Source organism: Pseudomonas gingeri, from assembly GCF_013386165.1.
Lineage (GTDB): Bacteria > Pseudomonadota > Gammaproteobacteria > Pseudomonadales > Pseudomonadaceae > Aquipseudomonas > Aquipseudomonas gingeri_C.
Genome location: NZ_JACAOS010000016.1, coordinates 1 through 55,478 on the forward strand (window position 1 = coordinate 1; position 55,478 = coordinate 55,478).

60 protein-coding genes and 4 tRNA genes (1 of these 64 running past the window's edge) are annotated in these 55,478 nt (G+C 57.8%); 56 read left to right on the plus strand and 8 right to left on the minus strand.

Annotated features, from left to right (window positions below):
• Positions 1-176: 176 nt before the first annotated feature.
• From birA to bfr, 49 genes are all read left to right on the plus strand, one after another.
• Positions 177-1,136: a bifunctional biotin--[acetyl-CoA-carboxylase] ligase/biotin operon repressor BirA gene (gene birA, locus HX866_RS16270; RefSeq protein ID WP_177140111.1), complete on the plus strand. Its 960-nt coding sequence runs from the start codon at positions 177-179 to the stop codon at positions 1,134-1,136.
• Between the two features lie 90 nt (positions 1,137-1,226).
• Positions 1,227-1,673, plus strand: a complete 447-nt coding sequence (locus HX866_RS16275; protein ID WP_177095574.1) for an SPOR domain-containing protein — start codon at positions 1,227-1,229, stop codon at positions 1,671-1,673.
• 142 nt (positions 1,674-1,815) lie between these two features.
• A tRNA-Tyr gene (locus HX866_RS16280) sits at positions 1,816-1,900 on the plus strand.
• A 25-nt stretch (positions 1,901-1,925) separates the two neighbouring features.
• Positions 1,926-1,999 (plus strand) — tRNA-Gly (locus HX866_RS16285).
• Between the two features lie 26 nt (positions 2,000-2,025).
• A tRNA-Thr gene (locus HX866_RS16290) sits at positions 2,026-2,101 on the plus strand.
• Positions 2,102-2,186: 85 nt separating this feature from the next.
• Positions 2,187-3,380, plus strand: a complete 1,194-nt coding sequence (gene tuf / locus HX866_RS16295; protein WP_177095576.1) for an elongation factor Tu — start codon at positions 2,187-2,189, stop codon at positions 3,378-3,380.
• A gap of 54 nt (positions 3,381-3,434) precedes the next feature.
• Positions 3,435-3,510: transfer RNA gene (locus tag HX866_RS16300), tRNA-Trp, on the plus strand.
• A gap of 45 nt (positions 3,511-3,555) precedes the next feature.
• Positions 3,556-3,924, plus strand: a complete 369-nt coding sequence (secE, locus tag HX866_RS16305) for a preprotein translocase subunit SecE (protein ID WP_177095578.1) — start codon at positions 3,556-3,558, stop codon at positions 3,922-3,924.
• 9 nt (positions 3,925-3,933) lie between these two features.
• Positions 3,934-4,467 carry a transcription termination/antitermination protein NusG gene (gene nusG, locus HX866_RS16310; protein ID WP_003186097.1) on the plus strand — a complete coding sequence of 178 codons (534 nt, stop codon included), beginning with the start codon at positions 3,934-3,936 and terminating at the stop codon, positions 4,465-4,467.
• Between the two features lie 117 nt (positions 4,468-4,584).
• Positions 4,585-5,016: a 50S ribosomal protein L11 gene (gene rplK / locus HX866_RS16315; protein WP_003176435.1), complete on the plus strand. Its 432-nt coding sequence runs from the start codon at positions 4,585-4,587 to the stop codon at positions 5,014-5,016.
• Entirely contained in the window at positions 5,016-5,711 is a 696-nt protein-coding gene (gene rplA, locus HX866_RS16320) for a 50S ribosomal protein L1 (RefSeq protein WP_177095580.1), read from the plus strand. The genes rplK and rplA overlap by 1 nt, the downstream gene beginning before the upstream one ends.
• 200 nt (positions 5,712-5,911) lie before the next feature.
• On the plus strand, positions 5,912-6,412 hold the full coding sequence (gene rplJ / locus HX866_RS16325) for a 50S ribosomal protein L10 (RefSeq protein WP_177095582.1): 501 nt from the start codon (positions 5,912-5,914) through the stop codon (positions 6,410-6,412).
• A gap of 78 nt (positions 6,413-6,490) precedes the next feature.
• Positions 6,491-6,856: a 50S ribosomal protein L7/L12 gene (rplL, locus tag HX866_RS16330; RefSeq protein WP_177095584.1), complete on the plus strand. Its 366-nt coding sequence runs from the start codon at positions 6,491-6,493 to the stop codon at positions 6,854-6,856.
• 220 nt (positions 6,857-7,076) lie between these two features.
• Positions 7,077-11,150 carry a DNA-directed RNA polymerase subunit beta gene (gene rpoB / locus HX866_RS16335; RefSeq protein WP_177095587.1) on the plus strand — a complete coding sequence of 1,358 codons (4,074 nt, stop codon included), beginning with the start codon at positions 7,077-7,079 and terminating at the stop codon, positions 11,148-11,150.
• Between the two features lie 64 nt (positions 11,151-11,214).
• On the plus strand, positions 11,215-15,414 hold the full coding sequence (gene rpoC, locus HX866_RS16340) for a DNA-directed RNA polymerase subunit beta' (protein WP_177095588.1): 4,200 nt from the start codon (positions 11,215-11,217) through the stop codon (positions 15,412-15,414).
• Between the two features lie 218 nt (positions 15,415-15,632).
• A complete protein-coding gene (rpsL, locus tag HX866_RS16345; RefSeq protein WP_003186084.1) occupies positions 15,633-16,004 on the plus strand; it encodes a 30S ribosomal protein S12 in 372 nt (123 codons plus the stop codon).
• A 120-nt stretch (positions 16,005-16,124) separates the two neighbouring features.
• Positions 16,125-16,595, plus strand: a complete 471-nt coding sequence (gene rpsG / locus HX866_RS16350; protein WP_103495381.1) for a 30S ribosomal protein S7 — start codon at positions 16,125-16,127, stop codon at positions 16,593-16,595.
• Between the two features lie 30 nt (positions 16,596-16,625).
• On the plus strand, positions 16,626-18,728 hold the full coding sequence (fusA, locus tag HX866_RS16355; RefSeq protein WP_177095590.1) for an elongation factor G: 2,103 nt from the start codon (positions 16,626-16,628) through the stop codon (positions 18,726-18,728).
• A gap of 30 nt (positions 18,729-18,758) precedes the next feature.
• Positions 18,759-19,952 (plus strand): elongation factor Tu, encoded by a 1,194-nt coding sequence (gene tuf / locus HX866_RS16360; protein ID WP_177095592.1) that lies wholly within the window; start codon positions 18,759-18,761, stop codon positions 19,950-19,952.
• Positions 19,953-20,110: 158 nt separating this feature from the next.
• A complete protein-coding gene (gene rpsJ / locus HX866_RS16365; protein WP_003186070.1) occupies positions 20,111-20,422 on the plus strand; it encodes a 30S ribosomal protein S10 in 312 nt (103 codons plus the stop codon).
• 80 nt (positions 20,423-20,502) lie between these two features.
• Positions 20,503-21,138, plus strand: coding sequence for a 50S ribosomal protein L3 (gene rplC / locus HX866_RS16370; RefSeq protein ID WP_177095594.1), 636 nt, complete (start codon positions 20,503-20,505; stop codon positions 21,136-21,138).
• Positions 21,139-21,150: 12 nt separating this feature from the next.
• A complete protein-coding gene (gene rplD / locus HX866_RS16375; RefSeq protein ID WP_177095595.1) occupies positions 21,151-21,753 on the plus strand; it encodes a 50S ribosomal protein L4 in 603 nt (200 codons plus the stop codon).
• Entirely contained in the window at positions 21,750-22,049 is a 300-nt protein-coding gene (gene rplW / locus HX866_RS16380) for a 50S ribosomal protein L23 (RefSeq protein ID WP_002555488.1), read from the plus strand. The genes rplD and rplW overlap by 4 nt, the downstream gene beginning before the upstream one ends.
• A gap of 14 nt (positions 22,050-22,063) precedes the next feature.
• A complete protein-coding gene (gene rplB, locus HX866_RS16385; RefSeq protein WP_103495383.1) occupies positions 22,064-22,888 on the plus strand; it encodes a 50S ribosomal protein L2 in 825 nt (274 codons plus the stop codon).
• 16 nt (positions 22,889-22,904) lie between these two features.
• Entirely contained in the window at positions 22,905-23,180 is a 276-nt protein-coding gene (gene rpsS, locus HX866_RS16390; protein ID WP_002555486.1) for a 30S ribosomal protein S19, read from the plus strand.
• An 11-nt stretch (positions 23,181-23,191) separates the two neighbouring features.
• Positions 23,192-23,524: a 50S ribosomal protein L22 gene (rplV, locus tag HX866_RS16395; RefSeq protein WP_003103908.1), complete on the plus strand. Its 333-nt coding sequence runs from the start codon at positions 23,192-23,194 to the stop codon at positions 23,522-23,524.
• Positions 23,525-23,537: 13 nt separating this feature from the next.
• Positions 23,538-24,224: a 30S ribosomal protein S3 gene (gene rpsC, locus HX866_RS16400; RefSeq protein ID WP_007970424.1), complete on the plus strand. Its 687-nt coding sequence runs from the start codon at positions 23,538-23,540 to the stop codon at positions 24,222-24,224.
• A gap of 12 nt (positions 24,225-24,236) precedes the next feature.
• Positions 24,237-24,650 (plus strand): 50S ribosomal protein L16, encoded by a 414-nt coding sequence (gene rplP / locus HX866_RS16405; RefSeq protein WP_003232424.1) that lies wholly within the window; start codon positions 24,237-24,239, stop codon positions 24,648-24,650.
• Positions 24,650-24,841, plus strand: coding sequence for a 50S ribosomal protein L29 (rpmC, locus tag HX866_RS16410; RefSeq protein ID WP_002555481.1), 192 nt, complete (start codon positions 24,650-24,652; stop codon positions 24,839-24,841). The genes rplP and rpmC overlap by 1 nt, the downstream gene beginning before the upstream one ends.
• Before the next feature lie 2 nt (positions 24,842-24,843).
• Entirely contained in the window at positions 24,844-25,110 is a 267-nt protein-coding gene (gene rpsQ, locus HX866_RS16415; protein WP_003194644.1) for a 30S ribosomal protein S17, read from the plus strand.
• Positions 25,111-25,133: 23 nt separating this feature from the next.
• Positions 25,134-25,502, plus strand: a complete 369-nt coding sequence (rplN, locus tag HX866_RS16420; RefSeq protein ID WP_011063774.1) for a 50S ribosomal protein L14 — start codon at positions 25,134-25,136, stop codon at positions 25,500-25,502.
• An 11-nt stretch (positions 25,503-25,513) separates the two neighbouring features.
• Positions 25,514-25,828 carry a 50S ribosomal protein L24 gene (gene rplX / locus HX866_RS16425; RefSeq protein WP_071553151.1) on the plus strand — a complete coding sequence of 105 codons (315 nt, stop codon included), beginning with the start codon at positions 25,514-25,516 and terminating at the stop codon, positions 25,826-25,828.
• 20 nt (positions 25,829-25,848) lie between these two features.
• Entirely contained in the window at positions 25,849-26,388 is a 540-nt protein-coding gene (gene rplE / locus HX866_RS16430) for a 50S ribosomal protein L5 (protein WP_040071276.1), read from the plus strand.
• A 13-nt stretch (positions 26,389-26,401) separates the two neighbouring features.
• Entirely contained in the window at positions 26,402-26,707 is a 306-nt protein-coding gene (rpsN, locus tag HX866_RS16435) for a 30S ribosomal protein S14 (protein WP_100944356.1), read from the plus strand.
• A 210-nt stretch (positions 26,708-26,917) separates the two neighbouring features.
• Entirely contained in the window at positions 26,918-27,310 is a 393-nt protein-coding gene (gene rpsH, locus HX866_RS16440; RefSeq protein ID WP_177095597.1) for a 30S ribosomal protein S8, read from the plus strand.
• 12 nt (positions 27,311-27,322) lie between these two features.
• Positions 27,323-27,856, plus strand: coding sequence for a 50S ribosomal protein L6 (gene rplF / locus HX866_RS16445; protein WP_003176412.1), 534 nt, complete (start codon positions 27,323-27,325; stop codon positions 27,854-27,856).
• Between the two features lie 10 nt (positions 27,857-27,866).
• Positions 27,867-28,217 (plus strand): 50S ribosomal protein L18, encoded by a 351-nt coding sequence (rplR, locus tag HX866_RS16450; RefSeq protein ID WP_003186037.1) that lies wholly within the window; start codon positions 27,867-27,869, stop codon positions 28,215-28,217.
• 3 nt (positions 28,218-28,220) lie between these two features.
• Positions 28,221-28,721 carry a 30S ribosomal protein S5 gene (rpsE, locus tag HX866_RS16455; protein ID WP_003186035.1) on the plus strand — a complete coding sequence of 167 codons (501 nt, stop codon included), beginning with the start codon at positions 28,221-28,223 and terminating at the stop codon, positions 28,719-28,721.
• Between the two features lie 2 nt (positions 28,722-28,723).
• Positions 28,724-28,900 carry a 50S ribosomal protein L30 gene (gene rpmD / locus HX866_RS16460; RefSeq protein ID WP_010438202.1) on the plus strand — a complete coding sequence of 59 codons (177 nt, stop codon included), beginning with the start codon at positions 28,724-28,726 and terminating at the stop codon, positions 28,898-28,900.
• A gap of 3 nt (positions 28,901-28,903) precedes the next feature.
• Positions 28,904-29,338, plus strand: a complete 435-nt coding sequence (rplO, locus tag HX866_RS16465) for a 50S ribosomal protein L15 (RefSeq protein WP_007924183.1) — start codon at positions 28,904-28,906, stop codon at positions 29,336-29,338.
• Positions 29,339-30,667 carry a preprotein translocase subunit SecY gene (gene secY, locus HX866_RS16470; RefSeq protein ID WP_177095600.1) on the plus strand — a complete coding sequence of 443 codons (1,329 nt, stop codon included), beginning with the start codon at positions 29,339-29,341 and terminating at the stop codon, positions 30,665-30,667.
• Positions 30,668-30,691: 24 nt separating this feature from the next.
• Positions 30,692-30,808, plus strand: coding sequence for a 50S ribosomal protein L36 (gene rpmJ / locus HX866_RS16475; protein ID WP_002555468.1), 117 nt, complete (start codon positions 30,692-30,694; stop codon positions 30,806-30,808).
• Positions 30,809-30,937: 129 nt separating this feature from the next.
• Entirely contained in the window at positions 30,938-31,294 is a 357-nt protein-coding gene (gene rpsM / locus HX866_RS16480; protein ID WP_003186020.1) for a 30S ribosomal protein S13, read from the plus strand.
• Positions 31,295-31,324: 30 nt separating this feature from the next.
• A complete protein-coding gene (gene rpsK / locus HX866_RS16485) occupies positions 31,325-31,714 on the plus strand; it encodes a 30S ribosomal protein S11 (protein ID WP_007924177.1) in 390 nt (129 codons plus the stop codon).
• An 18-nt stretch (positions 31,715-31,732) separates the two neighbouring features.
• Entirely contained in the window at positions 31,733-32,353 is a 621-nt protein-coding gene (gene rpsD / locus HX866_RS16490) for a 30S ribosomal protein S4 (RefSeq protein ID WP_017123253.1), read from the plus strand.
• Between the two features lie 22 nt (positions 32,354-32,375).
• Positions 32,376-33,377: a DNA-directed RNA polymerase subunit alpha gene (locus tag HX866_RS16495; RefSeq protein ID WP_003176403.1), complete on the plus strand. Its 1,002-nt coding sequence runs from the start codon at positions 32,376-32,378 to the stop codon at positions 33,375-33,377.
• Between the two features lie 42 nt (positions 33,378-33,419).
• On the plus strand, positions 33,420-33,806 hold the full coding sequence (gene rplQ, locus HX866_RS16500; protein ID WP_100944360.1) for a 50S ribosomal protein L17: 387 nt from the start codon (positions 33,420-33,422) through the stop codon (positions 33,804-33,806).
• A gap of 191 nt (positions 33,807-33,997) precedes the next feature.
• Positions 33,998-35,446 (plus strand): catalase, encoded by a 1,449-nt coding sequence (locus HX866_RS16505; protein WP_177095603.1) that lies wholly within the window; start codon positions 33,998-34,000, stop codon positions 35,444-35,446.
• 156 nt (positions 35,447-35,602) lie between these two features.
• Positions 35,603-36,067, plus strand: coding sequence for a bacterioferritin (gene bfr, locus HX866_RS16510; protein WP_177140112.1), 465 nt, complete (start codon positions 35,603-35,605; stop codon positions 36,065-36,067).
• A 185-nt stretch (positions 36,068-36,252) separates the two neighbouring features.
• Here the strand turns inward: bfr and uvrA are convergent, their stop codons facing one another.
• Positions 36,253-39,087 (minus strand): excinuclease ABC subunit UvrA, encoded by a 2,835-nt coding sequence (uvrA, locus tag HX866_RS16515; RefSeq protein ID WP_177095606.1) that lies wholly within the window; start codon positions 39,085-39,087, stop codon positions 36,253-36,255.
• A gap of 189 nt (positions 39,088-39,276) precedes the next feature.
• Between uvrA and HX866_RS16520 the strand changes: the two genes are divergently transcribed.
• The 3 genes from HX866_RS16520 (at position 39,277) to HX866_RS16530 (ending at position 41,922) form a co-directional block, all read left to right on the plus strand.
• A complete protein-coding gene (locus HX866_RS16520; RefSeq protein ID WP_177095608.1) occupies positions 39,277-40,674 on the plus strand; it encodes an MFS transporter in 1,398 nt (465 codons plus the stop codon).
• Between the two features lie 9 nt (positions 40,675-40,683).
• The gene (locus HX866_RS16525) at positions 40,684-41,208 is read left to right on the plus strand and encodes a single-stranded DNA-binding protein (protein WP_177095610.1); all 525 of its coding nucleotides are present in this window, start codon (positions 40,684-40,686) and stop codon (positions 41,206-41,208) included.
• A gap of 441 nt (positions 41,209-41,649) precedes the next feature.
• A complete protein-coding gene (locus tag HX866_RS16530) occupies positions 41,650-41,922 on the plus strand; it encodes a type II toxin-antitoxin system RelE/ParE family toxin (RefSeq protein ID WP_177095612.1) in 273 nt (90 codons plus the stop codon).
• Between the two features lie 43 nt (positions 41,923-41,965).
• Here HX866_RS16530 and HX866_RS16535 read toward each other — a convergent pair whose 3' ends face one another.
• The 3 genes from HX866_RS16535 to HX866_RS16545 form a co-directional block, all read right to left on the minus strand.
• Positions 41,966-42,226, minus strand: coding sequence for a type II toxin-antitoxin system RelB/DinJ family antitoxin (locus HX866_RS16535; RefSeq protein WP_177095613.1), 261 nt, complete (start codon positions 42,224-42,226; stop codon positions 41,966-41,968).
• A 106-nt stretch (positions 42,227-42,332) separates the two neighbouring features.
• Entirely contained in the window at positions 42,333-42,611 is a 279-nt protein-coding gene (locus HX866_RS16540; protein ID WP_177095615.1) for a DUF3077 domain-containing protein, read from the minus strand.
• A 657-nt stretch (positions 42,612-43,268) separates the two neighbouring features.
• Positions 43,269-43,559: a hypothetical protein gene (locus tag HX866_RS16545; protein WP_177095617.1), complete on the minus strand. Its 291-nt coding sequence runs from the start codon at positions 43,557-43,559 to the stop codon at positions 43,269-43,271.
• A 103-nt stretch (positions 43,560-43,662) separates the two neighbouring features.
• Between HX866_RS16545 and HX866_RS16550 the strand changes: the two genes are divergently transcribed.
• Positions 43,663-44,625, plus strand: a complete 963-nt coding sequence (locus HX866_RS16550; RefSeq protein ID WP_177095619.1) for a GlxA family transcriptional regulator — start codon at positions 43,663-43,665, stop codon at positions 44,623-44,625.
• A 97-nt stretch (positions 44,626-44,722) separates the two neighbouring features.
• On the opposite strand, the gene HX866_RS16555 is transcribed toward HX866_RS16550, so the two are convergent.
• Positions 44,723-45,640, minus strand: a complete 918-nt coding sequence (locus tag HX866_RS16555; protein ID WP_177095621.1) for a LysR substrate-binding domain-containing protein — start codon at positions 45,638-45,640, stop codon at positions 44,723-44,725.
• A gap of 369 nt (positions 45,641-46,009) precedes the next feature.
• Here HX866_RS16555 and HX866_RS16560 point away from each other — a divergent pair, with 369 nt between their 5' ends.
• Together HX866_RS16560 and HX866_RS16565 are read left to right on the plus strand one after the other, a co-directional pair.
• Positions 46,010-47,314: a dicarboxylate/amino acid:cation symporter gene (locus HX866_RS16560; protein ID WP_177124430.1), complete on the plus strand. Its 1,305-nt coding sequence runs from the start codon at positions 46,010-46,012 to the stop codon at positions 47,312-47,314.
• A gap of 11 nt (positions 47,315-47,325) precedes the next feature.
• The gene (locus HX866_RS16565) at positions 47,326-48,807 is read left to right on the plus strand and encodes an amino acid racemase (RefSeq protein WP_177140113.1); all 1,482 of its coding nucleotides are present in this window, start codon (positions 47,326-47,328) and stop codon (positions 48,805-48,807) included.
• A 35-nt stretch (positions 48,808-48,842) separates the two neighbouring features.
• Here the strand turns inward: HX866_RS16565 and HX866_RS16570 are convergent, their stop codons facing one another.
• Complete coding sequence (locus tag HX866_RS16570; RefSeq protein WP_177124428.1) at positions 48,843-49,694, minus strand: hypothetical protein; 852 nt, start codon at positions 49,692-49,694, stop codon at positions 48,843-48,845.
• A gap of 327 nt (positions 49,695-50,021) precedes the next feature.
• On the opposite strand from HX866_RS16570, the gene HX866_RS16575 reads away from it, so the two are divergent.
• Positions 50,022-53,378, plus strand: coding sequence for an ATP-binding protein (locus tag HX866_RS16575; protein ID WP_177140114.1), 3,357 nt, complete (start codon positions 50,022-50,024; stop codon positions 53,376-53,378).
• 35 nt (positions 53,379-53,413) lie between these two features.
• On the opposite strand, the gene HX866_RS16580 is transcribed toward HX866_RS16575, so the two are convergent.
• Positions 53,414-54,337: a LysR family transcriptional regulator gene (locus HX866_RS16580; RefSeq protein WP_177124426.1), complete on the minus strand. Its 924-nt coding sequence runs from the start codon at positions 54,335-54,337 to the stop codon at positions 53,414-53,416.
• Positions 54,338-54,585: 248 nt separating this feature from the next.
• Positions 54,586-55,478: the 3' portion of an MFS transporter gene (locus tag HX866_RS16585; protein ID WP_177140115.1), read on the minus strand. Its footprint extends 319 nt past the window's final position; the window shows 893 of its 1,212 coding nt (coding positions 320-1,212); its start codon lies beyond the right edge, outside the window; it ends in the stop codon at positions 54,586-54,588.

Genomic DNA, 55,478 nt, shown 5'->3' on the forward strand with positions numbered 1-55,478 from the left:
GATAGCGGCAGGGAGAGCACCGCAAGGTTCAAGGGCTCCATCGCGAGCAAGCTCGCTCCTACAAATCGGTGTGTACACCGCAAGGCTATCGTCGTGCCTGGCTTGCCGCTTGTAGCTTGTAGCTTGTAGCTGCCCTCATGGCTATCATGCCAACCTCATTGTGAGTCGAGACCTGCATGCTGACGTTGTTGAAACTCCTCAAAGATGGTCGATTCCACTCCGGACAAGCGCTGGGGGCGGCGTTGGGTGTCAGTCGCAGCGCTGTCTGGAAGCAGCTCCAACAGTTGGAGGCTGAGTTCGGGCTGGTTATCCATAAAGTCCGTGGTCGGGGTTACCAGCTGGCCAATCCGCTGGTGCTGCTGAGCGAGCAGGAGATAGCGGCTGCAGCGCCTTCGACCCCATGGCCTGTTCACGTCTACCACAGCATCGACTCAACCAATGCCGAGGCACTGCGCCTGGTAGAGAGGGGCGCGGTTGCCCCCTTTATCGTCACTTCGGAGCGACAGACCGCGGGGCGAGGGCGTAGGGGGCGGCAGTGGGTCAGTCCGTTCGCGGAAAACATCTATTACAGTCTGTTGCTCAGGATCGAAGGCGGCATGCGCCAGTTGGAAGGCCTGAGTCTGGTGGTTGGCCTGGCCGTTTTGAGCGCATTGCGTGAGCTGGGCATCGCCCGGGCGGGGTTGAAGTGGCCAAACGACGTTCTGGTCGACAACAAGAAGATCGCCGGCATCCTGCTCGAGCTGGTTGGTGATCCGGCGGATGTCTGTCATGTCGTGCTGGGGGTGGGGATCAACGTCAATATGCAGGTGGCCGAGCAGGTGGACCAGCTATGGACATCGGCCCGCCTGGAAACCGGTCGCTCGATCGATCGCAACCAACTGATCGCTAGCCTGGGGGAAAAGCTGCGCTTTTACCTGGAGTGGCATCAGTCCTCCGGTTTCGCCGCGATCCAGGCCGAGTGGGAGCAGAACCATCTCTGGCAGGGGCGCAAGGTTGCCCTGGTCGCCGGGGTGAGTCAGGTCGAAGGGATTGTGCTGGGGATCGATCAGCAGGGAGCCTTGCGCTTGCAGGTGGATGGCGTTGAAAAGGTCTTCAGTGGTGGCGAACTCAGCCTGCGCTTGCGCGACGATGCATGAGTTCGAGGTTTAGCAAGGGCTGGGCGCATCGAGTGCCCGACCTGGTATTGATTGGCTTGTTGATGGCGTGTCTGTTCGATTGAGGTTCCTATGCGTTGGTTGTTTCTGTTGTTGCTGGTGCTCAATGGTGTCTATTACGTCTGGCACCAGCAGGAAGCGCCCCTGAGGGCCAAGGAAGTCGCTCCTCTCTCGCTGTACCGCAGCGCTCACCAGGATATCCAGCTGCTGAGCGAATCGGATGGCGCCGGCGGGCGTCGCGCAGTCTCGGCGGCGCCGGAGCGCGAGGGTGATTGTGTCTATCTGGGCGCCGTGGCTCGCCAGGATCTGGCGCAGTCCATCGTGCAGCGCCTCCAGGGCAGCAATATCAAGGCGCGGGCCGGCCAGGTGAATGTGCCGGATTCGGCGGGGTATTGGGTTCGGATCGCTCCCGAAAGCCAGCATTTGCTGGACGATGCCCTGCTGCAGAACCTTGCTAAAGAATTCAATGAGTTAAAACATAAAATAATGCCGTGCGAAGGCATTGCAACTGTCGAATAGTTTGAATAGAATGGCGCCCGCTTCGCAGTGAACACCTCTTGAGGGACTGGCTACGAAGCGGGTCAACGCAGCTAACCTCATAATTTAAATGAGAAAAATGCTTGACAGAAGGTCGACATGGTGTAAAATGTCGGCTCGCTTAGGAGGGGTTCCCGAGCGGCCAAAGGGATCAGACTGTAAATCTGACGTCTACGACTTCGAAGGTTCGAATCCTTCCCCCTCCACCATATTTAAGCGTGAGCTGCAAGCTCCGCGGGTATAGTTTAGTGGTAGAACCTCAGCCTTCCAAGCTGATGATGCGGGTTCGATTCCCGCTACCCGCTCCAAGTTTGCTGTTTGTGCACCGTGTTTCGCTCTTGTAGCTCAGTTGGTAGAGCACACCCTTGGTAAGGGTGAGGTCAGCGGTTCAAATCCGCTCAAGAGCTCCATAACAACAAGGCAGATATGCAAATATCTGCCTTTGTTTTAATGGCTGATGTAGCTTGCTTAATTCTTCTCCTAAGGGTGATTTCGATGGCTAAGGAAAAGTTCGAACGTAACAAGCCGCACGTCAATGTGGGTACTATTGGTCACGTCGACCACGGTAAAACCACCCTGACTGCCGCTCTGACCCGCGTTTGTTCCGAAGTGTTCGGTTCGGCCAAGGTTGACTTCGACAAAATCGATAGCGCCCCGGAAGAGAAAGCTCGCGGTATCACCATCAACACCGCTCACGTTGAATACGATTCGGCCGTGCGTCACTACGCACACGTTGACTGCCCAGGTCACGCCGACTACGTAAAAAACATGATCACCGGTGCTGCGCAGATGGATGGCGCAATTCTGGTTTGCTCGGCCGCTGATGGTCCGATGCCGCAAACCCGTGAGCACATCCTGTTGTCCCGCCAGGTAGGCGTTCCGTACATCGTGGTTTTCCTGAACAAGGCTGACCTGGTAGACGACGCTGAGCTGCTGGAACTGGTTGAGATGGAAGTGCGCGATTTGCTGAGCACTTACGATTTCCCGGGTGACGACACTCCAATCATTATCGGTTCCGCCCGTATGGCGCTGGAAGGTAATGACGAGAACGGCATGGGTACTTCGGCTGTCAAGAAGCTCGTAGAGACTCTGGATAGCTACATTCCCCAGCCTGAGCGCGCAATCGACAAGCCGTTCCTGATGCCGATCGAAGACGTATTCTCGATCTCGGGTCGAGGCACTGTTGTGACTGGTCGTATCGAGCGCGGTATTGTTCGAGTTCAAGATCCGCTGGAAATCGTAGGTCTGCGTGACACTGCTGTCACCACCTGCACTGGCGTTGAAATGTTTCGTAAACTGCTCGACGAAGGTCGTGCAGGTGAAAACTGCGGCGTTCTGCTGCGCGGCACCAAGCGTGATGACGTTGAGCGGGGCCAGGTTCTGGTCAAGCCGGGGTCGGTCAAGCCGCACACCAAGTTCACTGCAGAAGTTTACGTTCTGAGCAAGGAAGAGGGCGGTCGTCATACGCCGTTCTTCAAGGGTTATCGTCCACAGTTCTACTTCCGTACGACTGACGTGACCGGTAACTGCGAGCTGCCGGAAGGCGTTGAGATGGTCATGCCAGGCGACAACATTCAGATGGTTGTCACCCTGATCAAGACCATTGCAATGGAAGATGGCTTGCGTTTCGCGATTCGTGAGGGCGGTCGCACCGTCGGCGCGGGTGTTGTTGCGAAAGTAATCGAATAAGTAGTTGAAATGCCTCTCTCAGGTCGACATAATGGTCGGCCTGATTCAAGTTTTAGGTCAGTAGCTCAATTGGCAGAGCGACGGTCTCCAAAACCGTAGGTTGGGGGTTCGATTCCCTCCTGACCTGCCAGATTCACTCGGTGTGTCTGGCTTTCTTTTCACAGGATCCTCTTAGATGACCTCCAACGTTGAAGCCCAAGGCTCTCGCTTCGATCTTCTCAAGTGGCTCGTCGTAGTCGCTTTGGTGGTGATTGGTGTTGTTGGCAACCAGTACTATCATGGTTCGCCGATCCTGTACCGCGTACTGGCTCTGCTTGTCATCGCTGCTGTAGCTGCCTTTGTAGGCCTGCAGACCGCGAAAGGCAAGTCGTTCTTCGTACTGGCAAAGGAAGCTCGTACCGAGATTCGTAAAGTCGTATGGCCGACTCGCCAAGAAACCACGCAGACCACGCTGATCGTGGTGGCTGTTGTTCTGGTAATGGCGTTGCTGTTGTGGGGGCTCGATTCCCTGCTCGGCTGGCTTGTTTCCTCGATTGTAGGCTAAGGGTGTCCCGTGGCTAAGCGTTGGTACGTTGTGCATGCTTACTCGGGTTACGAGAAGCATGTTATGCGCTCGTTGGTCGAGCGTGTGAAGCTGGCAGGCATGGAAGATGGCTTCGGCGAAATTCTGGTCCCTACTGAAGAAGTAGTGGAAATGCGTAACGGCCAGAAGCGCAAGAGTGAGCGTAAATTCTTCCCTGGCTACGTGCTGGTGCAGATGGATATGAACGAGGGTACTTGGCACTTGGTCAAGGACACACCTCGGGTGATGGGTTTCATCGGCGGTACCGCCGACAAGCCTGCACCGATCACCGACAAAGAAGCAGAAGCGATTCTGCGTCGTGTCGCTGATGGCAGCGACAAGCCGAAGCCGAAGACGCTCTTCGAGCCAGGTGAAGTCGTGCGTGTTACCGATGGTCCGTTCGCTGATTTCAACGGCACCGTCGAAGAGGTCAACTACGAAAAGAGCCGCATCCAGGTGGCCGTGCTCATTTTCGGACGCTCTACTCCGGTAGAGTTGGAGTTTAGCCAGGTCGAAAAGGTCTAGCTGAACAAGCATCCCAACCCCACAGTCCAAGGCTGTGGGGTTTTGTCGTCACTGGGATAAACGCGCAAGTAACCGGGGAGCCTTTCGAGGCGTTCGAACCCGTAATTGGAGTGCCTCATGGCCAAGAAGATTACCGCTTACATCAAGCTGCAAGTGAAGGCCGCTCAGGCCAACCCTAGCCCACCCGTCGGTCCAGCTCTGGGTCAGCACGGCGTGAACATCATGGAATTCTGCAAGGCCTTCAACGCCCGTACTCAGGGTCTTGAGCCAGGTCTGCCGACTCCAGTGATCATCACTGTATACAGCGACCGTAGCTTCACTTTCGAAACCAAGTCGACCCCGGCTTCGGTTCTGTTGAAGAAAGCTGCTGGTCTGACTAGCGGTTCCGCTCGTCCTAACACCGTTAAGGTTGGCACCGTGACCCGTGCTCAGCTGGAAGAAATCGCGAAAACCAAAAACGCGGATCTGACTGCAGCTGATATGGATGCAGCCGTGCGTACCATCGCCGGCTCTGCTCGTAGCATGGGCCTTAACGTGGAGGGTGTGTAATGGCTAAGCTGACCAAGCGCCAAAAGGCTATCGCCGGCAAAATCGAAGCAGGCAAGGCCTACAACTTTGTAGAAGCCGCCGCTCTGCTGGCTGAGCTGTCGACTGTCAAGTTCAGCGAGTCGTTTGACGTTGCTGTAAACCTGGGCGTTGACCCACGTAAATCCGACCAGGTCGTACGTAGCGCTACCGTGCTGCCACACGGCACTGGCAAGACCGTTCGCGTTGCCGTGTTCACCCAGGGTCCAGCTGCTGAAGCTGCTCTGGCTGCCGGCGCCGATCGCGTTGGTATGGACGACCTGGCTGCCGAAATGAAAGGCGGCGACCTGAACTATGACGTCGTTATTGCTTCCCCGGACGCAATGCGTGTTGTAGGTCAACTGGGTCAGATCCTCGGTCCACGTGGTCTGATGCCTAACCCGAAAGTCGGCACCGTAACGCCAGACGTCGCCACCGCGGTGAAAAACGCCAAGGCTGGTCAGGTCCGTTATCGCACCGACAAGAACGGTATCATCCACACCTCCGTTGGCAAGATCGGCTTCGATGCCGTCAAGCTGAAGGAAAACGTTGAAGCCCTGATCGCTGACCTGAAGCGTATCAAGCCAGCTTCCTCGAAAGGTATCTACGTCAAGCGCGTTACCCTGAGCACCACCATGGGTCCAGGCCTGGTCATCGACCAGAGCTCCCTGGAAGCGTAAGACGCGTATTGGCGCAAGCGATTGCGCCAATCGAAAAAAATTGGGGTCCCTGCCTGGCGGGGGCTATCCAAGACCGTAGGCGGCGCAAGTCTTAAACCTCAAGCCTACGCAGATGGTGCTCCCGGTTCCTTACCGAATCAGACACCAAAACGACATCCGGCTTCGGCCAGATGAAACGGTAACAAGCAGGAGTTAAACCCGTGGCAATTAAACTCGAAGACAAGAAGGCCATCGTCGCTGAAGTCAACGAGGCTGCCAAAGTCGCTCTGTCCGCTGTCGTGGCTGATGCCCGTGGCGTAACAGTAGGCGCGATGACCGGACTCCGTAAAGAGGCCCGCGAAGCTGGCGTATACGTACGTGTCGTACGTAACACCCTGCTCAAGCGCGCTGTTGAAGGCACCGAGTACTCGGTCCTCAACGACGTGTTCAAAGGCCCGACCCTGATTGCTTTCTCCAAGGAACACCCGGGCGCTGCTGCTCGTCTGTTCAAAGAGTTCGCAAAGGGTCAGGACAAGTTCGAGATCAAGGCAGCTGCGTTCGAGGGCAAGTTCCTCGCAGCAAATCAGATCGACGTACTGGCAACCTTGCCGACCCGTGACGAAGCAATCTCCCAGCTGATGAGCGTGATTCAAGGCGCTACCAGCAAGTTGGCTCGTACTCTGGCGGCTATTCGCGACCAGAAAGAAGCCGTTGCAGCCTAAGGCTGAGCACTTCTTTTCGCGTATTTTTGTTTATTTCGATGGTCGCGTAGGCCGTCCCCCAATTCAGGAAATACAGTAATGTCTATCTCCCAAGAAGATATCCTCAACGCCGTAGCTGAAATGTCGGTTCTGCAGGTTGTTGAGCTGATCAAAGCTTTCGAAGAAAAATTCGGCGTGACCGCTGCTGCTGCTTCGGCAGGTCCTGCTGCTGCTGCCGCTGTTGTTGAAGAGCAAACTGAATTCAACGTCATGCTGCTGGAAGCTGGCGAGAAGAAAGTTAACGTGATCAAGGCAGTACGTGAACTGACCGGTCTGGGCCTGAAAGAAGCCAAGGCTGTAGTTGACGGCGCTCCTGCGCTGGTTCTGGAAGCTGTTGCCAAAGACGCAGCTGACAAAGCCAAAGCAACACTGGAAGAAGCTGGCGCTAAAGTCGAGCTGAAGTAAGCTTTGACTTTGCGTCTCCAGCCCGAGCGTTAAGCGACAGGCTGATGGCTGGTGGCTCTTGCCACCGGCCTTTTTCCGTTATTGGCAGCCGGCTCGGCCGGCGCCTCTAACGTGCTTCAACCACCCGATGCGGTGGCGCAGACCATGGGGTCTGCACGATTTTCTGGCTGCTCCCGTCGGGAGAGGCCAAACAAGCAGGTGACCAAGCTGGGGAACGCTGATGGCTTACTCATATACTGAGAAAAAACGTATCCGCAAGGACTTTAGCAAGTTGCCGGACGTCATGGACGTACCGTACCTCTTGGCTATCCAGCTGGATTCGTATCGCGAATTCTTGCAGGCGGGCGCGACCAAGGACCAGTTCCGTGACGTCGGTCTGCATGCGGCCTTCAAATCCGTTTTCCCGATCATCAGCTACTCCGGCAACGCTGCTCTGGAGTACGTTGGCTATCGTTTGGGCGAACCGGCCTTCGATGTCAAGGAATGCGTATTGCGCGGCGTGACCTATGCGGTTCCGCTGCGGGTGAAAGTGCGCCTGATCATTTTCGACAAAGAATCGTCGAACAAAGCGATCAAGGACATCAAAGAGCAAGAAGTCTACATGGGTGAAATCCCCCTGATGACTGAAAACGGTACCTTCGTTATCAACGGTACCGAGCGTGTGATCGTTTCCCAGCTGCACCGTTCGCCGGGCGTGTTCTTCGACCACGACCGCGGCAAGACGCACAGCTCCGGCAAACTGCTGTACTCCGCGCGGATCATTCCTTACCGCGGTTCGTGGTTGGACTTCGAGTTCGACCCGAAAGACTGCGTCTTCGTGCGTATCGACCGTCGTCGCAAGCTGCCGGCTTCCGTGCTGCTGCGCGCACTGGGTTACGCCACCGAAGAAGTGCTGGACGCGTTCTACACCACCAACGTTTTCCACGTGAAGGGCGAAACCCTGAGCCTGGAACTGGTGCCTCAGCGTCTGCGCGGTGAAATCGCCGTCCTCGATATCCTCGATGACAAAGGCAAAGTGATTGTCGAGCAGGGTCGTCGTATTACCGCTCGCCACATCAACCAGCTGGAAAAGGCCGCGATCAAAGAGCTGGACGTGCCTCTGGACTACGTCCTGGGCCGCACGACCGCCAAGGTCATCGTGCACCCGGCTACCGGCGAAATCCTGGCTGAATGCAACACCGAGCTGAACACCGAGATCCTGGCGAAAATCGCCAAGGCCCAGGTTGTTCGCATCGAAACGCTGTACACCAACGACATCGACTGCGGTCCGTTCATCTCCGACACGCTGAAGATCGACTCCACCAGCAACCAACTGGAAGCGCTGGTCGAGATCTATCGCATGATGCGTCCTGGTGAGCCGCCGACCAAGGATGCCGCCGAAACCCTGTTCAACAACCTGTTCTTCAGCCCTGAGCGCTATGACCTGTCTGCGGTCGGCCGGATGAAGTTCAACCGTCGTATCGGTCGTACCGAGATCGAAGGTTCGGGCGTACTGAACAAGGACGATATCGTCGCGGTCCTCAAGACCCTGGTCGACATCCGTAACGGCAAAGGCATCGTCGATGACATCGACCACCTGGGTAACCGTCGTGTTCGCTGCGTAGGCGAAATGGCCGAGAACCAGTTCCGTGTTGGCCTGGTACGCGTTGAGCGTGCGGTCAAGGAACGTCTGTCGATGGCTGAAAGCGAAGGCCTGATGCCGCAAGACCTGATCAACGCCAAGCCAGTGGCTGCGGCGGTGAAAGAGTTCTTCGGTTCCAGCCAGCTGTCGCAGTTCATGGACCAGAACAACCCGCTGTCCGAGATCACCCACAAGCGTCGTGTCTCCGCACTCGGCCCTGGTGGTCTGACCCGTGAACGCGCAGGCTTTGAAGTCCGTGACGTACACCCGACGCACTACGGTCGTGTTTGCCCGATCGAAACGCCGGAAGGTCCGAACATCGGTCTGATCAACTCCCTGGCCGCCTATGCGCGCACCAACCAGTACGGCTTCCTCGAGAGCCCGTACCGTGTGGTGAAAGACGCCCTGGTCACCGACGAGATCGTGTTCCTGTCCGCCATTGAAGAGGCCGATCACGTGATCGCCCAGGCTTCGGCGACCATGAACGAGCAGAAAGTGCTGATCGACGAGCTGGTGGCCGTACGTCACCTGAACGAGTTCACCGTCAAGGCGCCGGAAGACGTCACCCTGATGGACGTTTCGCCGAAGCAGGTTGTTTCGGTTGCAGCGTCGCTGATCCCGTTCCTCGAGCACGACGACGCCAACCGTGCGTTGATGGGTTCCAACATGCAGCGTCAGGCTGTACCGACCCTGCGTGCCGACAAGCCGCTGGTAGGTACCGGCATGGAGCGCAACGTTGCCCGTGACTCCGGCGTTTGCGTCGTGGCTCGTCGTGGCGGCGTGATCGACTCCGTCGATGCCAGCCGTATCGTGGTTCGTGTTGCCGATGACGAAGTTGAAACTGGCGAAGCCGGTGTCGACATCTACAACCTGACCAAATACACCCGCTCGAACCAGAACACCTGCATCAACCAGCGTCCGCTGGTGCGCAAGGGTGATCGCGTTCAGCGTAGCGACATCATGGCCGACGGCCCGTCCACCGACATGGGTGAGCTGGCGCTGGGTCAGAACATGCGCATCGCCTTCATGGCATGGAACGGCTTCAACTTCGAAGACTCCATCTGCCTGTCGGAACGCGTTGTTCAGGAAGACCGTTTCACCACGATCCACATCCAGGAACTGACCTGTGTGGCGCGTGACACCAAGCTTGGGCCAGAGGAAATCACTGCAGACATCCCGAACGTGGGTGAAGCTGCACTGAACAAACTGGACGAAGCCGGTATCGTCTACGTCGGTGCCGAAGTCGGCCCGGGCGACATCCTGGTCGGCAAGGTCACTCCGAAAGGCGAGACCCAACTGACTCCGGAAGAAAAACTGCTGCGTGCGATCTTCGGTGAGAAGGCCAGCGACGTCAAAGACACCTCCCTGCGTGTACCGACCGGTACCAAGGGCACCGTCATCGACGTACAGGTCTTCACCCGTGATGGCGTCGAGCGCGACACCCGCGCGCTGTCCATCGAGAAGAGCCAGCTCGACGAGATCCGCAAGGACCTCAACGAAGAGTTCCGCATCGTTGAAGGCGCGACCTTCGAACGTCTGCGCTCCGCGCTGGTTGGCCACAAGGCCGAAGGTGGTGCTGGCCTGAAGAAAGGTCAGGAAATCACCGACGAAGTGCTCGATGGTCTTGAGCACGGCCAGTGGTTCAAACTGCGCATGGCTGAAGACGCGCTGAACGAGCAACTCGAGAAGGCCCAGGCCTACATCGTTGATCGTCGCCGTCTGCTGGACGACAAGTTCGAAGACAAGAAGCGCAAGCTGCAGCAAGGCGATGACCTGGCTCCGGGCGTACTGAAGATCGTCAAGGTCTACCTGGCAATCCGTCGTCGCATCCAGCCAGGCGACAAGATGGCCGGTCGTCACGGTAACAAGGGTGTGGTCTCCGTGATCATGCCGGTTGAAGACATGCCGCACGATGCCTATGGCACCCCGGTCGACGTCGTCCTCAACCCGCTGGGCGTACCTTCGCGTATGAACGTTGGTCAGATCCTCGAAACCCACCTGGGCCTCGCGGCCAAAGGTCTGGGCGAGAAGATCAACCGTATGATCGAGGAGCAACGCAAGGTCGCTGACCTGCGTAAGTTCCTGCACGAGATCTACAACGAGATCGGCGGTCGTAACGAGGACCTGGACAGCTTCTCCGACCAGGAAATCCTCGACTTGGCGCACAACCTCAAAGCTGGTGTGCCAATGGCCACCCCAGTGTTCGACGGTGCCAAGGAAGTTGAAATCAAGGCCATGCTGAAACTGGCAGACCTGCCGGAAAGCGGCCAGATGCAACTGTTCGATGGTCGTACCGGCAACAAGTTCGAGCGTCCGGTTACCGTTGGCTACATGTACATGCTGAAGCTGAACCACTTGGTAGACGACAAGATGCACGCTCGTTCTACCGGTTCGTACAGCCTGGTTACCCAGCAGCCGCTGGGTGGTAAGGCGCAGTTCGGTGGTCAGCGTTTCGGGGAGATGGAGGTCTGGGCGCTGGAAGCTTACGGCGCGGCATACACTCTGCAAGAAATGCTCACAGTGAAGTCGGACGATGTGAACGGTCGGACCAAGATGTACAAAAACATCGTGGACGGCGATCACCGTATGGAGCCGGGCATGCCCGAGTCCTTCAACGTGTTGATCAAGGAAATTCGTTCCCTCGGCATCGATATCGATCTGGAAACCGAATAACACGTGACGCGAATCGAGAGCGGGGCTGTACTGCCCGCTCTCTGCTCCGCCAGGAGGAAAGGCCTTGAAAGACCTACTGAATTTGCTGAAAAACCAGGGTCAAGTCGAAGAGTTCGACGCCATCCGTATCGGATTGGCATCGCCTGAGATGATCCGTTCGTGGTCGTTCGGTGAAGTTAAAAAACCGGAAACCATCAACTACCGTACGTTCAAACCTGAGCGTGACGGCCTGTTCTGCGCCAAGATCTTTGGCCCGGTCAAGGATTACGAGTGCCTGTGCGGTAAGTACAAGCGCTTGAAGCACCGCGGTGTGATCTGCGAGAAGTGCGGCGTTGAAGTCGCCCTGGCCAAAGTTCGTCGTGAGCGCATGGCGCACATCGAACTGGCTTCGCCGGTTGCCCACATCTGGTTCCTGAAGTCCCTGCCAAGCCGTATCGGTTTGCTGATGGACATGACCCTGCGTGATATCGAACGCGTTCTCTATTTCGAGAGCTACGTCGTGATCGACCCGGGCATGACCACCCTTGAAAAAGGCCAGCTGCTGAACGACGAGCAGTACTTCGAAGCCCTCGAAGAGTTCGGTGATGACTTCGACGCCCGCATGGGTGCTGAAGCCGTCCGCGAACTGCTGCACGCGATCGACCTGGAACACGAGATTGGCCGTCTGCGCGAAGAAATTCCGCAAACCAACTCCGAAACCAAGATCAAAAAGCTGTCCAAGCGTCTGAAGTTGATGGAAGCCTTCCAGGGTTCCGGCAACCTGCCAGAGTGGATGGTGCTGACCGTTCTGCCGGTTCTGCCGCCAGACCTGCGTCCACTGGTTCCGCTTGATGGCGGTCGCTTCGCGACTTCCGACCTCAACGATCTGTATCGTCGAGTGATCAACCGTAACAACCGTTTGAAGCGCCTGCTGGACCTGTCCGCGCCTGACATCATCGTGCGCAACGAAAAGCGCATGCTGCAGGAAGCTGTGGATGCCCTGCTGGACAACGGTCGTCGCGGTCGCGCCATTACCGGTTCGAACAAGCGTCCTCTGAAATCCCTGGCTGACATGATCAAGGGTAAGCAAGGTCGTTTCCGTCAGAACTTGCTCGGTAAGCGCGTTGACTACTCGGGTCGTTCGGTAATTACCGTAGGTCCGACCCTGCGTCTGCACCAGTGCGGTCTGCCGAAGAAGATGGCCCTCGAGCTGTTCAAACCGTTCATTTTCGGCAAGCTGGAAATGCGTGGTCTCGCGACCACCATCAAAGCGGCCAAGAAAATGGTCGAGCGCGAACTGCCAGAGGTTTGGGACGTTCTCGCTGAAGTGATTCGCGAACACCCAGTGCTCCTCAACCGTGCACCGACCCTTCACCGTCTGGGTATCCAGGCGTTTGAACCGGTACTGATCGAAGGTAAGGCTATCCAGCTGCACCCTCTGGTCTGTGCTGCGTACAACGCCGACTTCGACGGCGACCAAATGGCCGTGCACGTACCGCTGACGCTGGAAGCCCAGTTGGAAGCGCGTGCGTTGATGATGTCGACCAACAACATCCTGTCGCCAGCCAACGGTGAGCCAATCATCGTTCCGTCGCAGGACGTTGTATTGGGTCTGTACTACATGACCCGTGAAGCGATCAACGCCAAGGGCGAAGGTCGTATCTTTGCGGACCTGCAGGAAGTCGACCGCGTATTCCGCGCCGGCGAAGCTGCACTGCACGCCAAGATCAAGGTTCGTATCAACGAAACCGTAAACGATCGTGACGGTGGCAGCGTGAGCGGCACCCGTATCGTCGACACCACTGTCGGCCGTGCGCTGCTGTTCCAGGTGGTTCCAAAAGGTCTGTCGTTCGACGTCGTCAACCTGCCGATGAAGAAAAAGGCGATCTCCAAGCTGATCAACCAGTGCTACCGCGTGGTTGGTTTGAAAGAGACCGTGATCTTCGCTGACCAGTTGATGTACACCGGTTTTGCCTATTCGACCATTTCCGGCGTTTCCATCGGTGTTAACGACTTCGTTATCCCGGATGAAAAAGCCCGCATCATCGGTGCTGCTACCGACGAAGTGAAAGAGATCGAAAGTCAGTACGCCTCCGGCCTGGTTACCCAGGGCGAGAAGTACAACAAAGTGATCGACTTGTGGTCCAAGGCGAACGACGAAGTGTCCAAGGCAATGATGGCCAACCTCTCGAAAGAGAAGGTCATCGACCGTCATGGCGACGAAGTCGACCAGGAATCCTTCAACTCGATGTACATGATGGCTGACTCGGGTGCGCGGGGTTCCGCAGCCCAGATCCGTCAGTTGGCCGGTATGCGTGGCCTGATGGCCAAGCCGGACGGCTCCATCATCGAGACGCCGATCACCGCGAACTTCCGTGAAGGTCTGAGCGTACTCCAGTACTTCATCTCCACGCACGGTGCTCGTAAGGGTCTTGCGGATACCGCGTTGAAAACCGCGAACTCCGGTTACCTGACCCGTCGTCTGGTAGACGTGGCGCAGGATCTGGTGGTGACCGAAGTCGACTGTGGCACTGAGCAAGGCTTGCTCATGACGCCGCACATCGAAGGCGGTGACGTTGTAGAGCCGTTGGGTGAGCGCGTTCTGGGTCGAGTGATCGCCCGTGACGTCTTCAAGCCGGGCACCGAGGAAGTTATCGTTCCTGCCGGCACCCTGGTTGACGAGAAGTGGGTTGAATTCATCGAGCTGAACAGCATCGACGAAGTCATCGTGCGCTCGCCAATCAGCTGCGAAACCCGTTATGGCATCTGCGCCAAGTGCTACGGCCGTGACTTGGCTCGTGGTCACCAGGTGAACATCGGTGAAGCGGTCGGCGTTATCGCTGCCCAGTCCATCGGTGAGCCGGGTACCCAGCTGACCATGCGTACGTTCCACATCGGTGGTGCGGCAAGCCGGACCTCCGCAGCCGACAGCGTTCAGGTGAAGAATGGCGGTACCGTCCGTCTGCACAACCTGAAACACGTTGAGCGTGTGGATGGCCACCTGGTTGCGGTGTCCCGTTCCGGTGAGCTGGCGATTGCCGACGACTACGGTCGTGAGCGCGAGCGCTACAAGCTGCCGTACGGTGCCGTGATTTCGGTTAAAGAAGGTGACAAGGTCGACGCTGGCGCAATCGTGGCCAAGTGGGATCCGCACACTCACCCAATCGTTACCGAAATGAAAGGTACCGTGACCTACGTGGGCATGGAAGAAGGCATCACGATCAAGCGTCAGACTGACGAATTGACCGGTATGACCAACATTGAAGTACTCGACGCCAAAGACCGTCCAGCTGCCGGTAAAGATATCCGTCCTGCTGTGAAGATGGTTGATGACAACGGCAAGGATCTCTTGCTGCCGGGTACCGACGTAATTGCTCAGTACTTCCTGCCTGCCAACGCCCTGGTCGGTGTGGCGGACGGTGCGAAAATCGCGATCGGTGATGTTATCGCGCGTATTCCGCAGGAAACTTCGAAGACCCGTGACATCACCGGTGGTCTGCCGCGTGTTGCCGACTTGTTCGAAGCTCGTCGTCCGAAAGAAGCCTCGATTCTGGCTGAAGTCAGCGGCACCATCGCGTTCGGTAAAGAGACCAAAGGCAAGCGCCGCCTGGTCATTACCCCGAACGACGGTAGCGATCCGTATGAAGAGCTGATTCCGAAGTGGCGTCACCTGAACGTCTTCGAAGGCGAACAAGTGAACCGCGGCGAAGTTATCTCCGACGGTCCAAGCGATCCACACGACATCCTGCGTCTGCTGGGTGTGAGTGCGCTGGCCAAGTACATCGTTAACGAGATCCAGGACGTTTATCGTCTGCAAGGCGTGAAGATCAACGACAAGCACATCGAGACCATCCTGCGTCAGATGCTGCGTAAAGTTGAAATCGCTGAATCCGGCGACTCGACTTTCATCAAGGGCGACCAGATGGAGTTGACTCACGTTCTGGTAGAGAACGAGCGTTTGGCGGGCGACGACAAGTTCGTTTCCAAGTTCACTCGCGTTCTGCTGGGTATCACCAAGGCGTCGTTGTCGACCGAATCGTTCATCTCGGCGGCCTCTTTCCAAGAGACCACCCGTGTACTGACCGAAGCGGCCGTTACCGGCAAGCGCGATTACCTGCGCGGCCTGAAAGAAAACGTGGTTGTGGGTCGTCTGATCCCAGCCGGTACCGGTCTGGCCTATCACAGCGAGCGCAAGCGTCGTCGTGAACTGGACAAACCGTTGCGCGTAAGCGCCAGTGAAGTGGAAGCTGCACTGACCGAAGCGCTGAACTCTAGCGGTAACTGAGTTCTGCGGTAGTGAGAACAAGGCCCTGGTAGCCTCCGCCAAGGCCATCGCGACATTTTTTGTTGCGATGGTCGGTGTGAGGAGATCGGGGCCTTGTCTTGACTGGGGACAAGATCCTCTTTAGACTCTTGTACCCCTAAATTTGGCGGGAATTCGTTCCTGCCATTTTGCTTTTCTTGCAAGACAATAGCGTCGCAAGACAACAGTGGAGCTAGTAGATGGCAACTATCAACCAGCTGGTACGTCAGCCGCGTAAGCGTATCGTCGAGAAATCCGACGTACCTGCGCTGCAGAACTGCCCGCAACGTCGTGGCGTGTGCACCCGTGTGTACACCACCACGCCGAAAAAACCTAACTCGGCACTGCGTAAAGTATGCCGTGTGCGCCTGACCAACGGTTTCGAGGTTTCCTCGTACATCGGTGGTGAAGGTCACAACCTGCAAGAGCACAGCGTGGTCCTGATTCGTGGTGGTCGTGTAAAAGACTTGCCAGGTGTTCGTTACCACACCGTTCGCGGCTCCCTGGATACCTCCGGCGTCAAAGGTCGTAACCAAGGTCGTTCGAAATACGGTACCAAGCGTCCGAAGTAATCGGCCGTTTGTTGCAGTAACTGATTTTTATTTTTTTGAGTCGATAAGAGTAAGGTCGGGCGTACATCCACTGGGTGTCATGTTCCCGGGCTAACCTGAAGACCGTTTGAGGGCTTATCAATGCCAAGACGTCGTGTAGCAGCCAAGCGTGAGATTCTGGACGATCCGAAATACGGTAGCCAGATTCTCGCCAAATTCATGAACCACGTGATGGAAAGCGGCAAAAAAGCCGTGGCCGAACGTATCGTTTATGGTGCTCTGGAAAAAGTTAAAGAGCGCAAGAACGCCGACCCCCTGGAACTCTTCGAGAAAGCACTCGACGCCATCGCTCCGCTGGTCGAAGTGAAGTCGCGCCGTGTAGGCGGTGCTACTTACCAGGTTCCGGTCGAAGTTCGTCCGTCCCGTCGTAACGCTTTGGCAATGCGCTGGTTGGTAGACTTCGCCCGCAAGCGCGGCGAGAAGTCCATGGCTCTGCGTTTGGCTGGCGAACTGTTGGACGCCGCTGAAGGTAAAGGTGCTGCAGTTAAGAAGCGTGAAGACGTGCACCGTATGGCTGAAGCCAACAAGGCTTTCTCGCACTACCGCTTCTAATTTTAGCGTCACTCAATTTGCGAGGGCTTTATGGCTCGTACAACCGATATTAAACGCTACCGTAACATTGGTATCGTTGCTCACGTGGACGCGGGTAAAACCACGACCACTGAGCGCGTCCTGTTTTACACGGGCGTAAACCACAAAATGGGCGAGGTGCATGACGGCGCCGCGACCATGGACTGGATGGTGCAGGAGCAGGAGCGGGGTATTACCATTACCTCCGCTGCTACCACCGCATTCTGGGAAGGTTCTGCCAAGCAGTTTCCCAAGCACCGCTTCAACATCATCGATACCCCCGGCCACGTTGACTTCACCATTGAAGTAGAGCGTTCGCTGCGCGTACTCGACGGTGCGGTCGTTGTGTTCTGCGGTACTTCCGGTGTCGAGCCTCAGTCTGAAACCGTATGGCGTCAAGCCAACAAATACGGTGTTCCACGTCTCGTTTACGTGAACAAGATGGACCGTGCCGGTGCTAACTTCCTGCGTGTTGTTGCGCAGATCAAGCAGCGCCTGGGTCACACTCCGGTGCCTATCCAGTTGGCTATCGGTTCCGAAGACAACTTCCAGGGTCAGATCGATCTGATGTCCATGGAAGCGGTCTACTGGGACGACGCTGACAAAGGTATGGCTGCTCGTCGCGAGGCTATCCCTGCTGAACTGCAGGAATTGGCTGAAGAGTGGCGTGGCAACATGGTCGAGGCTGCTGCCGAAGCCAACGAAGAGCTGATGAACAAGTACCTCGAGGGCGAAGAGCTCTCCATCGAGGAAATCAAGGGCGCTCTGCGTCAGCGGACCATCGCTGGCGAAATCGTTCTGGCTGTTTGCGGTTCTTCCTTCAAGAACAAGGGTGTTCCCCTGGTTCTCGACGCTGTTATCGACTACCTGCCTGCACCTGTCGACATTCCTGCCATCAAGGGTTCCGACCCGGATGACGAGACTATCGCCATGGAGCGTCATGCAGACGACAGCGAACCGTTCTCCGCTCTGGCGTTCAAAATCGCCACTGACCCATTCGTGGGTACCCTGACCTTCGCTCGCGTTTACTCGGGCGTGTTGAGCTCCGGCGACGGCGTGATCAACTCGGTCAAGGGCAAGAAAGAGCGCGTGGGTCGTATGGTGCAGATGCATGCCAACACCCGTGAAGAGATCAAGGAAGTACGCGCTGGCGACATCGCGGCCCTGATCGGCATGAAGGACGTCACCACCGGTGACACCCTGTGCTCTGCTGACAAGCCAATCATCCTGGTTCGTATGGACTTCCCGGAGCCGGTTATTTCGGTTGCCGTTGAGCCCAAGACCAAGGATGACCAGGAAAAAATGGGTATCGCTCTGGGCAAACTTGCTCAGGAAGACCCGTCTTTCCGCGTCAAAACCGACGAAGAGACTGGTCAAACGATCATCTCGGGTATGGGTGAGTTGCACCTGGACATTCTGGTTGACCGCATGCGCCGCGAGTTCAACGTAGAAGCCAACATCGGTAAACCGCAAGTTTCTTATCGTGAGAAAATCACCAAGAACTGCGAAATCGAAGGCAAGTTCGTTCGTCAGTCCGGCGGTCGTGGCCAGTTCGGCCATTGCTGGATCCGTTTTGCTCCTGCTGACGAAGGTCAGGAAGGTCTGCAATTCGTGAACGAAGTAGTAGGCGGTGTGGTTCCTAAGGAATACATCCCGGCTATCCAGAAGGGTATCGAAGAGCAGATGAAGAACGGCGTTGTTGCCGGCTATCCGCTGATCGGCCTGAAGGCTACTGTGTTCGATGGCTCTTACCACGACGTCGACTCCAACGAGATGGCGTTCAAGGTGGCTGCTTCCATGGCGACCAAGCAACTCGCGTCCAAGGGCGGCGGTGTTGTACTTGAGCCGATCATGAAGGTAGAAGTTGTAACACCTGAGGATTACATGGGCGACGTGATGGGTGACTTGAACCGTCGTCGTGGTCTGATCCAGGGTATGGAAGATACGGTCTCCGGCAAGGTTATCCGCGCTGAAGTACCGTTGGGCGAAATGTTCGGTTATGCGACTGATGTTCGTTCCATGTCCCAGGGTCGCGCGAGCTACTCTATGGAATTCTCCAAATACTCCGAAGCTCCGAACAACATTGTCGAAGCTCTCGTTAAAAAACAAGGCTGATTCAGCCCTTTAGGCTAGGAGTTAATTGTCGTGGCTAAAGAAAAATTTGATCGTTCCCTCCCGCACGTCAACGTTGGCACCATCGGTCACGTCGACCACGGTAAAACCACGCTGACCGCTGCTCTGACTCGTGTTTGCTCCGAGGTTTTCGGTTCGGCTGTTGTTGATTTCGATAAAATCGACAGCGCGCCAGAAGAAAAAGCTCGTGGTATCACCATCAACACCGCTCACGTTGAATACAACTCGGCGATCCGTCACTACGCTCACGTTGACTGCCCGGGTCACGCTGACTATGTGAAGAACATGATCACCGGTGCTGCCCAGATGGACGGCGCTATCCTGGTTTGCTCGGCCGCCGATGGTCCGATGCCACAAACCCGTGAGCACATCCTGCTGTCCCGTCAGGTTGGCGTTCCGTACATCGTGGTCTTCCTGAACAAGGCTGACCTGGTAGACGACGCAGAGCTGCTGGAACTGGTTGAGATGGAAGTGCGCGATCTGCTGAGCACTTACGACTTCCCAGGTGATGACACTCCAATCATCATCGGTTCGGCCCGTATGGCGCTGGAAGGCAAAGACGACAACGAGATGGGCACCACTGCCGTCAAGAAACTGGTTGAAACTCTGGATAGCTACATCCCAGAGCCAGTACGTCTGACCGACAAGCCGTTCCTGATGCCAATCGAAGACGTATTCTCGATATCGGGTCGCGGTACTGTTGTGACTGGTCGTATCGAGCGCGGTATCGTCAAGGTTCAGGATCCACTGGAAATCGTTGGTCTGCGTGACACTACCGTCACCACCTGCACCGGTGTTGAAATGTTCCGTAAACTGCTCGACGAAGGTCGTGCAGGCGAGAACTGCGGCGTTCTGCTGCGTGGTACCAAGCGTGACGACGTTGAGCGTGGCCAGGTTCTGGTCAAGCCAGGTTCGGTCAAGCCGCACACCAAGTTCACCGCAGAAGTTTACGTTCTGAGCAAGGAAGAAGGCGGCCGTCATACTCCGTTCTTCAAAGGCTACCGTCCACAGTTCTACTTCCGGACTACTGACGTGACCGGTAACTGCGAACTGCCAGAAGGCGTTGAAATGGTAATGCCAGGTGATAACATCCAAATGGTTGTTACCCTGATCAAAACCATCGCGATGGAAGACGGCCTGCGTTTCGCTATCCGTGAAGGCGGTCGTACCGTCGGCGCTGGCGTCGTAGCCAAAATCATCGAGTAAGCTTCTCTTTTGAGCTAGCTTCGATGCTTTGAAAAAACCCTCGCCTCGCGGGGGTTTTTTTATTAGGTTGACACCCATCTGGGGCGTCTATAGAATTGCGCCTCCTTTTAACGGGCGTATTGCGCTCGGTGGGAATAGCAGCCGGAGTCTGAAATCCAATGCAAAATCAGCAAATCCGTATCAGGTTGAAGGCTTTTGACCATCGCCTGATCGACCAATCCACCCAGGAAATCGTGGAAACCGCGAAACGTACTGGTGCTCAAGTGCGTGGTCCAATTCCACTGCCTACCCGTAAAGAGCGGTTCACCGTTCTGGTCTCCCCGCACGTCAACAAAGACGCGCGCGACCAGTACGAGATCCGTACTCATAAGCGTGTTCTGGACATCGTCCAGCCAACGGATAAAACCGTTGATGCGCTGATGAAGCTTGATCTTGCGGCAGGTGTGGAAGTGCAGATCAGCCTCGGCTAAGACTCGGTCTTAGTCGTGTAACGCTCTGAAATGGGCGGCCATAGCGGGTGAAAGCCCCGTACACTCATGAGGTTTACAACATGACTATTGGTGTAGTCGGTCGTAAATGCGGTATGACCCGTATTTTCACCGAAGAAGGTGTCTCCATTCCGGTTACGGTCATTGAGATCGAACCGAATCGCGTCACCCAGTTCAAAACTGAAGAAACCGATGGCTATCGTGCAGTGCAAGTCACTGTCGGCGAGCGTCGTGCTTCGCGTGTTACAGCTGCTCAAGCTGGCCACTTCGCTAAAGCGAACGTTGCCGCTGGTCGCACTGTCCTGGAATTCCGTCTTGAAGACGGCGAATACCAGGCTGGCGATCTGATCAACGCTGAAATCTTCGCCGCTGGTCAACTGGTTGATGTAACCGGTCAGTCCAAGGGTAAAGGCTTCCAGGGTACGATCAAGCGCTGGAACTTCCGCGGGCAAGATAATACCCACGGTAACTCCGTGTCCCACCGCGTTCCAGGCTCTATCGGCCAGTGCCAGACTCCTGGTCGTGTATTCAAGGGCAAAAAAATGTCCGGTCATATGGGCGCTGAGCGCGTGACCGTGCAGTCCCTCGAAGTAGTGCGCGTGGACGCTGAACGCAATCTGTTGTTGGTCAAGGGCGCTGTTCCTGGCGCTACTGGCGGCAACCTGGTTGTACGTCCAGCAGCCAAGGCTCGCGGTTAAGGGGAAGCTGACATGCAATTAAATGTAAATGACGCTCAAGCGATCGAAGTTTCCGAACTGACGTTCGGCGGCGAGTTCAACGAGACGCTGGTTCACCAAGCAGTCGTGGCCTACATGGCCGGCGGCCGTCAAGGCACCAAGCAGCAAAAGACCCGTTCCGACGTTCGTGGTGGCGGTAAGCGCCCATGGCGTCAGAAAGGTACTGGCCGTGCTCGTGCCGGTACTATCCGTAGCCCAATCTGGCGTGGCGGCGGTACCACTTTCGCAGCTCGTCCACAGGATCACTCCCAGAAGCTGAACAAGAAGATGTATCGCGCAGCAATGCGTTCCATCCTTGCTGAGCTGGTGCGTACTGATCGTCTGGTCGTGGTTCAGGATTTCGCTGTTGAAACACCGAAAACCAAAGACCTGCTGAACAAGCTGACTGACATGAGTCTGACCGACGTTCTGATCGTGTCTGACGCTGTTGATCAGAACCTGTACCTGGCTGCTCGTAACCTGCCACACGTTGATGTCCGTGACGTGCAAGGTTCCGATCCAGTTAGTCTGATCGCATACGACAAGGTGTTGATCACCGTGTCGGCCGTGAAGAAATTCGAGGAGCTGCTGGGATGAACCAGGAACGCGTATTTAAAGTTCTGCTTGGCCCGCACGTTTCCGAGAAGGCTACGGTCCTGGCAGACAAGAAAGGCCAGTTCGTTTTCAAAGTTGCGACTGACGCAACCAAGCTGGAAATCAAGAAGGCCGTCGAAAGCCTGTTCAGCGTGAAAGTAGAGCGTGTGACTACCCTGAACGTTCTGGGTAAAAGCAAACGCACTGCTCGCGGCCTGGGCAAGCGTAATGACTGGAAGAAGGCAGTTATCTCCCTTCAGCCAGGCCAAGATCTCGATTTCAGCAGCAGTGCTGAGTAAGGAAGGGGTGCATCATGGCAATCGTTAAATGCAAACCGACTTCCCCTGGCCGCCGTTTTGTGGTCAAGGTGGTCAACAAGGAGCTGCATAAAGGCGCTCCTCACGCACCGCTGCTCGAGAAAAAATCGAAGACTGGTGGTCGTAACAACAATGGTCGCATTACCACTCGTCACATCGGTGGTGGCCATAAGCAGCATTATCGTCTGGTCGATTTCCGTCGCAACGACAAAGATGGCATCTCTGCCACTGTCGAGCGTATCGAATACGATCCAAACCGTACTGCTCACATCGCTCTGCTGCTGTACGCAGACGGCGAGCGTCGCTACATCATCGCCCCTAAAGGCGTGAGTGCTGGCGACCAGCTGATCGCAGGCGCTCTGGCTCCAATCAAGCCAGGTAACGCTCTGCAACTGCGCAACATCCCAGTGGGTTCCACCGTACACGGCATCGAACTGAAGCCAGGTAAAGGTGCACAGATCGCTCGTTCCGCTGGTGCTTCGGCTCAGCTGATCGCTCGTGAAGGTGTCTACGTGACCCTGCGTCTGCGCTCCGGTGAAATGCGTAAAGTGCTGTCGGAATGCCGTGCAACGCTGGGCGAAGTCTCGAACTCCGAGCACAGCCTGCGTTCCCTGGGTAAAGCCGGTGCCAAACGCTGGCGTGGCGTTCGCCCAACCGTTCGTGGTGTTGCCATGAACCCGGTTGACCACCCACATGGTGGTGGTGAAGGTCGTACCTCTGGTGGTCGTCATCCGGTATCGCCGTGGGGCTTCCCGACTAAGGGCGCGAAGACTCGTGGTAATAAGCGTACCGACAAAATGATCGTCCGTCGTCGCAAGTAAATAGAGGGATACGACAGTGCCACGTTCTCTGAAAAAAGGTCCTTTTATTGATCTTCACCTACTGAAGAAGATCGAAGTGGCGGCGGAAAAGAACGATCGCAAACCAGTTAAGACCTGGTCGCGCCGTTCCATGATCCTGCCACAAATGGTCGGTCTGACCATTGCTGTGCATAACGGTCGTCAACACGTCCCCGTTCTCGTGAACGAAGACATGGTCGGCCACAAACTGGGCGAGTTTGCCGGTACCCGCACTTATCGTGGGCACGTGGCAGACAAGAAAGCCAAGCGTTAAGGGGTTAGGAAATGGAAGTAGCCGCTAAGTTGTCGGGCGCTCGAATCTCCGCCCAGAAAGCCCGCTTGGTCGCCGACCAGATCCGCGGGAAGAAGGTGGGCGAAGCGCTCAACCTGTTGGCTTTCAGCAGTAAGAAAGCCGCCGAGATCATGAAAAAAGTGCTGGAGTCGGCCGTAGCCAACGCCGAGCATAACGAAGGCGCAGACGTTGATGACCTGAAGGTCAGCACCGTTTTCGTCAACGAAGGGCGTTCGCTGAAGCGCATCATGCCCCGTGCCAAAGGCCGGGCTGATCGCATCGTCAAGCGGTCTTGCCATATCACTGTCAAGGTTGCTGACAAGTAACGGAGTCGAAGAGATGGGTCAGAAAGTACATCCCATTGGCATTCGCCTGGGAATCGTCAAGGAGCACACCTCCGTCTGGTACGCAGACGGTCGGACTTATGCGGACTATTTGCTCGCAGATCTGAATGTGCGTGAGTACCTCCAAGACAAACTAAAAAGCGCGTCCGTAAGCCGTATCGATATCCATCGTCCGGCTCAAACTGCACGCATCACCATCCACACCGCTCGTCCAGGTATCGTTATCGGGAAGAAGGGTGAGGATGTTGAGAAACTGCGTCAGGACCTGACCAAGCAAATGGGTGTGCCTGTGCACATCAATATCGAAGAGATCCGTAAGCCGGAGCTCGACGGTATGCTGGTTGCCCAGAGCGTAGCTCAGCAGCTGGAGCGTCGTGTGATGTTCCGTCGCGCCATGAAGCGCGCCGTACAGAACGCCATGCGCATTGGTGCCAAAGGCATCAAAATCCAAGTGAGCGGTCGTCTCGGCGGTGCTGAAATCGCACGTACTGAATGGTATCGCGAAGGTCGTGTGCCACTGCACACCCTGCGTGCCGACATCGACTATGCCAACTACGAAGCTCACACCACCTACGGTGTGATCGGTGTAAAGGTTTGGATCTTCAAAGGCGAAGTAATTGGTGGTCGCCAAGAAGAACTGAAACCACAAGCACCAGCGCCTCGTAAAAAAGCTGCTAAGTAAGGGGTACGCCAAATGTTGCAACCAAAGCGTACGAAGTTCCGCAAGCAGATGACAGGCCACAACCGTGGTCTGGCTCAGCGCGGTAGCAAAGTCAGCTTCGGCGAGTTCGCGCTGAAGTCTGTTGCTCGTGGTCGTCTCACCGCTCGTCAGATCGAGTCAGCGCGTCGTGCTCTGACCCGTCACGTAAAACGTGGCGGCAAGATCTGGATCCGTGTATTCCCGGACAAGCCGATCTCCAAAAAGCCCCTCGAAGTTCGGATGGGTAAAGGTAAGGGTAACGTGGAATACTGGGTTGCCCAGATTCAGCCAGGCAAAGTCCTGTATGAAATCGAGGGTGTTACTGAAGAGCTGGCGCGTGAGGCTTTTGCCCTGGCTGCTGCAAAGCTGCCGCTCGCCACCGCCTTTGTTAAACGGACGGTGATGTGATGAAAGCGAATGAACTTCGTGAAAAATCAGCACAGCAGCTGAACGAGCAACTGCTCGGCCTGCTGCGCGACCAGTTCAATCTGCGTATGCAGAAAGCAACTGGCCAGTTGGGGCAGTCTCACCTGCTCTCGCAAGTTAAGCGCGACATCGCTCGTGTGAAGACTGTGCTCAACCAGCAGGCAGGTAAGTAATCATGGCTGAAGCCGAAAAGACCGTCCGTACGCTGACTGGCCGTGTTGTCAGCGACAAAATGGACAAGACCATCACCGTTCTGATCGAGCGTCGCGTAAAGCACCCGATCTACGGTAAATACGTTAAGCGTTCGACTAAGCTGCACGCGCACGACGAAACCAACCAGTGCCACATCGGCGACAAGGTCACGATTCGTGAAACTCGTCCGATGGCCAAGACCAAGTCTTGGGCCCTGGTTGATGTTCTCGAACGCGCTGTGGAAGTCTAAGGACTAGGGGTCGGAGAAATTATATGATTCAGACTCAATCCATGCTCGATGTGGCCGATAACAGCGGCGCTCGCCGCGTTATGTGCATCAAGGTGCTGGGTGGCTCCCATCGTCGTTACGCTGGTATCGGTGACATCATCAAAGTAACCGTCAAGGAAGCAATTCCGCGCGGTAAAGTGAAGAAAGGCCAAGTGATGACTGCTGTTGTAGTCCGCACTCGCCATGGCGTCCGTCGTGCTGACGGCTCCATCATCCGCTTTGATGGCAACGCTGCTGTTCTGTTGAACAACAAGCAAGAGCCGATCGGCACCCGTATCTTTGGGCCAGTGACCCGTGAACTTCGTAATGAGAAGTTCATGAAGATCGTCTCGCTCGCCCCAGAAGTGCTGTAAGGAGATCCGACATGCAAAAGATTCGTCGTGACGACGAGATCATCGTGATCGCCGGCAAAGACAAAGGTAAGCGCGGTAAGGTGCTTAAGGTTCTCGCTGATGACCGTCTGGTCATCGGTGGTCTGAACCTGGTCAAGCGTCATACCAAGCCTAACCCGATGTCGGGCGTACAGGGCGGTATCGTCGAAAAAGAAGCGCCACTGCACGCTTCCAACGTCGCCATTTTCAACGGCGAAACCAACAAGGCTGACCGCGTTGGTTTCAAAGTAGAAGACGGCAAAAAAATTCGTGTCTTCAAGTCGACCCAAAAAGCGGTTGATGCTTGAACACTGCTAGGTAGAAGACCATGGCACGACTGAAAGAGATTTACCGGAAGGAAATCGCTCCGAAGCTTAAGGAAGAACTTAAGCTGGCGAACGTGATGGAAGTTCCGCGCATTACCAAGATCACCCTGAACATGGGTCTGGGCGAAGCGATCGGCGACAAAAAAGTCATCGAGCACGCTGTTGCTGACCTGGAGAAGATCACCGGCCAGAAAGTCGTTGTGACTCACGCTCGTAAATCCATCGCTGGCTTCAAAGTCCGCGAAGGATGGCCGATCGGCGTCAAAGTGACCCTGCGTCGCGATCGTATGTATGAGTTCCTGGATCGTCTGCTGTCGATCTCCCTGCCTCGGGTTCGCGACTTCCGCGGCCTGAATGCCAAGTCCTTCGATGGTCGTGGTAACTACAGCATGGGCGTGAAAGAGCAGATCATTTTCCCGGAAATCGATTACGACAAGATCGATGCTCTGCGCGGTCTGGACATTACCCTGACCACCACTGCTAAGAACGATGATGAAGGTCGCGCATTGCTGCGTGCTTTCAAATTCCCGTTCCGCAACTGATTGGAGTAGGAAAATGGCCAAGAAGAGCATGAAAAACCGTGAGCTGAAGCGTCAGCTCACCGTTGCCAAGTACGCCACCAAGCGTGCAGCACTGAAAGCTATCATCGTTGATCTGAACGCAAGTCCAGAAGCACGTTGGGAAGCTTCGGTAGCCCTGCAGAAGCAGCCACGTGACGCCAGCGCTTCGCGCATGCGTAACCGCTGCCGCATCACTGGTCGTCCGCACGGCGTTTACCGCAAGTTCGGCCTCGGCCGTAACAAGCTGCGTGAAGCGGCCATGCGTGGTGACGTACCAGGTCTGGTTAAAGCCAGCTGGTAAGCCACACTGCCCAAGTCACGGCAGTCGGTCTCGCAAGAACCGACCGCCGGTGACCTTGAGTTTGAATCAAGCCCCTTTTGGGGCTTGATTCATTTCTGGGGTGTGTCTAGAATGACCGGCTCGCCTGAGCCCGCACTTTTTGCGTGTGGAACGCTCGGCGACAGTTGTAGCCGCAAGGCTAATATTTTTTGTATCAGGAGCGTCTAGCCCATGAGTATGCAGGACCCGTTAGCGGACATGCTAACTCGAATCCGTAATGCCCAGATGGCTGAAAAGGCCGTTGTAAGCATGCCGTCTTCCACGTTGAAGGTGGCTGTAGCTAAAGTCCTGAAGGACGAAGGCTATATCGCGGGTTTTCAGATCACCACCGACGCTAAGCCGTCGTTGTCCATCGAGCTGAAGTACTTCGAAGGCCGTCCGGTCATCGAGGAAGTGAAGCGCGTTAGCCGTCCAGGCCTGCGTCAGTACAAGTCCGTTGAAGATCTGCCGAAAGTTCGTGGCGGTCTTGGCGTGTCTATCGTCTCCACCAACAAAGGTGTGATGACGGATCGTGCTGCGCGCGCTGCCGGTGTCGGCGGCGAAGTTCTTTGCACTGTGTTCTAAGGGGGGATAAGCATGTCTCGCGTCGCTAAGAACCCCGTTAAGCTGCCAGCCGGTGTCGAAGTCAAATTCGCAGGCCAACAGCTTTCGGTGAAGGGTGCCAAGGGTACTCTTGAACTGAACATCCATTCGTCCGTTGAGATCGTTGAAGAAGCTGGTGAGCTGCGTTTCGCTGCTCGCAATGGCGATCAACAAACTCGCGCAATGGCAGGTACCACGCGTGCGTTGGTAAACAACATGGTCCAAGGCGTAAGCCAAGGCTTCGAGCGTAAGCTCCAGCTGGTCGGTGTTGGTTACAAAGCGCAAGCAAAAGGCACGGTTTTGAACCTGGCCCTTGGCTTCTCGCACCCAGTGGATTACGAACTGCCGGAAGGCATCACCGCTGAGACCCCTAGCCAAACCGACATCCTGATCAAGGGTATCGATAAGCAGCTGGTAGGTCAGGTGGCCGCTGAGATCCGCGACTTCCGTCCACCAGAGCCGTACAAAGGCAAAGGTGTGCGCTACGCGGACGAAGTCGTCCGTCGTAAAGAAGCCAAGAAGAAGTAGGGCATAGCAAATGACCGACAAAAAAGTTACTCGACTGCGTCGCGCTCGCAAAGCACGCCTGAAAATGCACGAACTCGAAGTCGTGCGTCTCTGCGTGTTCCGCTCTTCGCAGCACATCTATGCCCAGGTCATTTCGGCCGACGGCAACAAAGTCCTGGCAAGTGCCTCGACTTTGGACAAAGAACTGCGTGATGGTGCCACTGGCAACATCGACGCGGCCACTAAGGTTGGCCAGCTGGTCGCTACGCGTGCTAAAGCCGCTGGCGTCTCGCAAGTGGCTTTCGACCGCTCTGGCTTCAAGTACCACGGCCGCGTCAAGGCGCTGGCTGATGCTGCTCGTGAAGCTGGGCTGGAGTTCTAAGTTATGTCAAATAACGACCAAAAGCGCGACGAAGGCTACATCGAGAAGCTGGTTCAAGTTAACCGTGTAGCCAAAACCGTTAAAGGCGGCCGTATCTTCACCTTCACCGCGTTGACCGTGGTTGGTGATGGTAAGGGCCGTGTAGGCTTCGGCCGTGGCAAGTCACGTGAAGTGCCTGCTGCGATCCAGAAGGCTATGGAAGCTGCTCGCCGCAACATGATCCAGGTGGACCTGAACGGTACCACTCTGCAGTACGCCATGAAGTCCGCCCACGGCGCTTCGAAGGTTTACATGCAGCCTGCTTCTGAAGGTACCGGTATCATCGCTGGCGGCGCTATGCGTGCTGTCCTCGAAGTTGCTGGCGTTCAGAACGTTCTGGCCAAGTGCTACGGCTCGACTAACCCGGTAAACGTGGTTCACGCCACTTTCAAAGGTTTGAAGGCTATGCAGTCTCCTGAATCCATTGCCGCCAAGCGTGGCAAAAGCGTCAAGGAGATCTTCTGATCATGGCTACCGTTAAAGTTACGCTGATCAAAAGCATGACCGGCCGCATCCCTAACCACAGACTGTGCGTTAAGGGTCTGGGTCTGCGTCGCATCGGTCACACTGTAGAAGTCCTGGATACTCCCGAGAATCGCGGGATGATCAACAAGGCTTACTACATGCTGCGTGTAGAGGGTTAATCGATGAAACTCAATGATCTGAGTCCAGCGCCGGGTTCCCGTCGCGAAAAGCATCGTCCGGGCCGTGGTATCGGTAGCGGTTTGGGTAAGACTGGTGGCCGCGGCCACAAAGGTCAGACCTCCCGCTCCGGTGGCACCATTGCTCCAGGCTTTGAAGGCGGCCAACAGCCGCTGCATCGTCGTCTGCCGAAGTTCGGTTTCGTTTCCCTGAAAGCCATGGACCGCGCAGAAGTGCGTCTGTCCGAGCTGGCCAAAGTGGAAGGCGACATCGTCACCGTGCAGTCCCTGAAAGATGCCAACGTGATCAACCAGAACGTACAGCGTGTGAAAATCATGCTGTCGGGCGAAGTGACTCGCGCTGTAACTATCAAGGGCATCGCAGCCACCAAAGGTGCGCGTGCGGCTATCGAAGCAGCTGGCGGCAAGTTCGAGGAATAAATGGCTAAGCAAGGTGCTCTCTCAGCGCTCAGCAAAGGCGGGTTATCCGAGCTCTGGGCTCGACTGCGTTTTCTATTCCTGGCGATTATCGTCTACCGGATAGGCGCGCACATCCCAGTTCCTGGTATCAACCCGGACCGGCTGGCGGACCTGTTTCGACAGAATGAGGGGACCATTCTTAGCTTGTTCAACATGTTTTCCGGCGGCGCGCTGGAGCGGATGAGCATCTTTGCACTGGGGATCATGCCGTACATTTCGGCATCGATCATCATGCAGCTGATGTCCGCTGTCAGCCCGCAGCTGGAGCAGTTGAAGAAGGAAGGTGAGGCTGGTCGTCGTAAGATCAGCCAATACACCCGCTATGGCACCGTCGTCCTGGCACTAGTCCAAGCCATTGGCATGTCCATTGGTCTGGCTAATCAGGGCGTCTCGTTTAGTGCTGGCATCAGCTTCCATTTCGTCGCGGTGTCCACTTTTGTGGCCGGCGCGATGTTCATGATGTGGTTGGGCGAGCAGATTACCGAGCGCGGTGTTGGTAACGGTATCTCGATGTTGATTTTTTCGGGTATCGTCGCCGGTCTTCCGAGAGCAATCGGGCAGTCTTTCGAGTCTGCACGTCAGGGCGATATCAACATCTTCGCGCTGGTTGCCATCGGTTTGCTGGCAGTAGCGATCATCGGTTTCGTGGTGTTCATTGAGCGTGGCCAGCGTCGTATTGCTGTTCACTACGCCAAGCGTCAGCAGGGCCGCAAGGTCTTCGCTGCGCAGACCAGCCACTTGCCGCTGAAAGTGAATATGGCCGGTGTTATTCCTGCTATCTTCGCGAGCAGCATCTTGCTGTTCCCGGCTTCGCTGGGTGCCTGGTTCGGTCAGTCTGAAGGTATGGGCTGGTTGCAGGACATCTCGCAGTCGATCGCTCCTGGTCAGCCGTTGAATATTCTGCTGTTTAGTGCAGGGATTATTTTCTTCTGCTTCTTCTATACGGCGTTGATGTTCAATCCGAAAGACGTAGCGGAAAACCTGAAGAAGTCCGGTGCCTTTATTCCGGGTATCCGTCCAGGCGAGCAGTCGGCGCGCTACATTGATGGCGTTCTGACCCGTTTGACCATGTTCGGTGCTCTTTATATGACGGCCGTGTGCCTGCTGCCCCAGTTCCTGGTGGTTGCAGCAAACGTTCCGTTCTACCTTGGCGGGACCTCGTTGCTGATCGTGGTCGTGGTTGTGATGGACTTCATGTCCCAAGTACAATCGCACCTCGTTTCGCACCAGTACGAATCCCTGATGAAGAAAGCCAACCTGAAGGGTTACGGCAGCGGCATGCTGCGCTGACCCATAAGGTTCGAGGAGTTGGTGATGAAAGTTCGTGCATCGGTGAAAAAGCTGTGCCGTAACTGCAAGATTATTCGCCGCGAAGGTGTGGTTCGAGTAATTTGCAGCGCGGAACCGCGTCACAAACAGCGCCAAGGCTGAGTGTGATCTGCTTGAAGCCCAGCAGCTAGTGCGCTGCTGGGTTGATTATTTGTTATTACAGCGATATTATCTCGCGCCCTATTTCTTGGCTTCCGGGGCGTAGGTAGCTGTCAATTGGAGTCCCACTGAATGGCCCGTATTGCAGGCGTTAACATTCCAGATAACAAGCACACTGTTATCTCGCTGACCTACATCTATGGTGTTGGTCGCACTACTGCACAGAAAATTTGTGCAGTGACTGGGGTAAACCCAGCCGCAAAGATCAAGGATCTGAGCGACGAGCAGATTGAACAGCTGCGTGGCGAAGTGGCGAAGTTCACCACTGAAGGTGACCTGCGTCGCGAAATCAACATGAAAATCAAACGCTTGATGGACTTGGGCTGCTATCGCGGTCTGCGCCATCGTCGTGGTCTGCCAGTACGCGGTCAGCGTACCAAGACCAACGCGCGTACTCGCAAAGGTCCGCGTAAGCCGATCCGCAAGTAATCGCACCAGCGAATCGACAGGAATCTAGTCATGGCAAAACCTGCTGCTCGTCCTCGTAAGAAAATTAAAAAGACAGTGGTTGATGGCATCGCCCACATCCACGCGTCTTTCAACAACACCATCGTGACCATCACCGACCGTCAAGGTAACGCGCTTTCTTGGGCTACCTCCGGTGGTTCGGGTTTCCGCGGTTCCCGCAAGTCCACCCCGTTCGCTGCTCAAGTAGCTGCTGAACGTGCTGGTCAAGCTGCGCTGGAATATGGCCTGAAAAACCTCGACGTTAACGTCAAAGGTCCAGGTCCAGGTCGTGAGTCCGCTGTCCGTGCTTTGAACGGCTGTGGCTATAAGATCGCCAGCATCACCGACGTGACGCCAATCCCGCATAACGGGTGCCGTCCGCCGAAGAAGCGCCGCGTGTAATCCAGGAGATTGTAAAGAATGGCTCGTTACATTGGTCCAAAATGCAAACTGGCTCGTCGCGAAGGCACCGATCTCTTCCTGAAGAGCGGCGTGCGCGCTATCGAATCCAAGTGCAACATCGAAGCAGCACCTGGTATCCACGGCCAACGCCGCGGTCGCCAGTCCGACTACGGCACCCAACTGCGTGAAAAGCAGAAGGTCCGTCGTATTTATGGCGTTCTTGAGCGTCAGTTCAGCGGCTACTACAAAGAAGCTGCCGGCCGTAAAGGCGCAACCGGTGAGAACCTGTTGCAACTGCTCGAATGCCGTCTGGACAACGTTGTATACCGTATGGGTTTTGGCTCGACTCGTGCCGAATCCCGTCAACTGGTATCGCACAAGTCGATCAGCGTTAACGGCAAAACCGTCAACGTCCCGTCCTACCAGGTTCGTGCTGGTGACGTGGTAGCTATTCGTGAGAAGGCTAAGAATCAACTGCGCATTGTCCAGGCTCTCGATCTGTGTGCCCAGCGTGGCCGCGTAGAATGGGTAGAAGTGGACACTGAGAAGAAGTCGGGCGTTTTCAAGAACGTTCCTGCTCGCAGTGACCTCTCCGCCGACATCAACGAAAGCCTGATTGTCGAGCTCTACTCCAAGTAAGGGCTAGAAAATAGGTGCATCCATGCAGATTTCGGTAAATGAGTTCCTGACACCCCGTCACATTGACGTGCAGGTTGTCAGTCCAACCCGCGCTAAAATCACCCTCGAGCCTCTCGAGCGTGGTTTTGGCCACACCCTGGGCAACGCGCTGCGCCGCATCCTGTTGTCCTCAATGCCAGGCTGTGCAGTAGTCGAGGCCGAGATTGACGGTGTGCTCCACGAGTACAGCGCCATCGAAGGTGTACAGGAAGACGTCATTGAAATCCTGTTGAACCTTAAAGGTCTGGCTATCAAGCTGCACGGCCGTGACGAAGTTACGCTGACCTTGTCGAAGAAGGGTTCGGGGGTGGTTACCGCTGCCGATATTCAGCTGGATCATGATGTCGAGATCGTTAACCCCGATCACGTAATCGCCAACCTGGCGTCTAACGGCGCCTTGAACATGAAGCTCACCGTAGCTCGTGGTCGTGGTTATGAACCAGCAGACTCGCGTCAGAGCGATGAAGACGAAAGCCGCAGCATCGGTCGCTTGCAGCTCGATTCTTCGTTCAGCCCGGTTCGCCGTATCGCTTACGTGGTGGAAAACGCCCGTGTCGAGCAGCGTACCAACCTGGACAAGCTGGTTATTGATCTGGAAACCAACGGTACTCTGGATCCTGAAGAGGCTATCCGCCGTGCTGCAACCATTCTGCAACAGCAGTTGGCTGCGTTCGTCGACCTCAAAGGTGACAGTGAGCCAGTGGTAATCGAGCAGGAAGACGAGATCGATCCGATCCTGCTTCGCCCGGTTGACGATCTGGAACTGACTGTACGTTCGGCTAACTGCCTTAAGGCGGAAAACATCTACTACATCGGCGACCTGATTCAGCGTACCGAAGTAGAGCTGTTGAAGACTCCGAACCTGGGCAAGAAATCCTTGACTGAAATCAAGGACGTTCTGGCCTCCCGCGGTCTGTCCCTCGGCATGCGCCTCGACAACTGGCCGCCTGCAAGTCTTAAGAAGGACGACAAGGCGACTGCCTGATCGTCGTAATCACCGAACGTAGTGTTTGGTAAGGAATGAACCATGCGTCATCGTAAAAGTGGTCGTCACCTGAGCCGCACCAGCTCGCACCGCAAGGCCATGTTTCAAAACATGGCGGTGTCGCTGTTCGAGCACGAGCTGATCAAAACGACTCTGCCAAAAGCCAAAGAACTGCGTCGCGTTGCTGAGCCGCTGATCACTCTGGCCAAAGTAGATAGCCTGGCTAACCGCCGTCTGGCTTTCGACCGTACTCGTTCGAAAGCTATCGTTGGTAAGCTCTTCAACGACCTGGGCAAGCGTTACGCTACCCGTGAGGGTGGCTACCTGCGCATCCTCAAGTGCGGTTTCCGCACTGGCGACAACGCGCCTATGGCGTATGTCGAGTTGGTTGATCGTGCTACTGCCGGCGAAGCTGTATCTGCCGAGTAAGACGTCAGTCTGAAACAAGAAACCGGGCCTAGCGCCCGGTTTTTTGTGTCTGCTATTAAATAATTGGTCTTCGATAGCGTTGTTCTATGGATGACAATTGCTTAATGAATTTGTGGGTGTCATGTTGATGGTCAATACTCCTCCTCAGCCGATTAGCCGGCAGCACCAAGACCGAGAGAGGAAGGACAAGCATGAGCCAGAACAAAACGCTGACCACCGCCAGCGGCGCGCCCGTTGCGGACAACCAGAATTCCCGTTCCGCTGGCCCCCGCGGCCCACTGCTGCTCGACGATTTTCACCTGATCGAGAAGCTTGCTCACTTCAACCGTGAAAACATCCCTGAGCGCCGTGTACATGCCAAGGGCTCGGGCGCCTACGGGACCTTCACCGTTTCCAAAGACATTACCCACTACACCAGCGCCAAGCTGTTCGAATCCGTGGGCAAGCAGACTCCAACCTTCCTGCGCTTCTCGACGGTGGGTGGCGAGCGCGGTTCGGCTGACACCGAGCGCGATCCACGGGGTTTTGCCCTGAAGTTCTACACCGAGGAAGGCAACTGGGACATCGTCGGCAACAACACGCCGGTGTTCTTTATCCGCGACCCGCTGAAATTCCCCGACTTTATCCACACCCAGAAACGTCTGCCGCAAAGCAACCTGAAAAGCGCGCAAATGATGTGGGACTTCTGGTCGCACTCGCCCGAGGCGCTGCACCAGGTCACCATCCTGTTCTCGGACCGTGGGATCCCTGACGGCTACCGTCACATGCACGGCTTCGGCAGCCACACCTACAGCTTGATCAACGCCAAAGGCGAGCGTCACTGGGTGAAGTGGCACTACAAGACCAAGCAAGGTATCAAGAACCTGGCACCGGCCGAGGCTGCACGCCTGGCGGGCACCGATCCGGACTACGCCCAGCGTGATCTGTTCGGCGCCATTGAGCGCGGTGACTTTCCGAAATGGAGCGTTTGCATCCAGGTGATGACCGAAGCCCAGGCTGCGGCGCATTACGAGAACCCGTTCGACGTGACCAAGACCTGGTCGCAGAAAGAGTTCCCGTTGATCGAAGTCGGCGAACTGGAGCTCAACCGCAACCCGCTGAACTACTTCGCTGAAGTCGAGCAGGCCGCTTTTGGCCCGAGCAACATGGTGCCGGGTGTCGGTCTGTCGCCGGACCGCATGCTGCAAGGTCGCGTCTTTGCCTACGCGGATGCCCACCGCTACCGTGTCGGCACCAATCACCAGCAACTGCCGGTGAATGCCCCACGCAGCCCGGTCAACAGCTACCAGCGTGATGGCTCCATGGCCTTTGGCAGCAACGGTGGCGCTGCGCCGAACTACGAGCCCAACAGCTACGTCGAAGCGCCCAAACAGGCTCCTCGCTACGCTGAGCCGGCTTTGGCCCTCAGTGGTGCGGCGGATCGTTACGATCACCGCGAAGATACCGACTACTACAGCCACGCCGGTGCATTGTTCCGCCTGATGAGTGCCGAGCAGAAAGCGCTACTGATCAGCAATATCGCCGGTGCGATGTCGGGTGTTTCCAGTGATGTGGTCGAGCGTCAGTTGCAGCATTTCTTCAAGGCTGATCCGGCTTACGGCACCGGTATCGCCAACGCTTTGGGCGTAGTGCTGAACTAAGTCTAAACGAGAAGCAGAACCGCCCTCAGTTAGGGCGGTTTTTGCGTTTTTTCGGCTGCTTTTCTCTGAAAATCTTCACTTTGTTTGCGTTTTTCCAGTGACCTTCCGGTCAGCATGGTCCAAAATACAGACTTTCAAGCAGGGAGATGTAGGGCTATGCAAGGTAACCAGGCCGTAGTCGATTACCTCAACACGTTGCTGACCGGTGAACTGGCAGCCCGTGATCAATATTTCATCCATTCGCGGATGTATGAGGACTGGGGCTTCAGCAAGCTCTACGAACGCATCAATCACGAAATGGAAGAAGAGGCACAACACGCCGATGCGCTGATGCGCCGGATCCTGATGCTGGAAGGTACTCCGCGCATGCGTCCGGACGACCTGGACATCGGCACCAGCGTGCCTGACATGTTCGCCGCCGACCTGCGTCTGGAATACAAGGTCCGTGCCGCGCTGTGCAAGGGCATTGAACTTTGTGAGTTGCACAAGGATTACGTGACTCGCGAGATCCTGCGCCAGCAGTTGGCCGATACCGAGGAAGATCACACCTACTGGCTGGAGAAGCAGTTGGGCCTGATCAAGTCCATCGGGTTGGAGAACTACCTGCAATCGAAGTTCTGAGGATGGCCGGTGCTGCGCACCGGATCGCCAGCAAGCTGGCTCCTACAGGTCCTGTGTTCGCCCACGGTCTTGCGAGCAACGCATAACCCCCTGTAGGAGCCAGCTTGCTGGCGATAGCGATTCCAGCCCCGACAAAAAAAGCCCCTGTCATCCTTCAATGACAGGGGCTTTTTCATTTCGCCGACTTAGGCCCGATCACGCAGCAACAGCGGCTTCAGGTAATACCCGGTATGGGATTGTGGCATTTCCGCGACTTGCTCCGGTGTACCGACCGCAATGATCTGCCCACCCTTGGAACCGCCCTCAGGCCCGAGATCCACCAACCAGTCGGCGGTCTTGATCACGTCCAGGTTGTGCTCGATCACCACCACGGTGTTGCCGTGGTCGCGCAGGCGGTGCAGCACGTCCAGCAACTGCTGGATATCCGCGAAGTGCAGGCCGGTGGTCGGCTCGTCGAGGATATACAGGGTCTTGCCGGTGTCGCGCTTGGACAGCTCGCGGGACAGCTTGACCCGCTGCGCCTCGCCGCCGGACAGGGTGGTCGCCGACTGCCCCAGCTTGATATACGATAAACCCACATCCATCAGGGTCTGGAGTTTACGGGCCAGCGCCGGCACCGCGTCGAAGAACTCGCGGGCCTCCTCGATGGTCATCTCCAGCACTTCGTGGATGCTCTTGCCCTTGTACTTGACCTCAAGGGTTTCGCGGTTGTAGCGCTTGCTCTTGCACACGTCGCACGGCACATAGATGTCCGGCAGGAAGTGCATCTCCACCTTGATCAGGCCATCGCCCTGGCAGGCTTCACAACGCCCACCCTTGACGTTGAACGAGAAGCGCCCCGGACCGTAACCCCGTGAACGGGACTCCGGCACACCGGCGAACAGTTCGCGGATCGGCGTGAACAAACCGGTGTAGGTGGCCGGGTTCGAACGCGGGGTACGACCGATGGGGCTCTGGTCGATATCCACCACCTTGTCCAGGTGCTGCAGGCCGTTGATGCTGTCGTGGGCCGCGGCCTCCAGCGTCGTCGCGCCATTCAGTGCGGTGGCACTGAGGGGGAACAGGGTGTTGTTGATCAGCGTCGACTTGCCGGAGCCGGACACGCCGGTCACGCAAGTCAGCAGACCCAACGGGATCTCCAGGTCGACATTGCGCAGGTTGTTGCCACGGGCGCCCTTGAGATGCAGTGCCAGCTTCTTGTTACGCGGTGTGCGTTTGGCCGGGACTTCGATCTTCACGCGGCCGGACAAGTACTTGCCGGTCAATGAGTCAGGGTGGGCCATCACCTCGGCCGGAGTACCTTCGGCGACGATATGTCCACCATGCACGCCGGCACCCGGGCCGATGTCGACCACATAGTCCGCCAGGCGGATCGCATCTTCATCGTGCTCGACCACGATCACCGTGTTGCCGATATCGCGCAGGTGCTTCAGGGTGCCGAGCAGGCGGTCGTTGTCCCGCTGGTGCAAGCCGATGGACGGCTCGTCGAGGATGTACAACACCCCCACCAGGCCGGCGCCGATCTGGCTGGCCAGGCGAATACGCTGCGCTTCGCCACCGGACAGGGTGTCGGCACTGCGATCCAGGGAGAGATAGTCCAGGCCGACGTTGACCAGGAACTGCAGGCGCTCGCGGATTTCCTTGAGGATCTTGTCGGCGATTTCCCCGCGACGGCCGGTCAGCTTCAGCACGGCAAAGTATTCGCAGGCATCGCCGATCGGCAGGTTGGTCACCGCCGGCAGGGTCTTCTCGCCGACCCACACGTGCCGCGCCTCGCGACGCAGACGGGTGCCACGGCAATCCGGGCAGGGTTGGGTGCTGAGGAACTTGGCCAGCTCTTCACGTACGGTCGCCGACTCGGTTTCGCGGTAACGACGCTCCAGGTTCGGCACGATGCCTTCGAACGGGTGGGAGCGCTTGACGATATCGCCACGGTCGTTGAGGTACTTGAAGTCGACGTTCTGGCTGCCGCTGCCTTGCAGGAGGAGCTTCTGCTGTTCCGCCGGCAGCGTATTGAACGGCACTTCCAGGCTGAAGCCATAGTGGGACGCCAGCGACCCGAGCATCTGGAAGTAATAGACGTTGCGCCGATCCCAGCCGCGTATCGCACCTTCGGCCAGGGTCAGCTCGCCATTGACCAGGCGCTTGGTGTCGAAGAACTGCTTCACCCCCAGGCCGTCACAGGTCGGGCAGGCGCCGGCGGGGTTGTTGAAGGAGAACAGCTTGGGTTCCAGCTCGCTGATGGCGTGACCGCAGATCGGGCAGGCAAAACGCGCGGAGAAGATCATTTCCTCGCCGGGTTCGTCGTCCATCGGCGCCACCAGGGCGATGCCGTCCGCCAGCTTCAGCGCGGTCTCGAAGGACTCGGCCAAGCGCTGTTGCAGATCGCCACGGACCTTGAAGCGGTCGACCACCACATCGATGGAGTGCTTCTTCTGCTTGTCGAGCTTGGGCACTTCGTCCAGCTCGCAGAGCCGGCCGTTGACTCGCGCCCGGACAAAACCCTGGGCCCGCAGCTCTTCGAACACCGACAGATGTTCGCCCTTGCGCTCGCGGATCACCGGCGCCAGCAACATCAGCTTGGAGCCTTCGGGCTGGGCCAGCACCAGGTCGACCATCTGGCTGACGGTCTGGGCTTCCAGCGGGATATCGTGGTCCGGGCAGCGCGGGGTGCCGACACGTGCATATAGCAGGCGCAGGTAGTCGTAGATCTCGGTGATGGTACCGACCGTCGAGCGCGGGTTATGCGACGTCGACTTCTGCTCGATGGAGATCGCCGGCGACAGGCCTTCGATGGTGTCGACGTCGGGCTTTTCCATCATCGACAGGAATTGCCGGGCATAGGCCGACAACGATTCCACGTAACGGCGTTGCCCTTCGGCGTACAGGGTGTCGAAGGCCAGGGACGACTTACCGGACCCGGACAAGCCGGTGATCACGATCAGCTTGTCCCGGGGCAGGGTCAGGTCGATGTTCTTCAGGTTGTGGGTTCGAGCCCCACGAATCAGGATCTTGTCCAAGATGGCCTCGCACGGCGGGCGGTAAACGCAGGAGTATAAAGTGAAATACTGGATGGATGCACACTATCAGACGACTGTGTCGCCGTCATGCATGACACGCGTAAAAGTGCGACGCGACAAAGCGTCGCCCTATACCCCCTCAATCGATGGGACTGGTAGAATCGCCGCCGGTTCACACGAGGTTTTTCCATGCACGATCCCCACAGCGAACGCATGAGTGGCAGCGAGACCCGCGCAGCAAGCGGTCTGGCCCTGGTGTTTGCTTTCCGTATGCTTGGCATGTTCATGGTGTTGCCGGTTCTGGCTACTTACGGGATGGATCTCGCGGGGGCGACACCGGCCCTGATTGGCTTGGCGATTGGTGCTTATGGCCTGACCCAGGCGGTTTTCCAGATTCCTTTCGGGATCATTTCCGACCGCATCGGCCGACGCCCGGTGATCTACCTGGGGCTGGTGGTATTCGCCCTGGGCAGCTTGCTCGCGGCCAATGCCGATTCGATCTGGGGCGTGATTGCCGGCCGGGTCCTGCAGGGCGCCGGGGCGATTTCCGCTGCGGTCATGGCCTTGCTCTCGGACCTGACCCGCGAACAGCACCGGACCAAGGCCATGGCGATGATCGGCATGACCATTGGTCTGTCGTTCGCCGTGGCGATGGTGGTCGGTCCCTTGCTGACCCGTGCCTTCGGTTTGTCGGGATTGTTCCTGGCCACCGGCGGCATGGCATTGCTGGGGATCCTGATCATCGCCTTGATGGTGCCGCGTTCCACTGGTCCGTTGCAGCATCGTGAGTCCGGAGTGGCCCGCAAGGCGTTGCTGCCGACCCTCAAGCATCCCGACCTGTTGCGCCTGGACCTGGGGATCTTCGTCTTGCACGCGATGCTGATGTCCAGCTTCGTGGCCTTGCCCCTGGCCCTGGTGGAAAGAGCCGGGTTGCCCAAGGAGCAGCACTGGTGGGTGTACCTGACCGCGCTGCTGATTTCCTTCTTCGCCATGATCCCGTTCATCATCTATGGCGAGAAGAAACGCAAAATGAAACGAGTTTTACTCGGCGCCGTGACGACCTTGATGCTCACTGAGCTATTCTTCTGGGAGTTCGGCGACAGTTTGCGGGCCCTGGTGATTGGTACGGTGGTGTTCTTTACCGCGTTCAATCTGCTGGAAGCTTCCTTGCCATCGCTGATCAGCAAGGTTTCACCGGCGGGCGGCAAGGGCACGGCGATGGGGGTGTATTCCACCAGCCAGTTCCTCGGTTCCGCGCTCGGCGGGATCATGGGCGGCTGGATGTTCCAGCATGGCGGTTTGTCGGCGGTTTTCCTTGGATGCGCCGGTCTGGCTGCCCTCTGGCTGGCCTTTGCTGTTACCATGCGCGAACCTCCCTATGTGACGAGCCTGCGCGTGCCGTTATCGCCCGAAGCGATCCGCGAAGCAGGTCTGGTCGAGCGCCTTAAGGCGATCGTAGGGGTAACCGATGCAGTAGTGGTGGCCGAAGAGGCTGCCATTTACATCAAATTGGACACCGAATTGTTGGATCGCACGACCCTTGAGCGCCTGGTCAATGAACCAGCGCCACAAGCGTGCGAAGCCTAGGAGAACGTTATGGCCCGTGGGGTTAACAAAGTCATATTGGTCGGCACGTGCGGCCAGGATCCTGAAGTTCGCTACCTGCCCAATGGCAACGCCGTGACCAACCTGAGTCTGGCGACCAGCGAACAGTGGACCGACAAGCAGACCGGTCAGAAGGTCGAGAAGACCGAGTGGCACCGTGTGTCGATGTTCGGCAAGGTTGCCGAGATTGCCGGCGAGTACCTGCGTAAAGGTTCGCAGGTCTACATCGAAGGCAAGCTGCAGACTCGCGAGTGGGAAAAAGACGGTATCAAGCGTTACACCACTGAAATCGTCGTCGACATGCAAGGCACCATGCAGCTTCTGGGCGGCCGTCCACAACAGGGCGACCAACAAGGCGGTGGCTACGATCAGTCCGCACCACGTCAGCAGGCTCCTCGCCAGCAAGCTCCGCGTCCACAGCAGTCGGCCCCGCAGCAATCGCGCCCGGCGCCACAGCAGGCCGCACCGCAGCCGGCTCCGGATTTCGACAGCTTTGATGATGATATTCCGTTCTAAGAGCTGTTGCTGATACACAAAAGGCCCTTGGTTAACAGCCAGGGGCCTTTTGTTTTGAGCGGTGTTCCGCCTTGGGCTGGCGGGGTTACAGCATTCCTCATGCCTGAGACGGTATTTGGATATTAAATTTTCCACAAAAAAACCACCTTTTCGAGGCGTTTTTTTTACATTTTTACTTTCACAGAAAGGGTATTAGCCCTGTCGCTTAGGTAGAGTTCTGTTCTCCGATCCTAGGCCATGTGGCGAGGGTTTTATTCGCCCTTGAGGTTTTTTCATACTCATTATGTTTCAAAAGTCCAAGAGAAAGGCCATCAATCGCGGCCCTTTGCCGTCAACTGCTTTGGCATTATTGGAATATGAAATCGCGGGCAAATAAATCCAATGTAACTGTTTTTTCAGTTTCATCAGATGAGCGAATCTCTTTCTCTGATGGAGAAACGAATGCTAAAGATCGAAATTACGGAGCAATTTGTCTTGGACGTTGAGACCCAAAAGGGTCTTGGCCAGGACCTCGACCGGATCAAGCCGATCATTGAGGATCTTGTCCACCAACGGGAGCTGCCGCTCTACTGCTGTGATAATCCAATCCCAGGCACCTGGGGACGATGGAACTGCAAGATCGGTTTTGACTGGTGGATGATCTACAGATGTGATGCCAAGGCTGCGACCATTACTCTGGAACGTACGGGCACCGTGAAGGAGTTGTTCGAGTAAGGCCGCAAAGTAGAAACGGCGCCGTGAGGCGCCGTTTTTGATTTCAAATACCCAAATCTTTGTACAAGGCTTCAGTGCTTTCGTACGTGCGCAGGTTTTCGCCACGATCAGTGGCTTCCATCACCGTCCGGGTCTTGGCGTTCGGAGCCTTCACTTTGAAGGGAAGTTCTTTATCCTGAACGATTTGCACCAGAAGCATACGAATTGCCTGAGAAACCGTTACGCCCATCCCATCGAGAATTTCCGTGGCGCTCGCTTTCAGCTCACTGTCGATTCGGGTACGTACCACTTCAGTGTGTGCCATGAGTCAAATCTCCCAGCTCGTTGTAGCTACAATGTGCAGACTATAGCGCTGGGTGATCCGACCGTCGAACACTTTCTGTGTGCATTTGTTGCCTGTCACCACCTGCCTACACCGAGGTTCTGGGCAACATCCCCTGCGTCAAATCATCGATGACTGCTTTACCCATCTCACCCAGGTAATGCGATGCCCAGGCATAGCGCTCGCCATCGCTTTCCAGTGCGGCATCAAGGGCGAGTGCTTTGGAGCAATAAAGCAGAAGGGACGCGTGCTCCATGGCCTCCAGAATGGGAACACCAGGGCTTACGCGAAACAGTTCACGACCTTGGGAGCCACACTGAGAGAAGGTGATGACGCCGAGGGTTTTGATGTCGGTGTAATCGCTCATTGCACACCTCCGGCATCAGTCATGAAATGGTTGTGTTTCTGAGGACTGCCGAATGTTGAGAGGAAAGCGAGATTTACGAGCGTACTGAAAGCCTGCATGGATAAAACTCCCGTATCAAAGTGAGAGCTACCACGTTCGTTACCAAGCGAATGGGTGGCAGCTGTGCGCAGGTTGGTAAACCGGAGATACAGGAACCCGGCAGGACCGAAGCCCTCCCACGCACAGCTGCCATTGCACGAAAAATGCGGACACAAAAAAACGCCTGCAATCGTGATTGGGCGCTGTTTGCGCCTGTATCTGGTCGGGTTACCAAGCCCGGTCGCTGAATTGACAACGACAAGGAAAAGGTAGCGCGCACAGTGAGGCGCTGCAATGTGACTGGCGGGGTGTATTTAAGTCGAAAAATTTCAATTGGTATAGCCAACCCTATCGATGGTGAAAATCCTCACTTTTGATCAGATCGCCCAGTTTTTCTTTAGCGGTCCAATAAAATCTTGAGATTTGCAGGTGATCTCAACTTTTTCTTAAGTCTCCCGATCTGTCCTGTCTTCTGGTCGCTTCCATTGCTCGGGGATCGCAGCCTGTTAAAGGGCTGTCTCGATTTCCAGAAAAACCAGCTGGCCGCCTGGGAGTGACAGCCAGATGGGTGGGCCGCGCTTACTTGCCCTGAATCAGCAACCCCAACGGCGCCAGCGGGCCAACCTGGATGAACTCAAAGGTCATCAGGCCCGCCACGGTCAGCGGCAGTGCATCGACCTCCGCCTTGGCTTGCTCAACCGATTCCACGTTCATGAGGAAAATGACTCCGGGTGCACCTTCACGAAACCAGAATTGTTCGATCTTGCCTTCGAGGTAAAGCTTGAGCGTGGCCGGGACTTCACCTGGCATATGCTGTTGTTTCTGTTCCGGGGTCAGGGAATTGATCGAGCCGATCGCGAAAACTTTCATCAGTGATTCCTCGTTGATTGCGGGATGTTTGGAGCCCCCAATCTAGTCGCGGAAGGGCGAGGCTGGTATCGTCGCAAATGACAACTTTGTAGGCATTTACGCCATGCGAATTTCCGTGCTCGCCCTCGAAGGGGTGTTCGATACCGGCTTGACCGTCCTGCTGGATTCGTTCTCCCTGGCCAACAAATTTTCCATCGGACAAAGCGGGCGCCCGCTGTTCGAGGTCTCGCTCGTTGGTGTGCGCAAGAAGGTCCGCTCCGCCCAGGGCCTGACGATACCGGTGCAGGCGATTGCGGCAGACCTGACTCCGGACTGGGTGATCGTTCCGGCCCTCGGTACCGGGACGCCGGAAGTACTGGTTCCGGCGCTCGACCGGCCGGACGTGAGAAAGGCCAAGGAGCAGTTGCTGAAATGGCACGCCCAGGGTGCCCAGCTCGCCGCGTCTTGTATCGGCACCTTTCTGATTGCGGAACTCGGGTTGCTCGACCATCGCCGGGCGACCACCACCTGGTGGCTCGCGCCGCTGTTCCGGCAACGCTACCCGAAGGTGCTGCTCGACGAGTCGCTCATGCTGGTGCCCACTGATATCGGGGTCACCGCCGGTGCGGCGATGGGGCACCTCGATCTTGCCCTGTGGCTGATCCGCAAGGCCAGCCCGGAGCTGGCAGGTGTGGTTTCCCGGTACTTGCTGGCAGACATCCGCACCTTGCAAGCGCCGTATATCATTCCCAACCATCTGGCCCAGGCGGATCCGCTCATCCTGCGCTTCGAACGCTGGGCGCGGGATCATCTCAAGACGGGGTTCTCACTACAGGACGCCGCCAAGGCGCTGGCAACCAGTACCCGTACCTTGCAGCGTCGCTGCGAAGCGGTGCTGGGCAAGTCGCCGCTCTCCTATTTCCAGGATCTGCGCGTCGAGCGGGCACAATCACTTCTGCATGGCAGTGGTCTGGACCTCGAAGCCATCGCGGCCGAGGTCGGTTATGTGGACGGGGCGACGTTGCGCACGTTGCTGCGCCAACGTCTTGGGCGGGGCGTGCGTGACCTTCGTGCTGACTTGCGGTAGTGATCAGCCCCTGTCTGGGTCTTGGCGTTCGGGACCCTCATCTTGAAAGGCGCGCAATAGGTGAGGACGGGATACCAACGAGATAAGCTGCCATCACCTACTCACCCACCTCCCGCGAAGCCTTCCCCAAGGTTTCCCACAACTCACGCATGGTTGGGTTCTGGTTAGCCAGTGAGCAATAGGCGCGGATCTCCAGCTCGCTGCTCCATTCATTGCCACCGGCCTTCACCAGTTGCCCGCTATCCAGGGCCGGGGCGGCGGCGCTCTGCGGTAGCCAAGCCACGCCATACCCTTCGATGGCCATCTGCATCAGCAACATGGTCATGTCGGCCTCATAGCAACGTGTCAGGACACTCGGCGTGGGTGCGTTTCTGAGGATCAGATCGGCCACCCGGCCAAGGAAAGTCGTGGCGGTATAGGCCAGGTACGGGACCGGCTTTCCGGATTTCCCAGGCAGTCGGAACATGGGCTTGCCACCACGGTCCGGCGCACAGAAAGGCAGGAAGGCGTCTCGGCCCAAAGGCAGGCTGGCGAACTTGTCGGCGTCGATCAGGATCGGCGCCTGGGGGTGGTGGTAGACGATCATCAGGTCGCAATTGCCTTCGGCCAGGGCAATCACCGCATCGTGGATATTCGCCGCGACCACCCGCACGTTGAACGGCTCGTGGTGCTTCTGGAATTGCGCCAGCCATTTGGGCAGGAAGGTGATCGACAGGCTGTGCCCTGCCGTGACCTGGATCGAGCGCCCGGGCATTTTTTCATCCTGGCGCAGGGTCGAGCGCAGCTCCAGCAGCGCTGCCAACGCCTCCCGGCCCTGTTCGCAAAACAGTTGGCCGGCCTGGGTTAGTTGCACCGGATAGGTGCCACGGTCGACCAGTTGTGCGCCGACCCAGTCCTCCAATGAGCGAATACGCCGAGACAAGGCCGATTGGGTCACGCAGCGCACCTCGGCGGCTCGAGAAAAGTTCTTGTGTTGCTCGATCGCCAGCAGATCGTCCAGCCACTTGATTTGCATGCTGCCCACCTCGGTCGCGGTGACTCGAAGTCTACGTCAGCGCCTGGCGGTCTTTGTCGGCTTTTTTATAACTATTCCAAAAGCGCATTGGGTGATGGCGATTACTCATCATCTGCCAGTCGGGCTCGTCCTAGAATCGGTCCATGGACACCGCTGGCGTTGAGATCTGCCTGTCCTGCATCGGCCAGGCGGGCGCCATCGCCAGCAAGCTGGCTCCTACAGTGACCGTGTTCACCCCGGAGGAGGGTGTCGGCAAGGGAGCCGGGCGCGGAGTAAGTGATGTATTTGGGCCCGTGGCCGTAGAGCCGCCAGGCCGACGATTTTTTTCCTGCCAAGCAAAAAACCGATAACAGACTTGAGGGAAACACCATGAGCAAAAACAGATTGCCCCGTCATATCGCCATCGGCATTGCCGCCGGTGTCCTGGTCGGCTGGCTGTGCCATCACTTCGCGGCGGACGCCAAGTCGGCCAAGGACATCGCCGCCTACTTCTCAATGGTCACCGACATTTTCCTGCGAATGATCAAGATGATTATCGCGCCCCTGGTATTTGCCACCCTGGTGGGCGGCATCGCGAGCCTCGGCAGTTCGCGTTCGGTTGGCCGTATCGGCACCCGCGCCATGGCTTGGTTTGTCAGCGCCTCGCTGATCTCCCTGCTGATCGGCATGCTGCTGGTCAATCTGTTCCAGCCCGGTGCCGGGATGAACCTGCACGTCGAGCAGGGCGCGGCCGTGGCCCAGGTGGTGAACACCGGCGACTTCAGCCTCAAGGTGTTTGTCAGCCATGTGTTCCCGCGCAGCATTGCCGAAGCCATGGCCAACAACGAGATCCTGCAGATCGTGGTGTTCTCGCTGTTTTTCGGTTTCGCCCTGGCCGGACTGAAGCAGGCCGGTTTCACCCGCATCACCAGCCTGGTGGATGAGCTGGCCAAGGTGATGTTCAAGATCACCGACTACGTCATGGCCTTCGCGCCCATCGGTGTGTTCGCCGCCATTGCCAGTGCAATCACCACCGAAGGCCTTGGCCTGTTGCTGGACTACGGCAAGCTGATCGCCGAGTTCTACCTGGGGATCGCGCTGCTCTGGGCCGTGCTGTTTGGCGCCGGTTACCTGTTTCTCGGCCGCTCGGTGTTCACCCTCGGCAAACTGATCAAGGAACCGATCCTGTTGGCGTTTTCCACCGCCAGCAGCGAATCCGCCTACCCGAAAACCATGGAGGCCCTGGAGAAGTTCGGCGCCCCGAAGCGTGTATCCAGCTTCGTCTTGCCCCTGGGTTACTCGTTCAATCTCGACGGCTCGATGATGTATCAGTCCTTTGCCATCCTGTTTATCGCCCAGGCCTACAACATCGAGCTCAGTTTCACCCAGCAATTGCTGATTCTGCTGACCCTGATGGTCACCAGCAAAGGCATGGCCGGTGTGGCCCGCGCTTCGGTCGTGGTGGTGGCCGCGACCCTGCCGATGTTCAACCTGCCGGAAGCCGGGCTGTTGCTGATCATCGGCATCGACCAGTTCCTCGACATGGCGCGTACCGCGACCAATGTGGTCGGCAACAGTATCGCCACCGCGGTGGTTGCTCGCGCCGAGCAAGTGCATGAGGCCGAGGAGGAGCAGGACGAGTTGCCCGCCGTCTCGTCTGTGGCGCTGGCGCGTCCATCGGCGAGCGCGGCTTGAGAACCTCGACCATGAACACACAAGGCAAAAAATCCGAAACGCCGACAGTCGCCCGCAGGTTGGGCATCGTCGGTGGCCTCGGCTCGCTGGCCGGCGGCGATCTGTTCTTCAAGTTGGTCAAGTCCAGGGCGGTGCTCGCGGATCAGGGGCGCTATCACTTCCTGTTCGAACAGCATCCGTTCAAGGACGTGCTGCTGCCCCTGGACCGCGAAGCGAGCATGACCGCACGCAAGTTCTACGTGTTCCAGGTCTGCCAATCCTTTGAGGCGGGTGGGATCGACGCGGTGGTGCTGCCCTGTTTCGCCAGCCAGACGTTCCGCGAAGAGATCCAGCAGGAGCTGGGGATTCCGGTGCTCGACCTGATGGCGGCCCTGGTCGAGCATATTCGCCGTATCGCCGAACCGGGCACGCGGTTGGGGATTCTGGCCTCGGACTATGTGCGCCACTCCGGTTTGTTCGAGCGTTACCTGGGCGGTGACTTCCAGTTGGTCTATCCGCCCGAGCCGGACCAGCGCGCCCTGATGGAGGCCATGTACGGTCTCAACGGGATCAAGGACGGCTACCTGCAAGGCGTACCGCTGGAAGGGGTGTACCAGGCCTGCCTGTCGCTGCAGGCGCAGGGTGCGAACCTGATGGTGCCGGGGCTGACCGAGCTGTCGCTGGTCTGCGCCGATTTGCAGCGGCGTGGCCTGAGCGTGCTCGATATCAACGAGATCTATGCCGCCGCCGTGACCACGGCCGATGACCAGACGCCCCATGTGCCGTTCAAACTGGGCATCGTCGGCGGTGTCGGCCCGGCGGCGACCGTGGATTTCATGGCCAAGGTGGTCCGCCACACCTCGGGGGGACGTGACCAGGAACATATCAAGATGGTGGTGGAGCAGAACCCGCAGATCCCGGACCGCACGGCCAACCTGCTGTTCGACGAAGCCGACCCGACCCTGGCGCTCTACGCCACCTGCAAGCGCCTGGAAAGTGCCGGCGCGCAAGCTATCGCGATTCCGTGCAACACCGCCCATGCCTTCGTCGAACGGCTGCAGCCTTACCTGCGGGTACCGATCGTCAACATGCTCAGTGAAACCATCGAGGCGATTGCCCGGCAGCACGGTAGTGGCAAGCACATCGGCTTGCTCGCGACCTCGGGCACGGTGCAGAGCCAGGTCTATCATCAGGCCGCCCGGCACGCCGGATTGACCCTGCTGATTCCCGGCTTCGATTATCAGGAACTGGTGATGAACGCCATTTACGGTGAGCGCGGCATCAAGGCAGGGTTCACCGAGGGCCTGTGCAAGGAGCAACTGCTGCTGGCGGTCGAGCACCTGTGTGAACTGGGCGCTGAGGTGATCATCCTTGGCTGCACGGAGTTGCCCCTGGTGCTCGGCCATTGCGACGACTTCCAGGTGCGCGGGCACCGTGTGGCGCTGGTGGACCCGACCACCGTTCTGGCGATGCGCTGCGTCAGCCTGGCGCTGGTCGATGTGAGCGGCGACTGAACCCGGGCGAGCCCGGGCATGTCGTGGCGAGCGTATCAGGAGAAACCTTCCGGTGTTTCATGCCGGGTCGGTGTCTTTTCTTCGTGATAGTGAGGTTTGCCCGCCTCGGAGTTCATCAGGTCCTGATTCGCCAGGATGGTTTCCGTCAACAGGCCGTCCTCGCCATCCTTGAACCAGCAGGCGAGTGCCGAGTTTCGATTGCCATGCATATCGACGATCTTCAGGCGTTGTTGCGCCACGGGGGCGCCTGGCGGTGGGGCATCGGGAAAGGTCTTGGGCGGCAGTATCAGCGCGTCCCCGGGCCGTACCCACAAGTCTGCAAGAAAGATCTCCCCTGTGAAGGGCCGCCAGCGCGCCACGCTGATCACCAGCGGCAGTCGGCCATAGAGGCAAAAGAAGCCGTGGGCAAAGGCGTGGTATTCCAGGTCGGTCGGGTTGTAGGTCAGCAACTCGCGTTGCCGCGCCAGCGGAAGGTAGGGCGATTGGTGACCGGCCCACTTGCCGTAGGTGTACTGACCGAGGATCAGTTGGTCGTAGTCGAAGCGCATGCATTCACCGCTGCGAAGCAGGGTCATGCCAAAGGCCTGCGCGGTTTCTTCGGTGGCCCACAGGGGCTCATAACGTACTTCGCTGACGCCGAAGTCGAACGACTTGATCGTGTAAGAGCCACTGCTGGTGGGTATGTTCTTGGGCTTCCAGGTAATGCCCGCATAACGGGCACCCCGTTCAAGTTCGGGATTCTCCGGCGTCAGCTGGATCAATCGACCTTCCTCATGGGCCTTGAGCCGTGCCAGGCCATGGTCGTTGTACAGATAAGGGAAGGCGGCGGTGTCGAGATCGACCTCAACGCCATCACCGATAAAAGACACAGAATTGAAGACTTGCATCGTGCTTGCACCGCCAGGGTCAGGGTCAGACAGCCAAGACGGCGATGGCCCGCCGCCTGTTCAATGCTGGCCGACCCGGCACCGGCTGGGTCGGCGAGTATCATCCTTTACTTCGTCACACCGTCAACTGAACGGTACGCTACATGCCGCTCGCGAAACCAGTGTAAGTCAGCGGTAGCGGCACAGTTCCGGTATGTGCCAGAACGGTTCCAGTATCGGCAGCCGGACACCGACGAGACAGTCCAGAGCGGTGTCAGTCCGGTATCTGTTCGGTATCAGATGTGGAGTACACTCGGGCGGTTGTCAGGTGCCGTCGGAACGATTGAAATGGACTACAGACAAAGCGCATTTGCTGTTTTGCCCGAGCGCGCGCCCGCGGTTTCCGATGGGCGTGTGCTACTGGATGCCGGCTTGCTGAAAGGGCTGCGCAAAAAGCACGGCCTGAGCCAGGAAACCCTGGCCGAGGCGTGCCTGAACCGGCACCTGTGCGTGTCGATTGCTTCCATCAAGCGTGCCGAGACGGGCAAGCCGGTGCTCTACCGCACGGCCCGTCACCTGGCGACGGCTTTCGAGGTCGATGTCGGGGCTTTGCTGGGGCATTCGGTCACCGTCGCCCTGGCGGATATCGAGCAGTCGATTGTCGATTTGCACGAAGGCGTACTGGCCACGCAGACCGTGCTTCAGCTCGATGAGGACGTGATCCGCTATGTGCTGGAGCTCTGCTTTGAAACCGATGGGCGTGAGGCGGCCTTCACTGTGCAGCAACGTGCCTCGTTTGGGGAAGAGATCGAGCGGCTGGTTCGCCAGTTCGGTGGCGTGCCGCTAGAGCGTCCGGGTAGCGTCGTCGTGGCGCAGTTCGGCGCCCCGCAGGCGTACCGCAGCGACAGCGAGCGCGGCCTGTTATGCGCCCTGGCGCTGAGCCGGGAACAGTTCGTGAGGCCCGGCCATGGGATTGTGTTGCGGCTGGTTCGCCAGGGCACGGAGACCTTGGCGGTCAACGAGGAACTGCAACGGCTGCTCGATCACAACCGCCCCGATGCGCACGGCCATGCACCGATCCATGTCGATCGAGGGCTGGTGGAGCAACTTCGTGAGCGCTTCGAGTTTGGCGCGACGCAAGAGGGATTTCCCGCCTATCGCCAATGCCTGCGTGCGCGTCGCCTTGACGAAAATGCGCCGCGCCCGCTGGTCGGGCGGGCTGTGGAAGTGCTGCAGTTCAAAGGCGTGATCGAGGCCACTCAAGCGTATCAGGACGGGCATGTGGTCTATGTGCGTGGCATGGCCGGTATCGGCAAGACCCGCCTGGTCAGCGAGTTCCTCGAAATGGCCCGGCAAGGCGGTTTTGCCTGTCATCGCAGCGATGTGCTGGATTTTGGCATGGACGGCAGCTTGTGGCCCCTGGGGCAGTTGGTGCAAAGCCTGCTCGGCCTGGGGATGCCTTCCCCGGTGGGGACAGTTGCGCTGGAAACTGCGTTGCTGCGCTTGAAACTGGCAGACGAGCAGCGGATGTTCCTGCGGGTGCTGACGGGCGTGCATCCGGCCGATGAGCCTGTCGGGCATTCGCTCTCGCAGTATGCGGGGCGAAGCAACGAGGAGCGGACCCAGGGCTTGCTGGCGGCGCTTCTGCAACTGGTGCTGCGGGTGGCGGTGCAACAACCGTTGTTGATCTGTATCGAGGATCTGCACTGGGGGGATGAGGCGCTGTGCACGATGCTCGGCAAGTTGCTCGATGCCACCGACGAGGCGCCGGTGGTCTGGCTGTTGACCTCGCGTCATGAGGGCGATCCGCTCGAAAGTGCGCTGCGCCTGCATTGCAGCAACCCCATGAGCCTGCTGGATATCGCCCCGATACGGGAGCGTGAAGCCAGTGTGCTGGCGGACCAGTTCCTTGAGGTCGATCCGGTCTATCGGGCCGACTGCGTCAAGCGCGCCCAGGGCAATCCGTTGTACCTGACGCAACTGCTGTCGAGTCGCGAAGGTGTTTTCCCGGACAGCCTGCGCCATCTGGTCCAGACGCGTTTCGACAGGCTGCAGCCCGAGCAGCGTCGTGCCCTGCGTTATGCCGCGATCTTCGGCAACCGCTTCGAATTGGTGCTTTGGCGCGAAGCGCTGGGGCAGCCCCATTACCTTCCGGCCATGGACATCCGCCAAGGCCTGCTCCGCGAGACCGAGCCTGGCCGCTACATGTTCGTCCATGACCTGGTCATGCACTGCTTGTATGACGCGCTGCCGGATGCCTTGCGCAAGCAGTTGCACCGTGAGGTCGCGAACCTGTATCGCCAACGTGATCGAACCCTGTATGCCCAGCATCTGTTACGGGCAAGTGATCCGGCGGCCTTCGATGCGCTGCTGCTGGCCATGGAAGAAAAAATCCAGGCCTGCCAGTACGACAGCGCGCTTGTGCTGGGCCAGCAATGCGAGGATTTCGCCGAGCGTGCCGCGGCTAGCTTTACCTGGGCTTTGCGCTGCGGCGAAGCGCATTCGGGCCTGGGACAGACGGCACAGGCGCGGGACTGTTTCCAGCGGGCGCTGGTGTTGGCTGGGCACGCCCAGGAGCGGATCGCGGCCGCCCTGGGGTTGGCGCCGATCCTCAATACCCTCGATTGCCTGGAGGACGAAGAACGGCTGATCGAGGCGATTCTGCCCATCGCCCGTACCTTGCAGGCGAACACGGCACTGGCCCGGTTGTATCAACTGCATGGCAATATTTATTTTCCCCGGGGCGACTACGCCGAATGCCGTCGCCTGCATGAAGCGTCGCTGTCCTTCGCGCGTCTTGCGGCGAACCTCGAAGCCGAAGCCAAGGCCCTGGGCGGCATCGGCGACTCCTACTACGCCCAGGGGCGGATGCAGACGGCCTATGAGGTTTTCGACCAGTGCGTGCGCCTGTGCGAACGGCACGGGCTGAGGCATGTCGAGGCGGGCAATCGCAGCGCACGTGGTTCGGCGCATTTTTACCTGGGGCAGCCGGAGCTGGCCCTGCGTGACGCCATGGACGCTGCCGTGTGCAGCCGGCAGATCGGCAACCGTCGTGCGGAGATCTTTTCCCGGCTGACGGCCGCCTGGGTGCTGCTGGCGACGGGACGGGACGCGCAGGCGGGGCTGGAGTTGGAGGAGGCCCTGACGCTGGCCCGTGGCATCGGCGCCAACCGTTTCGAGGCGATTTTGCTGGAAGGCCTGGCCCGCGTCGCGTTGCGCCGCAACGACCACGCCGGGGCGCAGGCGCTGATCCGGGAAGCCGTTGCCCTGGTGGAGCGTTTCGCCTTGCAGCGTTACATCGGCCCGTGGGTCTACGGCAGCCTGGCCTTGATGGTCGACGATGAACGCCTGAGCCGTGAGGCGCTGATACAGGGGGAAGCCTTGCTGACCCAGGACGGCCTGGCGCACAACGTCCTGCGTTTCCGGGTGGCGGCTGCTGAAACTTGCCTGCTTCAGGGTGATTTTGCGCAGGCGAGTCGACACGCCCAGGGCTTGGCGGACGTTGCCCCCGGCATGATGTGTGCCTGGGTCAGCCATCATGTGCGTTTGATCGACGCGGCCGGGCAGTGGTTGCAGCGCCGTGATCGCCCGAGCGCCGAGGCATGGAACGGGCTTGAGCGTGAGTCGCAACGCCTCGGGTTTGTCGCGACAATGCCAGGATTGATAAAGCGCCTGGGCGATGAGGGGATCATCTCAGCAGATTGAGGGCCAAGACACCTCGGGCTCTGTTTCCGTGGTTTTCAGGCGTTCCAGCTTTGCCGATGCTCCAGCAGGAAATCCACGAATGCCCTCAGGCGCGATGGCACATGCCGACCGTGTGGATAGAGCAGGGTGAAAGGCCGCGAGCGCCCGGCGAAGGGCTGGAGCACTTCCACCAGCGAACCGTCGGCCAGTGCTTTCTCGACGATGAAACGATAGGTCTGGAACAACCCGGCGCCGTTTTTCGCCAGTGTCACTCCGCCCAGTACATCATCGGAGCAACAGTAGCTGCTCTCGGCCAGCAGCTCCCGGTCCTTGCCTTCGGCGTCCTTGAACAGCCAGGCAATCCGGCGTCCGCTGCTGGGCAGCTCGAACTGGATGCACTCGTGCTGTTGCAGGTCTTCCAGGGTTTGCGGCGTACCGCTCCGTTGCAGATATTCAGGCGTGGCGATCACCACCAGCGCGGCGTCTTCCAGGTGCCGGGCAATCAGCCCTGAGTCGGGCAGTACCCGCACCCGGATCGCCAGGTCGTAGCCTTCTTCCACGAAGTCGATATTGCGGTTGCTGATATGTACCTCGACTTTCACCGCCGGATAGCGCGCATGAAAGGCTGGTAGCAGCGGCAGGATGCGGTGATGGGCGTAGGGCGTCGGGATGCTGATGCGCAAGGTACCGGACGGCTCCTGCTGCTTGCCCATGACTTCGCGTTGCGCTTCGGTCAGTTGGCTCAGGGCCTGGCGACATTGCTCGAAGTAGCTGCGACCGCTTTCGGTCAGGCGCACGCTGCGGGTGGTGCGGGTGAACAGGCGCACGCCGAGGCGCTCTTCCATCCGTGAGATCGAACGGCTCACCGCCGCCGGCGTGACCCCGGCCACCTGCGCGGCCGCCGTGAAGCTGCCGGCCTCGGCCGCCAGGCAAAACAGCTCGATGCTGCCGAGCATGAGGTCATCGAACTGTCGTCGCATGATTGATTACACTGGGGGTTCAAATGAGCTACGAGTCTTCGTATTTATCAAATGAGTGTGGGGTAATCAAGCCCAAGGCCTGAACATGGCCCCTGCAAAATCGGCGTTTATTGCAAAATGTCGTCACCCCAAAATCTGTAGGAGCCGGCTTGCTGGCGATGCGGACGCTGGGGTGTTTCAGGGAGACCGCGTTATCGTTCATCGCCAGCAAGCCGGCTCCTACAAGGGAGTGTGTTTCCAGGCAGGCCTCAGTGTCCGCCCACCACCCGCGCCGAACCTTGCGCAGGCTCGGCATACACCGGCCCCAGTCGATCCAGTCGACCGCTCCAGGCCGTCAGCGCCAGGGCCACCAGCACCACCAAGCCACCAATCCAGGTGGTATGGATCAACCCCAGGTGGGCGACGATCAAGCCACCGACCCAAGCCCCACCGGCAATGCCGAGGTTGAAGGCGGCGATGTTCAGGCCCGAAGCCACATCCACCGCTTGCGGCGTGTGATGTTCGGCCTGGCGTACCACATAGATCTGCAGGCCCGGCACATTGCCGAAGGCCACTGCGCCCCAGGCCAGCACGGTCAGCAGGACCAGCCACGGATTGCCGGCAGTGAAGCTCAGCACGAACAGCACCACCGCCAGCAGCAGGAAAATCAGTTTCAGAGCACCGATGGGACCACGCTTGTCCGCCAGTTTCCCGCCCCAGATATTTCCCACCGCCACCGAAACGCCGTAGATCAGCAGCACCAGGCTGACGGTTCCAGGCTGGAAGCCGGAGATGTCCTGAAGGATTGGTGCCAGGAAGGTAAAGGCGATAAAGGTGCCGCCATAACCGGCGGCGGTCATCGCGTATACCAGCAGGAGACGCGGTTGTTTCAGCACTTGCAGTTGCTGGATCAGCGATGCCGGCTTGTTGTGCGCGATATTCTTCGGCACATAGATCAGGCTGCCGATAAAGGCGATCACACCGAGGGCGGAGACGGCGAGAAAGGTTTCGCGCCAGCCGAAGTGCTGGCCGATAAAAGTCCCCAACGGCACACCGGTGACCAGGGCCACGGTCAGGCCGGTGAACATGATGGCAATCGCGCTGGCGGCTTTTTCCTTCGGCACCAGGCTGGTGGCGATGGTCGAGCCGATGGAGAAGAACA

Excerpts from the sequence above, each read along its gene's own strand:
- birA (WP_177140111.1), top strand. The coding sequence starts at position 177 with ATGCTGACGTTGTTGAAACTCCTCAAAGATGGTCGATTCCACTCCGGA.
- HX866_RS16275 (WP_177095574.1), top strand. The coding sequence starts at position 1,227 with ATGCGTTGGTTGTTTCTGTTGTTGCTGGTGCTCAATGGTGTCTATTAC.
- tuf (WP_177095576.1), top strand. The coding sequence starts at position 2,187 with ATGGCTAAGGAAAAGTTCGAACGTAACAAGCCGCACGTCAATGTGGGT.
- secE (WP_177095578.1), top strand. The coding sequence starts at position 3,556 with ATGACCTCCAACGTTGAAGCCCAAGGCTCTCGCTTCGATCTTCTCAAG.
- rplK (WP_003176435.1), top strand. The coding sequence starts at position 4,585 with ATGGCCAAGAAGATTACCGCTTACATCAAGCTGCAAGTGAAGGCCGCT.
- rplA (WP_177095580.1), top strand. The coding sequence starts at position 5,016 with ATGGCTAAGCTGACCAAGCGCCAAAAGGCTATCGCCGGCAAAATCGAA.
- rplL (WP_177095584.1), top strand. The coding sequence starts at position 6,491 with ATGTCTATCTCCCAAGAAGATATCCTCAACGCCGTAGCTGAAATGTCG.
- rpoB (WP_177095587.1), top strand. The coding sequence starts at position 7,077 with ATGGCTTACTCATATACTGAGAAAAAACGTATCCGCAAGGACTTTAGC.
- rpsL (WP_003186084.1), top strand. The coding sequence starts at position 15,633 with ATGGCAACTATCAACCAGCTGGTACGTCAGCCGCGTAAGCGTATCGTC.
- rpsG (WP_103495381.1), top strand. The coding sequence starts at position 16,125 with ATGCCAAGACGTCGTGTAGCAGCCAAGCGTGAGATTCTGGACGATCCG.
- fusA (WP_177095590.1), top strand. The coding sequence starts at position 16,626 with ATGGCTCGTACAACCGATATTAAACGCTACCGTAACATTGGTATCGTT.
- rpsJ (WP_003186070.1), top strand. The coding sequence starts at position 20,111 with ATGCAAAATCAGCAAATCCGTATCAGGTTGAAGGCTTTTGACCATCGC.
- rplC (WP_177095594.1), top strand. The coding sequence starts at position 20,503 with ATGACTATTGGTGTAGTCGGTCGTAAATGCGGTATGACCCGTATTTTC.
- rplD (WP_177095595.1), top strand. The coding sequence starts at position 21,151 with ATGCAATTAAATGTAAATGACGCTCAAGCGATCGAAGTTTCCGAACTG.
- rplW (WP_002555488.1), top strand. The coding sequence starts at position 21,750 with ATGAACCAGGAACGCGTATTTAAAGTTCTGCTTGGCCCGCACGTTTCC.
- rplB (WP_103495383.1), top strand. The coding sequence starts at position 22,064 with ATGGCAATCGTTAAATGCAAACCGACTTCCCCTGGCCGCCGTTTTGTG.
- rplV (WP_003103908.1), top strand. The coding sequence starts at position 23,192 with ATGGAAGTAGCCGCTAAGTTGTCGGGCGCTCGAATCTCCGCCCAGAAA.
- rpsC (WP_007970424.1), top strand. The coding sequence starts at position 23,538 with ATGGGTCAGAAAGTACATCCCATTGGCATTCGCCTGGGAATCGTCAAG.
- rplP (WP_003232424.1), top strand. The coding sequence starts at position 24,237 with ATGTTGCAACCAAAGCGTACGAAGTTCCGCAAGCAGATGACAGGCCAC.
- rpmC (WP_002555481.1), top strand. The coding sequence starts at position 24,650 with ATGAAAGCGAATGAACTTCGTGAAAAATCAGCACAGCAGCTGAACGAG.
- rpsQ (WP_003194644.1), top strand. The coding sequence starts at position 24,844 with ATGGCTGAAGCCGAAAAGACCGTCCGTACGCTGACTGGCCGTGTTGTC.
- rplN (WP_011063774.1), top strand. The coding sequence starts at position 25,134 with ATGATTCAGACTCAATCCATGCTCGATGTGGCCGATAACAGCGGCGCT.
- rplX (WP_071553151.1), top strand. The coding sequence starts at position 25,514 with ATGCAAAAGATTCGTCGTGACGACGAGATCATCGTGATCGCCGGCAAA.
- rplE (WP_040071276.1), top strand. The coding sequence starts at position 25,849 with ATGGCACGACTGAAAGAGATTTACCGGAAGGAAATCGCTCCGAAGCTT.
- rpsN (WP_100944356.1), top strand. The coding sequence starts at position 26,402 with ATGGCCAAGAAGAGCATGAAAAACCGTGAGCTGAAGCGTCAGCTCACC.
- rpsH (WP_177095597.1), top strand. The coding sequence starts at position 26,918 with ATGAGTATGCAGGACCCGTTAGCGGACATGCTAACTCGAATCCGTAAT.
- rplF (WP_003176412.1), top strand. The coding sequence starts at position 27,323 with ATGTCTCGCGTCGCTAAGAACCCCGTTAAGCTGCCAGCCGGTGTCGAA.
- rplR (WP_003186037.1), top strand. The coding sequence starts at position 27,867 with ATGACCGACAAAAAAGTTACTCGACTGCGTCGCGCTCGCAAAGCACGC.
- rpsE (WP_003186035.1), top strand. The coding sequence starts at position 28,221 with ATGTCAAATAACGACCAAAAGCGCGACGAAGGCTACATCGAGAAGCTG.
- rpmD (WP_010438202.1), top strand. The coding sequence starts at position 28,724 with ATGGCTACCGTTAAAGTTACGCTGATCAAAAGCATGACCGGCCGCATC.
- rplO (WP_007924183.1), top strand. The coding sequence starts at position 28,904 with ATGAAACTCAATGATCTGAGTCCAGCGCCGGGTTCCCGTCGCGAAAAG.
- secY (WP_177095600.1), top strand. The coding sequence starts at position 29,339 with ATGGCTAAGCAAGGTGCTCTCTCAGCGCTCAGCAAAGGCGGGTTATCC.
- rpmJ (WP_002555468.1), top strand. The coding sequence starts at position 30,692 with ATGAAAGTTCGTGCATCGGTGAAAAAGCTGTGCCGTAACTGCAAGATT.
- rpsM (WP_003186020.1), top strand. The coding sequence starts at position 30,938 with ATGGCCCGTATTGCAGGCGTTAACATTCCAGATAACAAGCACACTGTT.
- rpsK (WP_007924177.1), top strand. The coding sequence starts at position 31,325 with ATGGCAAAACCTGCTGCTCGTCCTCGTAAGAAAATTAAAAAGACAGTG.
- rpsD (WP_017123253.1), top strand. The coding sequence starts at position 31,733 with ATGGCTCGTTACATTGGTCCAAAATGCAAACTGGCTCGTCGCGAAGGC.
- HX866_RS16495 (WP_003176403.1), top strand. The coding sequence starts at position 32,376 with ATGCAGATTTCGGTAAATGAGTTCCTGACACCCCGTCACATTGACGTG.
- rplQ (WP_100944360.1), top strand. The coding sequence starts at position 33,420 with ATGCGTCATCGTAAAAGTGGTCGTCACCTGAGCCGCACCAGCTCGCAC.
- HX866_RS16505 (WP_177095603.1), top strand. The coding sequence starts at position 33,998 with ATGAGCCAGAACAAAACGCTGACCACCGCCAGCGGCGCGCCCGTTGCG.
- bfr (WP_177140112.1), top strand. The coding sequence starts at position 35,603 with ATGCAAGGTAACCAGGCCGTAGTCGATTACCTCAACACGTTGCTGACC.
- HX866_RS16520 (WP_177095608.1), top strand. The coding sequence starts at position 39,277 with ATGCACGATCCCCACAGCGAACGCATGAGTGGCAGCGAGACCCGCGCA.
- HX866_RS16525 (WP_177095610.1), top strand. The coding sequence starts at position 40,684 with ATGGCCCGTGGGGTTAACAAAGTCATATTGGTCGGCACGTGCGGCCAG.
- HX866_RS16530 (WP_177095612.1), top strand. The coding sequence starts at position 41,650 with ATGCTAAAGATCGAAATTACGGAGCAATTTGTCTTGGACGTTGAGACC.
- HX866_RS16535 (WP_177095613.1), bottom strand. The coding sequence starts at position 42,226 with ATGGCACACACTGAAGTGGTACGTACCCGAATCGACAGTGAGCTGAAA.
- HX866_RS16540 (WP_177095615.1), bottom strand. The coding sequence starts at position 42,611 with ATGAGCGATTACACCGACATCAAAACCCTCGGCGTCATCACCTTCTCT.
- HX866_RS16545 (WP_177095617.1), bottom strand. The coding sequence starts at position 43,559 with ATGAAAGTTTTCGCGATCGGCTCGATCAATTCCCTGACCCCGGAACAG.
- HX866_RS16550 (WP_177095619.1), top strand. The coding sequence starts at position 43,663 with ATGCGAATTTCCGTGCTCGCCCTCGAAGGGGTGTTCGATACCGGCTTG.
- HX866_RS16555 (WP_177095621.1), bottom strand. The coding sequence starts at position 45,640 with ATGCAAATCAAGTGGCTGGACGATCTGCTGGCGATCGAGCAACACAAG.
- HX866_RS16560 (WP_177124430.1), top strand. The coding sequence starts at position 46,010 with ATGAGCAAAAACAGATTGCCCCGTCATATCGCCATCGGCATTGCCGCC.
- HX866_RS16565 (WP_177140113.1), top strand. The coding sequence starts at position 47,326 with ATGAACACACAAGGCAAAAAATCCGAAACGCCGACAGTCGCCCGCAGG.
- HX866_RS16570 (WP_177124428.1), bottom strand. The coding sequence starts at position 49,694 with ATGCAAGTCTTCAATTCTGTGTCTTTTATCGGTGATGGCGTTGAGGTC.
- HX866_RS16575 (WP_177140114.1), top strand. The coding sequence starts at position 50,022 with ATGGACTACAGACAAAGCGCATTTGCTGTTTTGCCCGAGCGCGCGCCC.
- HX866_RS16580 (WP_177124426.1), bottom strand. The coding sequence starts at position 54,337 with ATGCGACGACAGTTCGATGACCTCATGCTCGGCAGCATCGAGCTGTTT.